Below are 56,519 nucleotides of genomic sequence, written 5' to 3'. Positions count from 1 at the left end.
CCGGCGCGGTACTCACGTTCGCGCTCGGCATGGCGGGCTATCCTGGCGAGATGCGCTTCGGCCTTGCCGTCGCCGTACATCTTCCGAAGGAGCGCTTCGATAAACGCGGCCTTGTGGGTTTTGAAACGCTGGCGTTCCTCTTCAGTCATGGTGCGCGCCGTCCCTTCCTTTTTTTACGGCCAACGTAAATCTATCGCCGTTGAAGGGGCCGCTGCACTCGACATCGCAGTGCCACAGGCTACCGCCGCGGCTGACCATGTCGCCTGGCAGATAGGTGCGCGAGTGGTCGTGGACGCCGCGGTAGATTGGCATCTTTGTCTGGCTGCGTGCTTCGCGGAGTATGCGGCCGTCCTTCATCCAGCGCCTGAGGACGAACCGGCCGTCATCTTCGAGCACCTCAACAAGGCTACCTTCCAACACGTCGATGAGCCGCTGCTCGAGTTCTGCCAACTTCCCGACGGCATCTATGAATTCGCCTTGGCCTTCCAGTTTTTCGGTTCGAGTGACACGACCGGCGGCGTCCCATCCGACGACGTTCGTCACAGTCTTCACGACGCGTGATTTGAGTTCCAGATCCCCGACGCGATGATCGATCTCACGGAATTTTTCGACCTCGTCGGCCTTGGTTTCCACGTCCGTTAGACGCTGTTGCAGCCCGCCTAAGGTGCTGCCCTGGAGCGCGGCGACGTCGATGAGCCGCTGCTCGAGGTCGCGAAAGCGTTGGTCTGACGCCTGCTCTATGGCCGCGCGAGCATCGGCCCATAACATAGCCACATCAGACACCCGTCGCTCAAGATCGGCGACCTGTGGCCCGAGGGGATGGGCCTCGAGGTCGGAAAGACGTGCCTCCAGTTGGTTTGATTTTTTTGCCTCGATTGCAGCAATGTCGGTAAGGCGCTGCTCGGAATAGTTGTACCGCGTTTCGGCCACGCTCTCAATGATCTGGACGCGGTCTTCTAATTCCATGAACCTGTGAGCTTCCCAAAAGAGCGCTGCCAAGCTTTCGGCTCGCACGATCAGGAGGCTTTCGAGGTCGATCTCGTCGTCGGGAGAGAAACCGTCTTCGGACGCGCTCTTGGCGAGCATGTCGAAATAGTAGTGATCGAAAGCCTGCCGGCGTTCATCGAGAAGATCGTCATTGCCAGCCAGGCGAGCGCCTTTCGGATATTCTGGCTTCGAGAGGCCCTTGATCTCCCATTCCGCTTTGACTTTTGGCGCCGCTGGTGCGGCCGACTTTTCGACATACAGGTCGACATTGTTCTCGAGGTGGAACTGGCGCGCCATCAAGTGCAAGCGCTCGGTCTCGATGACCTTCAGCGCCTGTTTTAACACCGTCGTCAGGGTTTCATCGCGGATGCCGCTGTCGAAGCGCGGAAGCTTCGCTTGGGCCTTTGCCCGAGCCTTCTGCAACTCGGTCAACCGCTGCTGAATCTTCCCCATCTCGATCGCCTTCGTATCGACGACGATCGGCACATCGATCACTGGAGCCGGCAGCTTTTCGGGAGTTAGTGGTTTTGGCTTGCGTTTGGCCATGTCGATCCGTTCAGGCGATTTTCGGAATCATACCTGTTTCGGAAATTGCGCGGCGTGACGCCGTCACTGCTTCGAAGGCTTGCGGCGAGGTGGCCCGATTGACCCATCGCTCCACCGCGGCCCTGATCGCGGCGGGATCGTCACCGTCCCTGGCAGGGAGATCGCCGGCTGCGACGAGGAATTCAGCGAGGTTCACCTGATCCACCTCGATCAGGAGCGCGACCGTGCCGCGCCGCCGGCGATCGCGTAGCCGCCGCATGCGATCGGCGCCGCTCATAGAGCACCCCGAAAACTGTTTTTCTTACGGTTTAGCCAAACTGCGAAGCCCAGCGGTGTCCTGCCCCTGGTGGCGGTGTCTTTCCGATTCCCCCCGGCGTGTGACAGGCTGTAGCCAACCGTGACGGAACCAAATGCAGCCTGAAGATGTTTCGCCTGCCTGAAGTTCAACCGCGCTGAGGTTGTGCCGTGAACCCGACTGAACTGATCGATTTTGGAAGATCGCTGTTCTACGGTCGACATACCGCAAAGATCGCCAAACCGCCTGTTGCGAGAGCGTTTCAAAGAGGCGTCGTCGCCGCTCGCATGGGGATGGAAAGGGACGACAACCCTTATCCGTTCGGGAACGATGACCACATCGATTGGATCGACGGTTATGAGTCCTCGGTCGAAGTAGGTCAGACGATGGATCTCGACTGAGTTCCAAGCGGCGCTGCGATAGGCCGGCGTCATGCAGCGTCCCAACCACCCGTCCGCGATGAACCTGCTTATGATCAGATCCGCGACCGCGCTATCGACGAGATCTTCCGCGTCGAATGTGTCGACGCTGGTCGCGACCGGTCCGTCGATGCTCTCGTCGGCGATCAGGCCGGCAAGCCGCTCCACCTCCGCGGCGATCGCGGCAAGCCCGGCCAGGACTGCAGCGTGGTCCAGGTTGCTCATGCTGTGCGCCCCTTTGCGACAGCGCAAGGTCGGACATCGGAACGAAAGGTGGATTGGCGAATTATTCTACTGCTAGATAATTGGAATCGTCGCCCATGATGATCGCGACCCTCCACCTTGACGGGAACGTTTATCGCGCCGAAAGGCTCGCGCTGCTGAGGCGGCAAATGATCCGGCACATCAAGAGCACTGACGCCTCGGCTCAAAAAGTCGAGCAAGCGCTGGCGAGCTTGGCTGAAGCAAACGCGGACCCTGATCATGCGGCGCTCCGTTTGACGTCCGACCAGATCAGATCGCCGTTGACCATCTTGCGTGCGAAACCGTCGGCATGGGCGAGCCGCCATTGCCGAGCCCGGAACAAGGTATCGGGTCTCGCGCGCGTGTAGGCGTAGGCGCTACCTTGTCTTCCTGGTCTTCGTAGCTGGCCAGCAGGTCGACGGTGTTCGATCTAGGCTCAGCGATCGCTTCGGATGCGCATGCGAGCGCCTGATCGAGCCATGTGACGACGGGTCGATAGGTGCTCAACATGCGGCGTCACCGTCGGCGAGGTCGACGATCGCGGCGCCGGCAAGCCCGACCGACTTCGCCGTTAATCCATCATTTCCGATTTGCGGATATGAGGGCTTCCGCGGGGGCATGGAGGAACCATGCGTTTCATAGTTTCCGATCTCGTCGAGCGGCTCCGGGCGACGCATCGACTGATGGCCCGCCACACCGCGCCTAAGGTCGATCAGGCAGCACGAGACGTCGCAGCTCCCGCGACCAAGCGGCCGGTCCAGGTCCCGGCGCACGTGCCAGCTGAGGATCACCGTCTGCGAGCTTCTCATATGTGAGTGCCGCAATCGGCGCATGCGTGCGGCCCCGCTCATTGCTGGGAATGTTGCCCTCCCGCCCCTCATGTGCCCCTCGTCGCCTGGCTGTAGGCACTGACGGGAGCCTCGCGCGGGTAGACGCCAAGTCCTGTTCGTTCACGGAGATCTTCAGTGTCCTTAGTTTCCCATGTAGTATTAGGCGGACTGAGTTGGTCCGCTTGAGACCGGTCTAAGTCAGTCCGGTTTTGGCGGTCTAAGTCAGTCCGGTTTGGCTGCGGCTCTGACCGGTCTAACTCAGTCCGGTTGCCCTTCTTGTCGCTGGAGGCCAACCGCATGGGCTCGGTGCGCTGTGTCGCCATCGAGAGTTCAAGTATCTCGCAGGCCCAAAACAGCTTCAGTTTGTAGGCAACGCCGCGGCCCTTGCGCTTGACGTCGAGCTTGCCGGCACTTTCCTCGGATAGGTCCGACACCCTCTTTTTCTCGATTGCCCCAGTGCCGGCGAGTGACGCCAAGGCCGATCTCACTTGGCGCTCATCGGCAAGGCCGGTCAGTTCAGCAAGCGATTCCTGCGTCGGCCAGGCTAGGCATGTCTCAGCATCGGCAAGGGTCATCAGAGCGAACGCGACGCGCAGATCGCGGGGCCGTCGCCCATGCTTCTGGTTGTGGCAAACACCGACCATCCAGTCGTATTTGCTCATTTCCGCCAGCGTCTTTTGCCAGGCTCGCTTTCGCTCAGGATTGGCCATCGGCGCCACCCTTGCCCTGCCAGCGGCGGTAATGGTCGATCTGATCGAGATAGTCGCGCCGGCTATCAAAGAGCGGAGATTCCGGAGGCGTGGCTTTGCGCGGCTTCGGCAGATCGTCCAGTTCGATCGCTGGCAGTTGTTCCTCTATCTCCTCGGCAATCTCAGGCCAAAGCGCCTCCGTCTCAGCCTCGATTTCCAAGACCGACGTCTTGAAGCCATCAAACGCGGCGTTGTAGCGGTTCTCTATTGAGGCGATGTCGTAGTTTGTCAGCACCTCGGCACGCAAGCGGCTGAGATCGCGGTTGATTCCCCACTTCGCTTCGCGGACACGGGCAGCAAGTGTCGAATCGAGATATCGCTCAACCTCACTTCGAACGATTGTGGCCAGCGTGCCAGGGTGCAAGGCTTCCAGCGCGTCGAGTTCTGTCGCACCACTTCCAAACCGCTCTTCGAATTTGGCAGCTCGCCGCTCCGTCTGTTTCAGGGGAGTCCGCGGCAAACGATACGTTTCGCACTGCTCGGGCGTCAGAACGATCGGCTGGAGCGTGATGTCGAGGTCGAGGTCGGCATCGCGAACCCAGTATTCGATCTTGCGGGCCAGCGCGACGGGCATTGATCTTCCGCCTGGATCGAAATCGCTGACATACAGAACCCGCATCGGCCGTCGATCTTGAACGGCCCTTTCGACCGCCAGACGGGCTAGCACTTCGGAAGTCTCGCCGGTGCCGGGAACCAGATTGAAGCCGACCACTTGCGCCAAGGGAACGAGCACGTCGTTCATGGTCGATTTTTCGATCCATACTTCGACCAGATATTCTTGGCAGGCATCGAAATGCTCAAGCGATGCAAACGGCGGGTATATGGAGGCCCGCTCCATTCCGATTTCGAGGCCGGCACCAAATTGTCCATAGACGTTAAGGGATGGCTTGCCTGAAGCCGCCGCATCCGCATGGATAATCGGGGGATCGTTTCGGGCGTCGGACAAGGCGCCATTCGGAATCAGCCGCAGATACCGGGCACCGAGCGACGCCGACGCGAAGTACTTCCAGTCGTTTTCTGTATTCTGGTAGGGCTCGCCGTTCGGCTTCAGGATTGGCGGGTCCTGGGAAACCAGGTTGTAGTGCAGCCGGCGCGGATGGCTGCCGACAAGCCATCCACATGAGATCCATAGGCCGGCAAACCATTCTGCCGCTTCCCGCCTGCTCGCGACACCGGCATAGAAAGGGTCATTGCCGGCCGTCAGCGCGATCAGGTCGGTGACATTGCATCCGATCTCCGAAGCCAGCCCTTTGATGAAATCGTAATCAGGCCGCAAGAGACACCTCCATGCCGCGGCGGCGGCATTCGGAGATCAGCGCGTCGTCGCTTGCCTTGGAAAGCATGCGCTCGACCATCGAGCCACCTGCCGCCCCCTGTTGCACCGTGGGGATTTCCCCACTGTCGACGACCGCTGCCGCTCTGGTGGTTTTGGGGATTTCCCCACCGGCGCCGGTGATCTCCCGGCGGACACTGCCAACCGTCTTGTGATCGACAGCGCAACGCTTGCCGATCTCCCGGTCTGACTGTCTCGACCATTCGGGGTCGCGCAGCATCGCAAGGACAGATCGCCGCTTGTCGGCCGGGGTGCGCCGAAGGCCGTGAGATGCGTTTGCTCCTACTGCAAATAGGATCGCATCGCGCTTGCTGCCTTGCCGAACGTCGGCCGGAATCGTGGGGTGGTCGGTTCGGCGCGCTGCTTCAATACGGTGAAATCCGTCCCCAGGCCAATAGGCCTCGCCATCGAAGAACAAGACGACAGGCGGGAACGTGGCGCCCTCGACCATCGCCTCGGCATAGTCCGTTACCACGCCGACATCGAGGCCGGCGGTGCGCATCTGCAGATCAGGGTCGACCTTGATCAGATGGAGAGCGATGTCTTGAATCTTGGCGGGTTTGCCGCTATTTTCCAGACCATCAACTGCCTGCCTATCTGCATTGCGAGACCCGCCCTGGCCGGCGGGTTTTTGCATTTCAGGAGGAGCGGTGGTTGTCATTGGCAACACCTCCCTGATGCTGGCGACGGATGATATCGGCCTGCCTCAGGGCCTCGATCGCCGACAGCGTGTCCAAGCCGAAACGCGTCTTGATGGTCGGCACCAACGCCTTGCCTGTGTGGTCTGGGTCGGTTGCGAGCCACCTTGCAGCGGCGGCAACTGCTTCATCGGGCTGAAGGTCGAAGCTCATGGATGCACCCATCCGGCAACGAGTGCGGCGACGAACAGGATTGCGGCGCCAGACACGACGTAAGGGAGCGCGGCGGCCATCTACGCGGCCTCCGACCGACTGGCCGCGATGCGCTCGTTAATCCACGCCACGACCTCCGCGCGGATGAAGGCGATTCTTTTGTCGCCCAAAGCGACCGGCTGAGGAAATTTCCCGGCCGCTCTCTTCTCGTTGATTGTGGTGCGGCTGAGGGTGGTAATCCTGGCCGCTTCTTTGATCGAAATCAGAACAGCGTCGCTGTCCATATTCTGCCACCTTTCGCTTTGCGAGTGGGTGGCTTGTATGGTCGCCACTGTCGTCGCTGTTGACGTGTGGCCGAATGAATAATCACGGTTTGAAAGGCGAAAAATCGCGCGGGAATTTTATTTTTTTCGTGGACGGCCACGTCTCGCAGCGGCCCGACTTAGAACTTGCATGTCGGAAGGCCGCACACGGATCTCCAGTGCCGCAACGTAGCAGTCCGTCGCTGCCCAGGCGCAAAGCGACGCCATTTCCTTATCACCATTTTCCAACGCTTCGAGGCCCTGGTGCGCGAACCTATTGGCCTGTAGCCACTGCAATCTACCGGCGGCCATGTCGTCGTAGACTTGTCTCTCGCCGGCTACGTCGCCGACCCACCAACCGCCGCCAACCCTTGACGACTCGATGCCCTCGGTCTTTTTGACCAAGCTGGTCAAACGATCGAACAGGGGATCATTTTCGATCATGACTGCTTCCGGATCGGGATCACATTCTTCCCGCCCTTAGTCGTCGACAGATAAGCCGCCCACGCGTCCATGAGCTTCCGTCGCTTCGCCAAAGCCGAGCCGCGCCGATAGGCTTGCTCCGTCGCATCGCCGACCTTATGAGCCAGCGCCATCTCGGCAATGTCTCTCGGGAAGGCGGTTGCGTCGCCGGTCCAATCGCGGAACGACGATCGAAAGCCGTGCACCGTGAAATGTCCGACCTTGAGCCGGCGCATTACATAGTGCGGCGCCATTTTGCTGAGCGGGTTCCTTGGCGCCCGGCCGGGGAACACCAATTCGGCCTGTTCGGAGATCCGCTGCTTGTGTTGGTCGCGGACTATTTTGACAGCCCGGTCGGTGAGCGGCACCACATGTTCCTTGCCCGCCTTCATGCGGCCCGCCGGGATTGTCCAGATTGCGGCGTCCAGATCAAACTCATCGAAGCGCGCATTGAGAGTCTCGCCGCTGCGCGTGGCCGTCAGGATACAAAACTCCAGCGCCCGCGCCGAAGTGCCCGGAGCATCGCGAAGGCGCTGCATGAAGCCCGGAAGCTCGTTGTATGGCATTGCCGCGTGATGCTCGCGGTCAAGCTTCGGAGGACTGCCTAGAATGTGGTCGAGATGTCCATTCCACCGCGCCGGGTTCTCGCCGTCGCGCAGGCCAATTGCCTTGGCGTAGTCGAGCACTTTCTCAATCCGTCCGCGAAGGCGCGTCGCTGTAACATACTTGTCCGACCATAGCGGTCGCAGAACCCTCACGACCGCATCGGTCGTGACATCGGAGATAGGGAGCTTGCGCAGCGGACCGGCATATTCGGTTAGCGTCATCCGCCATTGAGCGCGGTGCTCGACGTTCCGAAACGTCGCTTCCTTCGTGGCCAGCAATTCGTCAGCGCATTCGCCAAAGGTCCGTGGCTTCACGAGCCGCCGTCGATATGCCATTTCCGCAGAGGGGTCGCCGCCGGCCTTGATGATCTCTCGCGCCTCATCTGCGCGGGCTCGTGCATCCGTCAGGCTGATCTTGCCGGAGAGCGTTCCGTAGGAGCCGAGGCCCAATTCCTTGCGGATGCCCTGCCGTATGTAGATGAACACCCAAGAACGGGAGCCCGACGCCTGGACGTAGAGCCATAGGCCGTCGCCGTCGCCGTGCCGGCCTGGCGGGAGGCCCTTTATCTGGCTGTCGGTCCGCAGTTTGTGGCGAGCCATCCCAGAGTTTTTCCCTATGCGTTTTCCTAATGCGCGGCCTTGTCAACAAAGACAACATAGCGCACTATCGACATGGGAATACGCCTTGGGGTTAGGAAAAACAAGCCTTCGCTTGGCAGTAAAGACAGCATATTCAACAGGTTGACGGACTACCGAACCGGTCATGTCTTTTTCGGCGCGCACCCAATAACCGATCGATGGGTTGCCGGCAAGCGCGCACGGCCAAGCCGCAGCCGCTCAGCCCGCGTGCGGCACCACCAGCACCTTGACCTCGCCGGGCGCCGGCGGATTGGCGATCACCGCTGCCGCGTTTTCGAGCGTCACCTGCCTGGAGATCAGCCGGTCGATCTCGACTGTGCCCGATGCAATGAGTTCGGCGGCGCGGCGATGGGTGTAGGGATTGAGGAAGGAGCCGAGCACTTTCAATTCCCGGAACAGCAGGTCGAAGGGCTCGAATTCCGCTTTCATGCCTTGCGGCGTCACGCCGACGATGACCACCGTGCCGCCGGCGCGGGCCAGCCGCATCGACTGCTCGACGGTCTCCCGCACGCCCGCGCATTCGAAGACGACGTCGACACCGCCTGGCGCCAGGCCCGTTGGTCCGGCGACGGCATTGATGACATCGGCGGCGGTCGGATCGACCGTCGCCGTGGCCCCGAGATCTTCGGCGAGCGCGCGCCGCGAGGCCTGCCTGGTCGACAAGATGATGGTCGTGGCCCCGGCCAGGCGCGCCAGCTGCACGGTGAGCAGGCCGATCACGCCGCCGCCAAGCACGGCCACCGAGCTGCCTGGCCTGATCTCGGCCAGGTCCACGCCATGCAGGCAACAGCCGAGCGGTTCGCAGAAGGCACCATGCGTCGGCTTCAGGTCCGCAGGCAGGATGAAGGCCTGCTTCTGCGGCAAGGCAAGGTATTCGGCAAAGCCGCCATCGCGATGAATGCCGATGGCACGCAGGTTGCTGCAGAGGTTGACCCGCCCTGCATGACAGTGCGCGCAACGCCCGCAGGCGATGTTGGGGTCGCCGGTGACGCGGTCGCCAACGGCAAAGCCGGATACGGATTTTCCGAGTGCCTCGACGATGCCGGAGAATTCATGCCCGGGCGTCACCGGCGGCGTGCACGGGAATTCGCCGTGGAACAGATGCCGGTCCGTGCCGCAGACGCCGCAGGCTTCAACGCGCACCAGAAGCTCATCCGGCCCGATGTCGGGCTTGTCGACCTCGCGCAGCGTGATGCTGCCCACCGCTTCCAGCCGCACCGCTTTCATGATCCTGGCCATGCCGGGTTCAGTTGAAGCTTGGCGGTTGCGACAGGTCCGGCTGCGGTGCCGCCGGTTTGGCCGGCGGCGTGTCGCCGAAATTCGGTGGTTGCGACAGATCAGGGGCGGCAGGAGCGGCCGGCGCCGAGCCGCCGTCGGCCGGCGGTGTGCCAAGCGGCGACAGGCCGGGGACTTCCGGCACCTTGTAGTCGATCGTGCCGGGATCGACCACCGTGCCCTTGTAATGCATCACCATCTGCGGGAAGGCGATGGTCAGCCCGATCATGATCACCTGGATGCAGACGAAGGGCACCGCTCCCCAATAGATCTGCCCGGTGGTGACCGGTGCGATCTGTTTGCCGGTGATGCGGTCGAGATAGGGCACGCGCGCGGCGACCGAGCGCAGGTAGAACAGCGCGAAGCCGAAGGGCGGATGCATGAAGCTGGTCTGCATGTTGACGCCCAGAAGCACGCCGAACCAGATCAGGTCGATGCCGAGCTTGTCTGCGGCCGGCGCCAGCAGCGGCACGATGATGAAGGCGAGTTCGAAGAAGTCGAGGAAGAACGCCAGGAAGAAGACCAGCATGTTGACGCCGATCAGGAAGCCGACTTCGCCGCCCGGCAGCGAGGTCAGCAGGTGCTCGACCCAGATGTGGCCGTTGACGCCGTAGAAGGTGAGCGAGAACACCCGCGCGCCGATCAGGATGAACAGGACGAAGGACGACAGCCGCGTCGTCGAGGTCAGTGCCTGCTTGATCACGTCCAGCGACAGCCGCCCCTTTGCCGCCGCCATGATCAAGGCGCCGACAGAACCCATGGCGCCGCCCTCAGTTGGGGTGGCGATGCCGAGGAAGATGGTGCCGAGCACCAGGAAGATCAGCGCCAGTGGCGGGATCAGCACGATGATCACCTGCTGCGCCAGCCTGGACATCATGTTGAAGTTCAGGCGTTTGTCGGCAATTGCCACGACGTAGATGAAAAGCACGCCGGCGGTGGCGCCGAGAATGTCGGCATTGTCGCCATGCGCCGGCGCGAGATAGCGATACGCCGCGTAGGAAACCGCCAACGTGACCAGCAATGCCGCCAGCAGCGACAGAACGCCGTGGCCGAGCGTGCGCGCCTCCAGCGGCAGCGCCGGCACCGATGCCGGCCGGACGATCGACATGATCAGGATGTAGAGCGCGTAAAGGCCGGTCAGCACCAGGCCCGGGATCAGCGCGCCCGCATACATGTCGCCGACCGAGCGCCCGAGCTGGTCGGCCAGCACGATCAGCACCAGCGACGGCGGGATGATCTGGGCGAGCGTGCCGGATGCGGCGATGACACCGGATGCCAGCCGGCGGTCATAGCCGTAGCGCAGCATGATCGGCAGCGAGATCAGGCCCATGGCGATGACGGATGCCGCCACCACACCGGTGGTTGCCGCCAGCAGCGCGCCGACGAAGATCACCGCATAGGCAAGTCCGCCGCGGATCGGTCCGAACAGCTGGCCGATCGTGTCGAGCAGGTCTTCGGCCATGCCCGATCGTTCAAGCACGATGCCCATGAAGGTGAAGAACGGAATGGCAAGCAGCGTGTCGTTCGACATCACCCGGCTGCCGTAGAAATTATCCGGCAGGGCGTGCAGAAGCGGCCAGGCGAGATTGATCGATCCACCGGAATAGGGCGAGAGAAGCACGCCGATGAAGAAGAACATCAGGCCGTTGGCGGCCAGCGAAAACGCGACGGGGTAGCCGATCAGCAGGAAGATGATCAGCGAGGCGAACATGATCGGCGCCATGTTCTGGGCGATCAACTCCATCATGAGCGCACCTCGTCGGCCAGCGCCTTGGCTTCGAGTTCGGCCTGCTCATGTGCCGATATGAACGGATTGGGGTCATCCATGTCGCCGCGCATGATGGCGATCTTCTTGATGATCTCGGAGATGCCCTGCAGAGCGAGCAGGAAAAAGCCGACCAGCAGGATGGCTTTGGCCGGCCAGATGATCAGTCCGCCGGAGTTGTTGGACATCTCGCCGCTGCGAAACGACAGCGACACATAGGGAACGAAATAGATCACCATCAGCGTCACGAACGGCATCAGGAAGAGGATGTGGCCGAGCAGGTCGATCCAGTGCTGCACGCGGCGCGAAAACATGCCGTAGACGATGTCGATGCGGATATGTTCGTTCTGCTTCAGCGTATAGGCGGCAGCCAGCATGAAGGCGGCGCCGAATAGATACCACTGCAGCTCCAGCCAGGCGTTCGAGGATATGTCGAAGATTTTGCGGATGATGGCGTTGGCGGCGCTGACCAGGATCGCCAGCAGGATCAGCCATGACACCCATTTGCCGATGAATTCGTTCGCGCGATCAATGGTCCTGGATAGAGCGAGAAGCCCTGCCATGCATTCCTCCCTGTGCCGGAGGCGTGCCAGCTTCCCCCTCAGGTCCGCCACGCCGCGTGGTCCAACGGTATGCCGCGCGTGGATTGACGGGTCAACAAGGTGGAGGCAGCAAACGTCATCGCATCGGAGGGCAGGTCCGGATATTGGCGCTATGCCCCGGCGTCATGCAACCAAAGTCTGATGGTTTCAGGCGATTTTGGTGGTGTCGCGGCCGGCACCGATCAGCACCAGCATGGCGACCAGGAACAGATACATCCAGGCGTCACGCCATTCGACCGGGAAGTAGCCGGCCCACAGCGATTCGGCCATGCCGAAGGCGGCCGCACCGAGCGCCGCGCGCGGTGGCGAGAGATAGCCGCCGACCGCGGTCACGAACAGGATCTTCAAGCCATAGACGAGGCCTGACCCGAAGCTGACATTGCCGTAATAGAGGCCGGCCATGACGCCGGCCAGTGCGGCGCAGAAACCGCCGAACAGCACGGCATGCCGGAACACCGCGCGCACGTCGACACCGCACATGGCGGCCGCCTTGGGATCGTCGGAGACGGCGCGCCAGCGCCGGCCGAAGCTCGAACGGGCAAATGCCCACGCAGCCAGCACGATTGCCGTCAGCACCACCGCGCAGTCGATGAGCTGGATGAGCGTCAGGGTTGCCTTGAAGGTTGCGTCCTGCGCGAAAACGACGGGCTGCGCCAGCATCGGCGGCAGCCACAGATCATGCGTGTCGGCAGCGATACGGCTTGCTTCCGACAACAAAAGCAGGATGCCGAGCGTGGTCACCACGATCGCATTGGGCGAGCGGTCGGCCAACGGTTCGAAGACGCTGCGCGACAGCACGTAGCTGACCAGCGCGGAATACAGGAAAGCCGCGACGACGCCGAGTGCCACCGCAGCCAGCAGCGTCAGCCAAAGCACCTGATAGCCGAAAGCCGCAGTGAGGATCATCGTCTGGCCGCAAAAGGCAAACAGCGCGCCATAGGCAAGATTGGTGCGGTGCAGGATACCGTTGGTCAGCACGTAGCCGAAGGCGAGCAGCGCGTAGAGCGCCCCCGAATGCAGCCCGTTCAGCACCTGCTGGAAAAAATAGAGCATGCAAAACCCTCGGATCATGCCGTCCCGAAGCAACGGTTTTGACGACGACATGTTCAAAAAGGCTGCGGGAACCGCATCCTCACGAAGGTTTGCATCGCCGAATCTAACTTGTCAAATGCGATTTATCGGTTAGATTTCGGGCATGACGGTATCCTGGACCCCGCACCGCTTCACCGGTGGCCTGCTTGCGCTCGACACGGCGAACACCGTGGTGCTGCGCGGCGATCCGCAGAAGACGTTCGACCGCTTCGATGATCCGGCCGAGATCGCCCGCTTTGCCGACGCGGCGAGCGCCTTTCGCGCCGCCGAGCTGGGCGACCGGCAACTGGCGGTATCGTCGCCCGTCGCAATCGCGCCCGTCGTGATGTCGATCCGCGAGGCGACGGACCGGCTGTTTCGTGGCGCGGTGTCGAAAGGCACGGTTGCCACCGCCGATCTGCCCGGGTTCTTGAGCGCCTGCGCGGAGGGGCTGGCTGGCAGCCAGACTGAAATCGGGGCGCCGGGAAGGCCGTTCGGCGACCCGGTGACGCCGATCGCCTTCGAGGCGGCGCTGGCGGTTTCCGCCCTGTCGCTGCTGCGCGACGACACCGTCGCAAGGCTGAGGATCTGTCCCAACTGCACCTGGCTGTTCGTCGACAGAAGCCGCAATTCCAGCCGTCTTTGGTGCGACATGGCGGTATGCGGCAACCGTCAGAAGGCAAGTCGTCACTATCGCCGCCGCCGCATGGCGGCCAATGAGGTCAAGGATGCTTAGGAGTCTTTCCCGCTCGATCGTTGTCGGCGCTGCATTGATTGCCGCCGTTGCGCTCGGTGCCTGCCGCGATACCGGCAACGACGAAGGCAAGCTGTTCGAGATTTCCGGCAAGATATTCGTCTTCAACTACCGTCTCGCCAGGGCAACCTATGTCGTCACGCTACGGCCGCTGCAGCCGATGGGAGACGGCCAGGTGGCTGTCGCCAGCTTCCAGGATCCCGCCGGCGGCGCGCCTTTGGTGGTCGAGCAGAAGGTCTGGCCGAAGCTCGACAAGGTGACCCTTGAGAGCCCGGCCCTGACCTGCGTCGTCAAGAACAAGCCCTATGCGATCGCCATCAGCATCAAGGGCGCCGATGGCGCGATCCTGCAAAAGATCGACACCACCTTGATGTCGACGGAGGACCAGTCGGTGCTGCCCGACCGGCCGCTGGTCATCGATCAGCTCTACACGGCCAATCCCGATCTCGTCGGCCATCCCGACGGCAAGTTGCCGGGCGAACCGAAGCCGGATTGCTCGAAAGGCATCTGACGCGCAGAAATTTTAGTGCGCTAGCCAGCGTCCGTGGAGTGGTTCCACGCCCGATTCGTGATCGCCGCGGACCGTTCGTTGCGCGTTGGCTGGTACCTTCGATTTTGTTTGACCTGCCTTGCAAGGGGAGAAAGGATGCGTCATCCGACTCCGAACGTTGGCTGCCTGCTCCCACGTGGCCTCCGCAGAGGAAATGCCTGATGACGCTGCACGATGTCGCGCTCGACGACAAGTTCGACCTCGCAAAGGAGCGCATCTTCCTGTCCGGTGCGCAGGCGGTCATCCGCATGCTTCTGATGCAGCGCGAGCGCGACCGTCGCGCCGGCCTCAACACGGCGGGGTTCGTTTCCGGCTATCGCGGCTCGCCGCTCGGCGGCCTCGACATGCAGTTGTGGAAGGCCAAGAAACAGCTCGCCCAAGCCGATGTCGTCTTCCAGCCCGGCCTCAACGAGGAGCTTGCCGCCACCGCTTGCTGGGGATCGCAGCAGACCGAACTGCTGGGCGAGGGCACCCATGATGGCGTCTTTTCGGTCTGGTACGGCAAGGGGCCGGGCGTGGATCGTTCGGGAGACGTGTTCCGCCACGCCAATCTCGCCGGCTCGTCCAAACATGGCGGTGTGCTCGCCCTGATGGGCGACGACCACATGGCCGAATCATCGACCAACGCGCACGCCACCGAATTCCTGTTCGTCGACACCATGGTGCCGATCCTCAACCCGGCCGGCGTCCAGGAGATCATCGATTACGGCCTCTACGGCGTTGCCATGTCGCGCTTTGCCGGCACCTGGGCCGCGATCAAATGCGTCAAGGACAACATCGAATCGACGGCCTCGGTCGATGCCTCGCTCGAACGGCTGAACATCGTCGTGCCCGATTTCGACATGCCGCCCGGCGGTCTCAACATTCGCCACGAGATCGACATGCTCGGCCAGGAGGAGCGGCTGCATGAATACAAGCGCGTCGCTGCCTCCGCCTTCATCCATGCCAACGGGCTGAACCGCATCGTCTATTCGGGCGGCCGCAACCCGAAGCTCGGCATCATCACGCTGGGCAAGAGCTATCTCGATGTCCGCCAGGCGCTGGAGGACATCGGCATCGACGAGGCGGCCGCCAACCGCATCGGCGTGCGGTTGTTCAAGGTCGGCTGTCCCTGGCCGCTCGACCTGCAGCATATCGCGGACTTTGCCCGCGGCCTCGACACCATCGTCGTCGTCGAGGAGAAGCGCTCGCTGATCGAGGTGCAACTGCGTGAAAGCCTTTACGGCACCGCCTCGCAGCCGGTCATTGTCGGCAAGAAGGACGAGCGCGGCGACTGGCTGTTTCCGGCCAAAGGCGCGCTCGACCCCAACGAGATCGCCATCGCGCTGGGCGAGAGGATCGTGCGGACGATCGGTCCGTCGGAAGAGATTTCGGCGCGGGTGGCAAAGCTGCGCCAGTTCCAGGCGATGCTGGCGGATGCCACCGACATCGGCTCGCGCACGCCGTTCTTCTGTTCCGGCTGCCCGCACAATTCCTCGACCAAGGTGCCGGACGGCTCGATCGCCGCTGCCGGCATCGGTTGCCACTTCATGGCGCTGTGGATGGACCGCAACACCCTCGGCTTCACCGCGATGGGCGGCGAGGGCGCGCAATGGGTCGGCCAGGCGCCGTTCTCGAAGCGCGACCACATCTTCCAGAATCTCGGCGACGGCACCTACAACCATTCCGGCACGCTGGCGATCCGCTTCGCACTCTCGACCGACGCCAACATCACCTACAAGATCCTATACAACGACGCCGTCGCCATGACCGGCGGCCAGCCGCACGAAGGCGGCCTGACCGTCGACATGATCGCCAGGCAAGTGCGCGCCGAAGGGATCGAGCGCATCGCCATCGTCACCGATGAGCCAGACAAATATGCCGGCAAGGCCGAATTCCCGGTCGGCGCCACCATCCATCACCGCGACGACCTCGATCTCGTCCAGCGCGAACTGCGCGGCGTCAAAGGCGTGTCGGTGCTGCTCTACGACCAGACCTGTGCGGCCGAAAAGCGCCGCCGCCGCAAGCGCGGCACCTTTCCCGATCCCGACAAGCGGGTCTTCATCAACGAACTGGTCTGTGAAGGCTGCGGCGATTGCGGCGTGCAGTCGAACTGCGTTTCGATCCAGCCGGTCGAGACCGAATTCGGCCGCAAGCGCAGGATCGACCAGTCGAGCTGCAACAAGGATTTCTCCTGCGTCAACGGCTTTTGCCCGTCCTTCGTCACCGTGCACGGCGCCAAGATCCGCAAGGCCGAGGGGACGGCCGGCAAGGCCGACCCGCTGGACGGCGTGCCGACGCCCGCCGAATTCCCGCTTGGCGAGCAGGGCTGGGCGGCGATCATCGATGGCGTCGGCGGCACTGGCGTCGTCACTGTCGGCGCGGTGCTCGGCATGGCGGCCCATCTCGAGGACAAGGGCTGCGGCATGATCGACATGGCCGGCCTTGCCCAGAAAGGCGGCTCGGTATTCACCCATGTCCGCATCGCCCGCACCCCGGACGACATCCATGCCATCCGCGTCTCGGCCGGCAAGGCCGATCTCGTGCTTGGCTGCGATCTCGTCGTGTCGGGCGCCAAGAAAGTGCTGACGGCGGTGCGCGAGGGCCATACCATCTTTCTCGCCAACACCGCCGAGATCATGCCCGGCGAATTTGCCCGGTCGGCCGATTTCTCGTTGCCGATCGAGCGCCTGAAGAAGGCGATCCGCGCCGCCGCCGGGGACGGCAAGGCGCATTTCTTCGACGCCACGCGCACCGCCACCGCGCTGTTCGGCAATTCACTCGGCGCCAACATGTTCATGCTCGGCTTTGCCTTCCAGCACGGCGGCTTGCCGCTGTCGGCCGAGGCTGTCGAGAAGGCGATCGAGCTCAATGGCGAAGCCGTGGCGATGAACATCGCCGCCTTCCGCTGGGGCCGCCGTGCCGCCCATCAGCCGGATTTCGTACGCGGCCTCGTCGCCCAGCCGGGCAAGACCGGGCAGGCCGCTGCGATCGCCGAGACGCTGGATGACATCATTGCCCGCCGCGTTGCTTTCCTGACCGCCTACCAGAATGCCGCCTACGGCAGGCGTTATGCCGATAGGATCGCCGTCCTGCGCACCGCCGAAGCCAAGGCCGTACCCGGTTCGACCGCGGTGTCGGAGGCTGCCGCCAGGAACCTGTTCAAGCTGATGGCCATCAAGGACGAGTACGAGGTGGCGCGGCTCTACACCGATGGTTCTTTCGCCGCCGAGTTGGGCAAGCAGTTCCAGAGCTACGAGAAACTCGAATTCCATCTCGCCCCGCCGATCATGGGCCGCCGCGGCAATGACGGCACACCGAGGAAATCGAGCTTCGGCCCCTGGATGATGAAGGGTTTTCGCCTGCTGGCGGCGATGAAAGGCCTGCGCGGCACCGCCTTCGACCTGTTCGGCTACACCGCCGAGCGGCGCATGGAGCGGCAACTTCTTGTGCAGTACGAGGCGGATCTGGACCTTGTTGCCAGAACGCTGGCGCCGGCAGGGGTCGATGCGGCAATTGCCCTGGCCTCGGTGCCGGCTCTCATTCGCGGTTATGGCCACGTCCGCCGGGCCAGCGCCGAAAAGGCGGCCGGCGAACGCAAAAGGCTGCTCGAACGTCTGTCGAACACGTCGGCACGGCCGAAACTTCAGGCTGCCGAATGATCGATACGCCTTGTTTACCTGAAGCCCAGTTTCCCAGCCGATCCTGCATCTGCGCGCCCTCGGCAACCGAGCCGAAACCACTGTTCTAAGCCTTTCTTAAGGCGGACGTGGCATGACAGGGCTTAGCGTTGGGCCGACGATATGGGCAGGACAAAGACCGAAAACATCCCACCGGATGTTTATATCCAGTTTGTGCGGTCGTTGTTCGACAACGCCCACATGCTGGTGATTGGCGGCGTATGCTACTGGATCCTCGGATTCATGATCTACTTTCGCACGCACAATCCGTTGTTCCTGGCTTTCTCTTTTACTCTACTGTCCATCAGCCTCTTCCGTTACTTCGGTATTCGCGCCTTCCGCAAGGCGGGCGGTGTCATAGCCAATGTCGACGAGGCGCGGCGGTGGGAGCGCAACTACATCCTCAAGGGCAGCCTGCAGGGCCTCGGGTTGGGCGCGCTATGCTTCATTTCGATCTATGTGTACCCTGACCCCTTTGCCGAACTGGCCGCGACGTCGCTGGCCATTGCTACCCTGGTCACTGTTGTTGGCCGGAACTACGGATCTCCGCGCATGGTGCGGATTTTTTCCGTGACCTTCATTGGTCCGGCGGCACTTGCACTCTTGCTGCGGATGGATGTCCCTTCGGTCGTTCTCGGGTTGATGATCATCCCGTTGACTTTCATCACCATCAACAGCGCCGATCACGTCCGCAACGTGCTTTTCTCGGCCGTCATTGGCCACAAGGAAGCGAGGAAGCTCGCCCTCAGGTTCGATCGCGCCCTCAACACCATGTCGCACGGCCTTGTCATGCTCGGCCCCAACGGCCGCGTGGCGGTGGCCAATGCCGAGGCCGCGCATCTGATGTCGCTCAAGTCGCCGGATGCGCTGCTCGGGCGGTCGATCCACGGTCTGTTGATGCGCGGTGTCGCAGGCGGCATGCTGGCGCCGAAGGATTGCCGCTATATCGAGGCCCAGTTGACGCGCGCCCTGCGCGAGGGCCGCGACCGCAAGGTGCTGGTTTCCCTCGCCAACGGCCAGCACTATGAATTCTCGGCTCGCGAGGGCAGCCAGGAGCTGGGCGTCATCACCTTCGAGGACGTCACCGCCCGCGTCGAGGCGGAAGACAAGATCCGCTTCATGGCCCGCTACGACAACCTCACCGGCCTGCCCAACCGCGCCTATTTCCACGAACTGGTCGGCGAGGCCATGGCGTCCGGCGACGGCGACCGTCTCTGCGGGCTGGCAGTGCTGGATCTCGACGATTTCAAGAGCGTCAACGACACGCTTGGGCACCCGATCGGCGACGGGTTGATCTACGCCGTCGCCGAGCGCCTTGCGGCCATTGCCGGACAAGGCATCACGGTCAGCCGTTTCGGCGGCGACGAATTCATGGTCTTCTTCGACCGCGTCGAGGACGAGAGCCATCTGACCGGCCAGCTCGACGAGATTTTCGCCGGCCTGCAGGGAGAGGTCGACGTCGCCGGTCACGGACTGCGCATCCAGGCCAGCGGCGGCGCGGTGCTGTCGCGGGTCAAGGATACCGATGTCGACGCCATGATCGTCAAGGCGGACCTAGCGCTCTACAAGGCCAAGGAGCTCGGCAAGAACAGCTGGCGGCTGTTCGAGGCCTCGATGGATGCCGCCTTCCGCAACCGTCAGCTGATGAAGGCGGATCTGCGCACTGCTGTGGAAAGCAAGGTCCTGCGCGTGGTCTATCAGCCGATCGTGGCGATGAACACCATGCGTATCGCCAGCTGCGAGGCGCTGTGCCGGTGGGATCATCCAGATCTCGGGCCGATCTCGCCCAGCATCTTCATTCCGCTGGCCGAGGAAATGGGCATCATTTCCGAGATCAGCACCTTCGTGCTGCAGGCGGCCTGCACCGAATGCGCCAAATGGCCGGACCAGACGACCGTCTCGGTCAATCTCTCCGCCAAGGATTTCCGCAGCCGCGACGTCGTCCAGAAGGTTCGTGATGCGTTGACCAGCTCCGGCCTCGCCGCCGGCCGGCTGGAGATCGAGGTCACTGAAACGGCGCTGCTCGACGACAAGTCGCTGACACGCCAGTACATCGAGGAGCTGAAGCAGCTTGGCGTGCGCATTGCGCTCGACGATTTCGGCACCGGCTATTCGAGCCTGAGCTACCTGCACAAGCTGCCGCTCGACAAGATCAAGATCGACCGTTCGTTCCTGATAGACGTCACTCAGAACAGCCGCTCGCTCGAACTGCTCAAGGGCATTGTCAATCTGTCACGGCCGCTCGGACTTTCCGTGACCGTCGAAGGTGTAGAGACCTTCGAGCAGCTCAAGATCCTGGCCTTGCAGGTCAAACCGGATCTCGTGCAAGGCTTCCTCTTCGGCGCCGCGCTTAGTGCGTCGGGTATCGAGACGATGTCGAGTGCCACCTGGCCATTCGTCGCTGACCTGCGTCTCACCGGCAAGCGGACAGCCAGTTAGTATCCTGCTTTTCGAAGTTGGCTCTTGGCAGCCTCCTCCTCACGCGAGTTATTCATCAGTAGACATTTCCAAACGCACGTCCGGCCGTTAACGTTAACAGAAGGTAAATGAACAATATCGGAATTTCAGCTTGTGTCTCATTTCAGCTCGAATAGCCTATCCGCAGGCGGAATTTTCGAGGACAGACAATGGATGCTGCACGGGCTGTAGGGAGTGCGTCTGGCGGGGTCAGCACGGCTGGGGATTCGGTGTTGAACCGATCGATCATGCAACTGCTGGAGCATGTCGATTATCGCCTTATTACAGGAGGCGAGGATCTGGAGGCGATCTACCGACTTCGCTATAAATCCTACCTGCGCTCAGGCATGTGCGGTCCGATCGACAGCGGGATGTTCGAGGATCGCTGGGACAATCTGCCCAATTCCTACCGGTTCGGTGTCTATTGCTATGGCGAATTGGTCAGCACGATCCGCTTCCACTACATTTCCAGCGAGCACCCGTATTCGCCCTCCGTCGATGCCTATCCGGAAATACTGATCGAGCGACTTGCCCGCGGAGAAACCTTCATCGACGGAACCCGGTTCGCAACCGATCCCGACAGCGCACCGGCGCCCGGAGTGCTGCCTTTTCTGACACTCAGGCTTGCCATGGTGGCCTCGCGCTACTTTGGCCAGGACTCGGTCCTTACGCCGGTCAAGATCGAGCATTCCAATTTTTATGCCCGTTACTTCAATGCCGTGCAGAGGACTGAGGGCAAAGAGTTTCCCGGCGTTCTTACTCCGATCGCACTGTTCGAGATCCCTGCCGGCGAAAACATGCGCCTGACACTCGAACGGTTCCCATTCTTCAGGTCGACGCCGACCGAACAGCGGCTGATGTTTGCCAATCCGGCCATCAACCGACTGACACCCTTGTCCATCGTGCCGACAGCGAAATATTATCGCGAAGCCGCCTGAGGCCGCGCGATCTTCGCGAAGCGCCTGGACCTTTCCGGCCACTTCTGCGTTCTGGATGACGTCAAGGGCGCTGCCGCGCCCCGGGCATCGCCGCGCAGTCTTTGAAGGAACCCGACATGCACATCTCGCAGCTCGCGCTCACGCCGCTCATCTCGCTGATCGCCGGCGTGCTGATACTCGTCATGCCTCGGCTGTTGAACTACATTGTCGCGCTCTATCTGATCGTCGTCGGTCTGCTCGGGCTTTTCCCGCATCTTGCCGGCTGAAGGGTCCGTCAGCCGGCGAAGAAACGCAGCGCCGCGGCGACGATCGCCTCAGGCGCATCTTCCTGCATGAGATGGCCGGACCCGGGAACAAGGGTCAAGGCGCAGTCAGGCAGCAGGGCGGCCAGCCTGTGACCGCTCTGCGGAGGTATCCAGCGATCCTCTTCTCCCCACAGCAAGGCCACGGGGCAGCGGAATTCGCCGTAGAGCGGTTCGACGTCGTCGGTGAAACCCTGATCCATCTGGGCGATCTGGCGAAAGAAAGCCGGTCGGCCGATTGGTCCCGTCCATGGCGCGATGTAGGGTTCCAGTTCGCAGTCCGATAGAAGCCTCGCGGCGGCGCCCGAAACATACGCTCTCAGGATTGCCGTCTGGATATAGTCCGGCACGCCGGCGAAGGCTGCCTCATGCTGCCGGACATGCTGGACAAAGGGCGAGCCCCAAGGCCGCACCGCCACCGGGTCGATCAGCAGCAGCCTTTCATAGTCGCACCCATCGATCAGATGCGCGCGCAAGGCGGTGGCCCCGCCAAAATCATGGGCGATGGCCTTCGGGCTCTCAAGTTCCCAGAAGGCCAGCATCGCCGCCAGCGCCTTGTTCTGGATGCCCAGCGAAACGTCCTGGCCTTCCCGTTTGTCGGATCGCCCATATCCGGGAAGATCGTAGAAATACAGCTTATAGTCGCGCGCCAGCTCCGGGGCGACGCGGTGCCAGACATGGGAGGAGAACGGCGTGCCATGGATGAGCACAAGTGGCGGACCGGAGCCGGCCGTGCCCCAGGCGATGCCGGTGCCGTTCCAATCGAATCTGCGTGTCGGCGCAATCATGGTGGTTCGTCCGATGGTGTCGGCGACGATAGCCTTTCCTGATGTCGCCGAAAAATGTGAAATTATCACAGCGCGTTCAGTGCCGCTGACAGGATCGCCGGCGCCGGCTGTGGCTGGCTGCTGGCAGCCGGCTTCAATTTTCCTTTGAGGCAGTTGTCGGCTGCGATGCGGCAATAGCGCCATTGCTCTCGGCCCGGCTTTTCGCTATGTGCCTGAAAGATGTCTTCGAAGGGGTATTGCTATGGCTGATCACACGCCGACCGGTCCTGTCGAACTGGGCGCGAAGATGGACTATGCCGAGCATGACCGCACCTATGCGGGCTTTCTCATGCTGGCCAAATACGGATCGCTCTTTTGCGGCGCCATACTGCTGGCGATGGCTTTCGGCTTTTTTGCGGGCGGCTTCTTTTCGGCGACCATCCTGTTCATTCTGATTCTGGCCGCCGGCGCCTTTATCCTCCGATAGATTTTTCCGACACCTTGTCCACGGCGCCGCCGCGAGGCCGGTCGGCGTCTTGCGGGAAACAGCTTCCGGCCGAAAGGATCATGCGGTGGGACAGACGGTTTTCATCCCTCGTGAACTCGATGCCAACGAGCCGCGCGTCGCGGCTTCGCCCGACACGGTGAAGCGGCTGGCGGGGCTTGGCTTCGATGTCGTCGTCGAGTCCGGTGCCGGCACGAGGTCGCGCATCCCCGACGAGGAGTTCGCCAAGGCCGGTGCTGCCATCGGCAAGGCCGGTGATGTCGCCAAGGCCGATGTGGTGCTGAAGGTCCGCCGGCCGACGGATGCCGAGCTGAAGGGCTACAAGCCCGGTACGGCGGTCATCGCCATCATGGATCCCTATGGCAATGACGCCGCCGTGGCGGCCCTGGCCAAAGCCGGCGTCACCGCCTTTTCGATGGAGTTCATGCCGCGCATCACCCGCGCCCAGTCGATGGATGTGCTGTCCTCGCAGGCCAATCTCGCCGGCTATCAGGCGGTGATCGACGGCGCTTCGGAATATGATCGCGCCTTGCCGATGATGATGACGGCGGCCGGCACGGTGCCGGCGGCGAAGGTCTTCATCATGGGCGTCGGCGTCGCCGGCCTGCAGGCGATCGCCACCGCGCGTCGCCTCGGTGCGGTCGTCACCGCCACCGACGTGCGCCCCGCTGCCAAGGAACAGGTCGCCTCGCTCGGCGCAAAATTCCTGGCGGTCGAGGATGACGAATTCAAGGCGGCCGAGACGGCAGGCGGCTACGCCAAGGAAATGTCGAAGGAATACCAGGCCAAGCAGGCGGCACTCACCGCCGAGCACATCGCCAAGCAGGACATCGTCATCACCACGGCGCTGATCCCCGGCCGGCCGGCGCCGAAGCTGGTGTCGGCGGCCATGGTCGCCTCGATGAAGCCGGGCTCCGTGCTCGTCGATCTGGCGGTCGAGCGCGGCGGCAATGTCGAGGGCGCTGAAGCCGGCAAGATCGTCACCACGGCCAACAACGTCAAGATCGTCGGTCACCTCAATGTGCCGGGCCGCGTCGCCGCATCCGCCTCGCTGCTTTACGCCAAGAACCTGTTCGCTTTCCTCGAGACGCTGGTCGACAAGACCACCAAGACGCTTGCGATCAACCGCGATGACGATCTGGTCAAGGCAACGATGCTCACCGATGGCGGCAAGGTGGTCCATCCGGCCTTCGCCAAGGCCGACCAGCAGCCTCATGTCGAGCCGGCCGCGATCCCGGCCACCACCATGGTCGCCGATGCTTCGGCCAAGCCGGCTGCAAAGAAGGCCGGACCCAAGAAACCGGCCGCACCCAAGTCGCCCTCGTCGAAGTCAAAAGGCATTGCGTGATGGATCAGACCCTGCAGAAAGCCCTCGACCAGCTCGACCAGGCCTCCGCTGCCGTTCGGCTGGCGGTACAGAACATGGCGACCGCGCCCGGCGGCGCCGAGGCGGCGGGTGATGCCGCGCACGCCCTATCCGGTGGTGCCATCGATCCCTTTGTCTTCCGCTTCGCCATCTTCGTGCTGGCGATCTTCGTCGGCTACTACGTCGTCTGGTCGGTGACCCCGGCTTTGCACACGCCGCTGATGGCCGTCACCAACGCCATCTCCTCGGTCATCGTCGTTGGCGCCCTGCTTGCCGTCGGCATCGCCGCCTCCGGCATTGCCGCCGGCTTCGGCTTCGTCGCGCTGATGCTGGTCTCGGTCAACATCTTCGGCGGTTTCCTCGTCACCCAGCGCATGCTGGCCATGTACAAGAAGAAGGACAAGTAGAGCGCCATGAACGCCAACTTCGCGTCCTTCCTCTATCTGGTTTCCGGCGTCCTGTTCATCATGGCGCTGCGCGGCCTGTCGCATCCGACCACCAGCCGCCAGGGCAACCTCTACGGCATGATCGGCATGGGCATCGCCATCGCCACCACGCTGGCGCTGGCAACTCCGTCGGCCGGCCGTTTCGGCCTGATCGTGCTTGGCCTTGCCATCGGCGGCGGCGTCGGCGCCATCACCGCGCGCCGCATCGCCATGACCTCGATGCCGCAGCTGGTCGCCGCCTTCCACTCGCTGGTCGGCCTTGCCGCCGTCATGGTGGCCGCCGCGGCCATCTATGCGCCGGAAAGCTTCGGCATCGGTACGGCTGGCGACATCCATGCCCAGGCCCTGATCGAGATGAGCCTTGGCGTCGCCATCGGCGCCATCACCTTCACCGGCTCTGTCATCGCCTTCCTGAAGCTCGACGGACGCATGTCGGGCAAGCCGATCATGATCGGCGGCCGCCACTTCATCAACGCCGCCCTTGGCATCGCTCTGATCGTGCTGATCGTGCTTCTGGTCACGACGGAATCGAAGCTGGTGTTCTGGCTGATCGTCGCGGCATCGCTGGTGCTGGGTATCCTGCTCATCATTCCGATCGGCGGCGCCGACATGCCGGTCGTCGTCTCGATGCTCAACTCCTATTCCGGCTGGGCAGCGGCCGCCCTTGGCTTCACGCTCGGCAACCTTGCGCTGATCATCACCGGCGCGCTGGTCGGCTCGTCCGGCGCGATCCTGTCCTACATCATGTGCAAGGGCATGAACCGCTCGTTCATCTCGGTCATCCTTGGCGGCTTCGGCGGCGAGACGGCGGCGGCGGCCGACGACGGCATCGAGCGTACGGTCAAGCAGGGTTCGGCCGACGATGCGGCCTATTTGATGATGAACGCCCAAAAAGTCATCATCGTGCCGGGCTACGGCATGGCGGTGGCCCAGGCACAGCATGCGCTGCGCGAGATGGCCGACAAGCTCAAGGCCAACGGTGTCGACGTCAAGTACGCCATTCATCCTGTCGCAGGCCGCATGCCTGGCCACATGAACGTGCTCTTGGCCGAGGCTAACGTGCCCTACGACGAGGTGTTCGAGCTCGAGGACATCAACTCCGAATTCGCGCAGGCCGATGTCGCCTATGTCATCGGTGCCAACGACGTCACCAACCCGTCCGCCCGCGACGACAAGTCCTCGCCGATCTACGGCATGCCGATCCTCGACGTCGACAAGGCCCGCACCTGCCTGTTCGTCAAGCGCTCGCTCGGCTCCGGCTATGCCGGCATCGACAACACGCTGTTCTACAAGGACGGCACCATGATGCTGCTCGGCGACGCCAAGAAGATGACCGAGGAGATCGTCAAGGCCATGGATCACTGATCAGGGGATCAGCGCAGAGACACTCCAAGAAACGCCCGGCTTCGCGCCGGGCTTTTTCTTGGCTTGACGGCGGTTTCGGGGCTACGATGACGAATGCCCGTCCCGTCGACGGGATTGTCGTCAACGGAGACGTTGGTGCCCGACCCCATCGCATCGCAGGCCACCCCAAAAGCGCCGCGCAAGCTCAGCCAGGCGGTGGTGATAGTGCATGGCATGGGCGAACAGCGGCCCATGGATACGCTGCGGGGCTTTGTTCAGGCGGTCTGGAGCCATGACCCCGCCCGTGCGCCGTTTTATGCCCATGTCGCCGATCCGGCCGACCTCGCTGGCGCGAAGATCAACCAGAGCTGGATCACACCCGACAGCCGAACAAATTCGTACGAACTTCGCCGCATCACAACGCCTTACGATGTCGATGGCCGTCGCACCGATTTCTACGAGCTTTACTGGGCCGACATCACGCAAGGCACGACACGGGGCCGGCTCGCGGCCTGGGTGACGAACCTGCTGTGGCGCAAGCCCGCCTACATTCCGCGCGACGCCCGCAAGCTCTATCTCGTCACCCTTCTTGCCGTCATCGTCGTCCTGTGCGCGACGCTGGCGCTCGCGACGTCGGTTTGGCAAGGCTACATGTCCTGGGCCGCCGGCGTGCTCGTCACGATCCTGGCCTCGTTCGTTATCTGGTCGGTCGACCGGTTCGGCCTTCCCTATTTCGGCGATGTCGCCGCCTATGTGCGTGCGGAAGCGGCGACGGTCGAGAAGCGCGCGCTGATCCGCGAGCGCGGCCTCAGGCTGCTGAAGCGCCTGATGTTGGACGATACCTACGACCGGATCGTGCTCGTCTCGCACAGTCTGGGGTCGATGATCGCCTATGATCTCTTGCAGATATTGTGGGCCGATTTCAGGCCCCGAAAACTGGAGGCCATCCGCGACAAGGCCAAATTGAAGGCGATCCGCGCGATCGACAAGGCGACGCTCAGTTCCGACGGTTCCGCGTGGCCCAATAGGCTAGACGACCTCGCCGGTTTGCAGCGTGATCAGTGGGAGCTCTACCGACAGCTGCGCACGAAAGACGCCGACCATCCGCTGCCGTGGAAGATCAGCGATTTCGTCACGCTCGGCAGCCCGCTGACCCACAGCGAGTTTCTGGTGACGTATGACCTCGCCGAGTTCCAGCGCGGCATCGCGGAGCGCCTGTTCTCAGCCTGTCCGCCAATCGCCGAAGGGGCCACAGCCGGAGGCACTATCCTCTATCAGGAAGGGCGCAGTCCGTCAGGCAAACCGGAACGGGCGGTGCATCATGGCGCGGTGTTTGCCGCAACGCGATGGACCAACATCTTCGACAGGGGCAATGGCTGGCTGACCGGCGACCCGATTTCCGGACCGATGACCGAGAATTTCGGCCCCGGCGTGGAGAACGTCCAGGTCGAGCTGCGCGGCTCCCTCGGCCGCATCTTCACGCACACGCTCTATTGGTCGCTGGCGGCAACCGGCGTCGAGGTCGCCGCGTCGGCCGGCGTTTTGCCGCGCACGCATCTTGCCGTGCTGCGCGACGCTGTGGATCTTGGCCGTAAGCTGGAGCCGAGCCAAGCGCCGACGAATGCCAAACGATAAGAACAGAGAGATCCCACCGCGCTGCATGGCAATTCAAACAGAAATCCACTCCGGGCTTGGCCCGGAGTGGATTGATTTGCTTCGGCCCCAGAATCAGCGGCCGGTCAGAAACACCGCCTCCTCGTCGTCGCGCTGCCTGCCGCCGAGGGCCGCCGCAGCACTTGCGATGAAGGCACCGATGGCCAGCGACAGCGCACCAAGCAGCGCAAAGGTCGCGCTTCCCTTCCTGGCGGTGTCGGCAGCCTGCTGCGCCTTGACCTTGGCGTCCTGAGCCTTGGCAAGGATCGCGTCGACCCGCGCCTTGGCATCTGCCTCCGAAAGGCCGGTGCGGGCAGCGACCAGTTGCGTCAGATAGGTCTTGTCGTCGGCCGAAATCTCGCCTGCCGCAGCGCCAGTGATCAGGATGCGCGAGGCTTGCCCGACCGCGGCGGCATCGCTCTCTGTATTGGTCGCCGCAAGCTTGCTTGCATCGGCCGGGCGGAACAGCGAATCCACCAGATACGATGTCGCATTGTCGGTCGAAACACCGCCGGCGGAAGCACCCGCCGACGCGCCCATGGCGGCACCCGAAGCGACGGTCGAGACCGCCTGCACGCCTGACCCCAGCGCAGCGGAGAGGGCCGAGCCAAGCACCCCGACGACGAGCAAGGTGGCCAACGCCCAGGCGAGGAAGCCGTGGGCGGTGTCGCGGAAATAGACCTCGTCGGTATGGATGCCGACCCATTTGGTGCGCAGGCGCCCTGCAAGGTAGCCGCCGACACCGGAGGACAACCATTGCACGACGATCAGCCAGATCGCGGTGGACACCGCGAAGGTGGTGACCGACGCGCCTGAGCCCGACCAGGGTGACACCATGGTGAGACCTAGCCCTGAGCCGAGCAGCATCAGGATCAAGGTCAATGTCGAGGCCGTGAAGGCACCGGCGATGATCGGTCCCCAGCTGACGGCAGGAGTGGAGGATTCAGTGGAAGCGGAAACGTCGACAGCCGATAGGGTGGACTGCATGAATTTCCCCCTACCGTACGAAAAGCATGATCAGAATGATGATTGGAATCGGGATTCCAAGTAGCCAGAGCAAGATACCGCGTCCCATGAAGGCCTCCTGTGAGAAATTGTGATCGATACTGTCACAATGTCCCTCGGGAACTTCCGTTCCGGCGGGTTATGAAATGATTTTGTTTGCCTCGGATGGAACAAATTGGCGCGCCGCAGCGCGCCAATGCCGGAGATCAATATCCAGGGAGATCAAATATCCAGGTTGGCGACCGACAGCGCGTTGTCCTGGATGAATTCGCGCCGGGGCTCGACCTCGTCGCCCATCAGCCGCGAGAACAGACTGTCCGCGTCGGTGGCGTCGTTGACCTTGACCTGCAGCAGCGAGCGCACGTTCGGGTCGAGCGTGGTCTCCCAGAGCTGCTCGGCGTTCATCTCGCCGAGACCCTTGTAGCGCTGCATGGTCAGGCCCTTGCGGCCGGTCGCAAAGACCGCGTTCAGCAGCGCCAGCGGCCCCGAGATGGTTTCGGCGACATCTTTGCGGCGCAGCACCGGCGGCGTCCCGTAGACCTCGCTCAGGCGCTGTGCGTAGCGGTCGAGCTGACGGGCATCGGCCGAGTTGATCAGCGCCAGGTCGAGATGCGCGTATTCCTTGACGCTGCGCACCGTACGCTCGAACACATAGCCGCCCACGCCTTCGTTCGAAGTCGACATGCGGCCGGTCCAGCCGCGCTCGGTGTCCTCGGCGATGATGTCGAGGCGTTTTGCAATCCGCTCCGCCATGGCATCGGCGCGGCCGAGATCTGTGAAGACGTCGGGGTTGAGCCCGCCGGCGATCGCCGCCTGTTCGACCACGCCTCTGTTGTAGCGTGTGTGCAGCCCGTTGATCAGCTGCCGCACCGCCAGCGCGTCGTCGATGGCGCTGCGCAGGTCCTGTCCGGTGCGAACTTCGCCCGAGCCCAGAGAAAGCGATGCTTCTTCGAGCCCCGAGCCGATCAGGAACTCCTCGAAGGCGCTCTCGTCCTTGATGTATTGCGAGCTCTTGCCGCGCGTCACTTTGTAGAGCGGCGGCTGGGCGATGTAGAGATGGCCGCGCTCGATCAGTTCCGGCATCTGCCGGAAGAAGAAGGTGAGCAGCAAGGTGCGGATGTGGGCGCCGTCGACGTCGGCGTCGGTCATCAGGATGATCTTGTGGTAGCGCAGCTTGTCGGCGTTGAACTCGTCCTTGCCGATCGAGGTGCCGAGCGCGGTGATCAGCGTGCCGATCATGTCGGAGCCGAGCATACGGTCAAAGCGGGCCCGTTCGACATTGAGGATCTTGCCGCGCAGCGGCAGGATCGCCTGGTTCTGGCGCGAACGGCCGCCCTTGGCCGAGCCGCCGGCGGAATCGCCCTCGACGATGAAGATTTCGGATTTCGCCGGGTCGCGTTCCTGGCAGTCGGCCAGCTTGCCGGGCAGCGAGGTGACGCCGAGCGAGCTCTTGCGGGTGATGTCGCGCGCCTTGCGCGCGGCTTCACGCGCCGCCGCGGCCTGGATCACCTTCTCGATGACCACCTTGCCCTCGCTCGGGTGTTCTTCCAGCCAGGTGCCGAGCGCTTCGTTGACAAGCCCTTCGACAACCGGACGGACTTCCGACGAGACCAGCTTGTCCTTGGTCTGCGACGAGAACTTTGGATCGGGAACCTTGACCGACAGCACCGCTGTCAGGCCTTCGCGGCAGTCGTCGCCGATCAGCGAGACCTTTTCCTTCTTGGTCAGGCCCGAGGAATCGCCATAGCCGGTGATCTGACGGGTCAGCGCACCGCGGAAACCGGCCAGATGGGTGCCGCCGTCGCGCTGCGGGATGTTGTTGGTGAAGGCCAGCACGTTCTCGTGGTAGCTGTCGTTCCACCACATCGCCACTTCGACGGTGATGCCGTCGCGCTCGGCCTTGATGGCGACCGGCTTGTCGATCAGCGGTTTCTTGACGCGGTCGAGATATTTGACGAACTCTTCCAGCCCGCCATCATAATGCAGCTCGTGGCGCACGATGTCGGCATGGCGGGCATCGGTCAAAACGATGCGCACGCCGGAATTGAGGAAGGCGAGTTCGCGCAGCCGGTGTTCCAGCGTGCCGAAGTCGAATTCGACCATGGTGAAGGTTTCGGCCGACGGGAAGAAGGTGATCTCGCTGCCGCTGCGCCCTTCGTAGGTGCCGGCAACCTTGTGCTGTTCGTAGGTGCCGGTGGCCTTCAGCGGTGCGTCGGCATTGCCGTGCGTGAAGCTCATCTCGAAGATCTGGCCGTTGCGGCGGATCTTCAATTTCAGCCATGCCGAAAGCGCGTTGACCACCGAGACGCCGACGCCATGCAGTCCGCCCGACACCTTGTAGGAATTCTGGTCGAACTTGCCGCCGGCATGCAGCTGCGTCATGATCACTTCGGCCGCGGAAATGCCTTCGCCGGTGTGGATATCGGTCGGAATGCCGCGGCCATTGTCGATCACGGTGACCGAACCATCGGGGTTGAGCGTTACCGTGACGAGGTCGGCATGACCGGCCAGGGCCTCGTCAATAGCGTTGTCGACCACCTCGTAGACCATGTGATGCAGGCCGGAACCGTCGTCGGTGTCGCCGATATACATGCCGGGGCGTTTGCGGACAGCATCCAACCCCTTCAAAACCTTGATGGAATCGGCGCCGTATTCGGCTTCAGCGCCGTTGTTGTTGTCGATCTGATCGCTCATGAAAACCTGTTGTCTGGATGCCGCTTGCACGGTGCTGAAAATCGGCACCGAATCGCGCCTCTGATATTGTCTAGATATAGGCGCTAAAGGCGGTTTTTCCAAGGTTTGCAGGCATTTCCGGGGTGAATCCCGAGCAGGCAGCCGGCTATTTTTTTCGAGCGCCGGATTTGGCGAGAAGGCTGCGCAAATGTTTGATCATGAATTTGTCTCCGGGCGCCAGGCGCCCCGTGCGGTCGAGCTCCAGCGTTAGGTTGAGCGCCGTGGTCAGCGCGGCCTTCGGATCCCTCGCCACATAGGCATAGGCGACGTAGGCGCGCGCCAGATCGATTTGCCAGATCGCATTGTTCGGATCGGACTGGGCCAATTTCTGGGCAATAGCGAGGCTGGCCTCGAAGGCCGCCTTGGAACCCTCAAAGTGACGTCGGTCGGTTTCCAGATACCCGATCTTCTGCAGGGTGATCGAAATATCGCGTTGCCAGTTCAAATTGGCAGAATCCAGCTTGGCCAGCCGGTCGGCAATAGCAAGGCTGTCCTGATAGTTTTGCAGGGCGCCGCTGGCATTGCCTTGCACCCTAAGCACCTCGGCGACCCGCTCGAGGCACACCGACAGGTCGCGCTGCCAGTCCGTGTTGCCGGGATCGATGGCGGCAAGGTCGCGCGCCGTGGCCAGCGCCTGCTGGTGGGCCTCCAGCGCGAGCGGCCAATCCTTCTGGTCGCTGTAAGCATTGCCGATTTTGGAGTAACCAATCGACAGGTCGCGCTTCAAGTCGGTATTGTTAGGGTCGCGGCGCGCCAAGTCTTCGGCGATCGCCTGGCTCTTGTTGAAGGCTACGAGCGCACCGGCGGCGTCGCCGCGCTCCCGCAGCAGATCACCGATCTTGGTTTGGCTGACTGAGACAGCGCGTTGGCGCCGCGTGTCATCGGGCTTGTTCTCGGCCAGCGCCAGCCGAATTCTCAGGCTCTCTTCCAACGCTGTCTGGGCGCCATCCAACTGACCGGCAGTACGGGCAAGGTCGCCGATTTCGTCATAGGTGATTGTCAGATCATTGAGCAGATCGGCGCGGCCCGGCTCAGCATCGGCCAACTGCTGCTTGATCGAGAGGCTTTGCTGATAGGCTTGGGCCGCGGCGCGCACATCGCCTTGCGTCGCCAGAACGTTGCCGATCTTGTCGTTGGCCATGGCAAGATCACCGAGCCAGTCCTTCTTGTCCGGCACATTTATGGTCAGGTCCTGCAGCATCTCCCTGGCCGCCTCATAGTTTTCCAGGGAGGTTGGCAGGTCGCCTTGCGCCATCCTTGTGTTGGCGAGCTTGATATGGCTGATGGCGAGATCGCGCTTGACGCTGGGATCGGTTTCCTGAAGCGACCGCTGCTCGAGGTTGGCCAACAGTGCGGAAAAGGCGCGGCCGGCCGCCTCGACATTGCCAACCGTCGTATAGAGGGTACCGAGTTCCTCCAGCGTGCGGCTCTGGCGGTCGGCCTGTTCCAGGCTGAGCGAGGTCTGCCCGGCCTCGCCATAGAGTGCCAGCACCGATTCATAGTCGCTGATGGCCGTGGCGTAGTCGAGGTCGGCACGCGCCGCACCACCTGAGAGAAAACGCGTCGCGGCTTCGGAAAGCGTGCGGCCGACGAAGTTGGCCTTCAGCGCGTTGCGCGAGGTTTTGTCGATGTCGGCGGCCTTGGCGAGGATCGCGCGTGCGCCATCGAAGGCGCCTAGCGACAGCTGCTCCTCGGCCTGCCGGCGCAGGTCAGTCACTTGCGGATCGTCGGAGGCGAGCGTTTTCATTTCGCTGCGCACTTTGACGAAGGCGTCGGCCGCCTCGCGCAGCCTGGCATTCAGGCTGTCCGCCGACAAATGGCTGGCATCGGAACCGATCAGCGCGCCATAGAGCGGAGCCAGCGGCATGTCGGCATCGCTGGCGATCTGCTCGACCTCGCCCCGCATGTCCGGCGTCACGTCGGCCATGGCGAGCAGCAGGCGTTCGCGCTCCGGCAGCTGTTCCTTGGCCGCCGCGGCAAAGAACAGTTTGGGCAGGCCGCTCTCGACGTAAGGCAGCTGTTTTCCGCGCGACAGGTCATAGACCTCCTGCTGCACCAAAGTCAGCACCGAGCGGATCTCGAGACCGTCGGTGCCGAGATATTTGGTCAGTGCCGTCGTAAACGGCGAATTCTGGCCGGTTCCGTCGGCAGCCGTCTCGCCGGGGGCGGCCGAGAAGGCGAACAGGATATTTTCCGCGCGGCCAATCCGGCCAAGTCCCGGCTTGACCTTGTCGGCAACATCCTTTGCCAGTGAGGTCGCGCCGCGCCCTTCGCTGCTGCTTCCCGAGAAGGGATCGCTGCGGCAGGCGTCGAGCACGATCAGCCCGACCCTTGCGGTGGCGGCGACCGTGTCGCGCACCTCCTCCAGCGGCAGGCTGGTCTTCTGCAGCGCATCGAGCGAAGAGGCGTCGGCATCGATCGGCAGCAGCCGGTTGTCGCCTGAGATTTCGACGCCATGGCCGGAGAAGTAGACCAGCGCCACGTCGGCGCCTTTCGCATCCTCGCGAAAATCGTCGAGCGCGCGGCGCATGCGTCGGAGATCGCGGTTGGTTTCGAGAACGACCTCGAAGCCGAGCTTCTTCAGCGACGCTTCCATCGCCTCGCCGTCATTGATGGGATTGGCGAGCGGCCGGACCAGACGGTAGTCGTCATCGGCAATGACCAGCGCCACGCGCCGCTCCGCCACCGCGGTGGCGGTGGTCGTAAGCGTCAGCAGCAAGGCAAACAGCAAGCGCAAGTCGAACCGCCCCCGGCGCAGTCGTTCGCCAACCATTCCACCTCTTTATGGCGCGAGCAAGCCGGGCTTTGGGCCGAAAACCGGCTCCTTCAGGCTGCCCGCATCGGCTTCAGGGCTTCACTCCAGCGCAACAGCTCGTCCAGCATGGTCGTGGTTGCGCCCTGCACCTGCTCGCTGGCCCGGAAAGAGGCGTCATGATCGAGCAGTTTCTGATAGAGCGGCAAGGAAACCCCTTCGGAGATTGGCATTACGCCCACCGCAGTCAGCAGCGGCTTGAGCGCTTGCGCCGCGCGCAGGCCGCCGGAGACGCCACCATAGCTGAAGATGGCGGCGGGTTTGTATTTCCACTCGCGTGCGAGATAGTCGATCGCGTTGATGATCGCCGGAGCGGCGAAATAATTGTATTCCGGCGCCACGAAGACGAAGGCATCGGCGGCATCGATCGCCTTCGACCAGGCCTTGGTGTGGTCGTTCTGATAGTTGCCGAGCTTGGGGTGATGCGGCTCGTCCAGAACCGGCAGATTGAACGCGGCAATGTCGGTCAGCACCGGGTCGAATTTCCCGTGCTCGCGCGCGAATGCCTCCAGCCATTCGGCGAAAACCGGTCCGGCTCGGCCGGGCCGCGTGCTGCCGATGATGATGTTCAACTGGTGCTTCAAGGCGGGCTCCTTCGATGGGCAGTATCTGTTGGTGACTGCGACCTACGGCAGAGCAGCGCTGCGGACAAGGCGGCAGCTCAAGGGGAACGGTCACAATTGGCTGAACAGACTGTCCGCCTTCGCATTTCAGGCTGCGCTTCGGTCACATGGACGCCTGGATTGCCAGCCACTACATTGAGATATCAGCGGAGCACCCGATGGACGTCCAGCCCGCCCCCTTCGTTCCCCCGGCGCCAAAGCCGCGCACGACGCCGCCCTCGACGCTGGAGATGATCCGCATCGTCTACCGCAATCCGCTCGAACTGTGGGGCGAGCATACCTACAACCAGCCCTGGATTTCGGTTAATGGCATTGGTGGACATCTGGTCGTTGCCAACGATCCCGGCCTCATCCGCCACGTGCTGGTCGACAACGCCAAGAACTACAAGATGGCGACGGTGCGCCAGAAGATCCTGCGGCCGATCCTGCGCGACGGCCTGCTGACCGCCGAGGGCGAGGTCTGGAAGCGTTCGCGCAAGGCCATGGCGCCGGTGTTCACGCCGCGCCACATCTTCGGCTTCGCCGAGCCGATGCTCAGGCGCACGCAAGAGTTCGTCGCCCGCTACGAGGGTGGCGGCACGTCCGACATCGCCCATGACATGACGCTGCTCACCTATGACATCTTGGCCGAGACGCTGTTTTCCGGCGAGATCGCTGGCCAGCCGGGCAGTTTTGCCAATGAGATCGACCGGCTGTTCGAGACCATGGGCCGCGTCGATCCGCTCGACCTGTTGCGCGCCCCCGATTGGCTGCCACGGCTCACCCGCATCCGTGGTCGCAAGACCATGGCCTATTTCCGCAAGATCGTCACCGACACGGTCAAGATGCGCGAACAGAAATTCAAGCGCGACCCCGATGCCGTCCCACAGGATTTCCTGACTCTCCTGCTCAAGGCCGAGGGGCCCGACGGGCTGACGCGGGCCGAGGTCGAGGACAACATCATCACCTTCATCGGCGCCGGCCACGAGACCACGGCGCGTGCACTCGGCTGGACGCTTTATTGTCTCGCGGAATCGCCATGGGAGCGCGACAGGGTCGAGCAGGAGATAGACCGGGTGCTGGCGCGCGAGCCCGATCCGACGAAATGGCTCGATGCCATGCCGTTCACGCGTGCGGCTTTCGACGAGGCGCTCAGGCTCTATCCGCCGGCGCCGTCGATCAATCGCGAGCCGATCGAGCCGGAAATGTGGAAGGATCTTTACATCCCGAAATACGCTGCGGTGCTGGTCATGCCATGGGTCGTCCATCGCCACAGGAAGTTGTGGGACCGCCCTGACGCCTTTATGCCGGAGCGCTTCCACCCGGGAAACCGCGAGAAGATCGATCGCTTCCAGTATCTGCCGTTTGGCGCGGGCCCACGCGTCTGCATCGGTGCCAGCTTCGCCATGCAGGAGGCGATCATCGCGCTCGCCATCATGCTGTCGCGCTTCCGCTTCGACACCACGGCCGAGACGAAACCCTGGCCGGTCCAGAAGCTGACCACGCAGCCGCAAGGCGGTTTGCCGATGCAGGTCACGCCGCGCTAGGGATGCACTGACTTATGCTGCGGGCTTGCGCTGCTGGAACTGGCCGGCGGCGCGGAAGCGCCAGAGGTAGCTGGGCAGGATCGTGGCGATCGATTGCGGCTGGATGCCAAGCCCGGCCAATGTCCGGTTGGTTTTGGCCGCCGCGTCCGAAACGATGTTATGCTCGCGCAGCTGCATCACCTGGTCCTTGGTCAGCAGCGGATTGGGTAGGAGCCCGAGGATCGAGGCCTGCATATTCGCCACCCACCACGGCACCGGCACCAGCAGGCGCTTGCGTTCGGTCACGTCTAGCAGTTCTTCCATGCACTCCTTGAAGGTCAGCACCTTGGGGCCGCCAAGTTCGTAGATCTGGCCGCTATCGACCTTGCCGTCGACCGAGCGCGCCACGGCTTCGGCGACGTCGCCCACATAGACCGGCTGGAACTTGGTCTGCCCGCCGCCGATCAGCGGCAGCACCGGCGAATAGCGCGCCATGTTGGCGAAGCGGTTGAAGAAGCTGTCCTCCGGTCCGAAAATGATCGACGGCCGGAAGATCACTGCGTCCCTGATCGTCTCCAGGACGGCCTTTTCGCCAAGCGCCTTGGTGCGTGCGTAGTCCGATCCGGAGTCTAGATCGGCACCAAGCGCCGAAATATGGGTGAGGCCTGCGCCGACGGCGCGCGCCGCTTCGGCCACCGCGCGGGCGCCGAACTCATGCACTGTGGAGAATTTCTGCCGGCCGCTCTGATGCAGGATCGCGACAAGATTGACGACATGGTCGGCACCTTGCACGGCGCGGTCGACCGACCAGCGGACGCGCACATTGGCCTGCACCGGCTGGATCTGGCCGACATTGCCGAGAGGCTGCAGGTGACCGGCGAGATCAGGCCGCCGGCAGGCAACCCGGATGCGATAGCCGCGTTTGGCCAGCGCGCGCACGACATGGCGGCCGACAAAGCCTGAGCCGCCAAAGACGACGACGAGCTTTGGGGTCTGCAGGATTTCGGTCATGGCTGGCTCCGGCGCTCGCAAGCTTGGCTGAAGCCGTTTCATAATCCGTTTCGCGCCAAAGGCAAAGGGCGACGCGTGGTCGCTGCCGCCCTTGTTTCGATCTGTTAGAACGCCTTGCCGATGCGGGCGTCGACTGAGTGGCGGTTGCCGCCACGAATAACGAAGAAGAGCAGGATCGCGGCCCACAGAAGCGACTTCTCGGCACCCGAAAAGCCCTGGCTCATCGTGACCCAGTGGAACCAGACCGTGACCAGCAGCACGAACAGGCCAGCAAAGGCGGCCGGCCGCGTCAAAAGGCCGATGGCAATGAAGATGCCGCCGAAGAATTCCGTGCAGGCCAGAAGCAACGACCACAAGGCGCCGGGATAGAAGCCGAGGCCCTCGACCATCTCGGCGGCGCCGAAAGGGTTGGTGATCTTCTGCGAGCCATGCATGGTGAGAAACGCACCGGCGACGACGCGAAGAACGGTTTCCGCGCCATCATGCAAGGCCGCGTAAAACCTGCCTAGGATCGGGATGACAAGGCCGTTGCGGGAATTGTCCGTGCTTGCCGACATTTATGACTCCTCTGTTTGCTGATCGGCGCAGAGACGGCCGATCGGACCGCTCGAAGTCAAATAAACAAAAGTTGACCAAAATACGAATGTTTATAACGAGGCATGCAAAACACAGAAAACCCCGCCGCAGCGGGGTTTTCCGGGTGACATCATGCGAAGCCAGGGGCCGACGGAGCGGCCTGACCTGAGACGGTATCAGGAGGGCGTGAAGCAAGTACGCCCACCCCAGCCCTGGACATCCGACATGGTGCCGCCAACCTTCTTGCAGGCCGCGATGAAATCGGCGCTGCAGTTGGCGAATTTTGCATGGCCGTTCTTGCAGTAATGATCCTCGGTGGCGCCGCCGCTCGGAGCGGTGATGACGCCGGGCGCCGACGGCTTGACCGGCGCGGCCTTCAAGGAGGCAGCCTGTGTGGCGCCCATGAACGAGCCGAGAAGAAGGACGGCGGTCAGCATGGTGAGCTTGGTGTTGGTCATGGCAATTTCCTTTTGATTTGGGTGGGTTTTCGAGGCGCAAAGGGACATCCCCTGCGTGAAACAGGCTTTCGCTTTCGGTTTGCTGTTCCCCTCGGTGTGGATCGGGCAAGCTCGCCTTGCCCTGGACATAGCTGGGTCGCTGCGATGCGCTGAAAGGTTCAGCAGCACGCAAAGAAAATTTGCACCGCAGCTCGCCTTGGGCGGGCAGTCTTCAGATAACTAGCTGATAAATAAGCGGATTATTCAGGAAGAATAACGTGCGGCGAATTCGGAAATGCGCTGCACCACCGCCTTTGGCGCGGTGATGCCCCGCGCCTGTGCCTTCTCGGCGGCTTCGGCCCGGGCACGCCCTGGCACATGCACGCCGAAGCGCCGCCGCAGCCGGTCGAGCTGGTCCTTCATGCGCTGCTCGAAATCGGGATCGAGCAGCTTGGGCTCGACGGCAAGCACGAACAGCCCGGTTCCTGGACTGTCCGGCCCGCCGGTGAACCATGGCGCGTCGAGCGACCAGTTGGCGCCCGACAGGCCCGCCGCCAGCACTTCGACCATCAGCGCGATGTTGGCGCCGCGCTGGCCGCCGAAGGCAAGCATGGCGCCCTTCATGGCGGCGGCCGGATCGGTGGTCGGGTTGCCGCTGGCATCCAGCGCCCAGCCTTCGGGGATTTTTTTGCCGTCTTCCGCCGCCTTGCGGATGTTGACGAAGGCGGTAGCGCTCGACGACTGGTCGATGACCAGCGGCGCGCCGTCGGCGGCAGGTGCTGCAAACGACATCGGGTTGGTGCAGTAGACCGGCTTGACCGAGCCTGAGCCGGCGAGCACCGCCGGTCCATTGGTGGCGGCGAACGACACCAGACCAAGTTCTGCCAGCCTGCCGGTGAAGTAGCCGAGCGCGCCGCATGTATAGGCGTTCTTCTGCGAGAAGATGGCGACACCGAACAGCTTTGCCGCCTTGGCGAGGTCGTCGATGGTGCGGTCGAAGCCGGTATGCGCCAGCCCGCCGCGCGCGTCGGAGAGATAGACCGCCAGCGCCGGCCGGGTGATCACCGGGTCGGCATTGCCGTCGATGCGTCCGGCTTCGAGCGCCTCGAGATAATCGATGAAATGCGACAGCCCGACGGTCGAAAGCCCTTCCGACTCGGCGGCGATGATCGAGGCGGTGAGCGATTGCGCCGCTTCCTCATTGGCGCCGGCGCCAAGCGCCGCCATCCGGCAAAGTCCTTTTGCCTGGTCGAGACTGAGTTGCATCATGGCTGCCTCTAAGCGAGTAGGGAGTGGTGGCTAGTGAATAGAGGATGCGGCGCGCCGCTTCTACCCGCTATTCGCTCCTCGCTAGCCGATCTTGTTGGGGATCCGCGCCTCGATCCTGCTGAAGGCGAAGACCAGAATGCCGGTGATCGTCATGTAGATCAGCGCCAGCAGCAGCAAGGGTTCGTAGGTCAGGTAGGTGTCCTGCCGCACCTTGGACGAAACGGCGAAGATATCGATGACGCTGATCGTTGCCACCAACGGCGTCGACTTCAATTGCAGCACGGTTTCACCGGTCAGCGTCGGCAGCGCACGATAGAACGCTTGTGGCAGCCAGATGCGCCGAAATGTCTTCCAGCGGGTCATGCCGAAGGCGCGGGCGGCCTCGAGCTGGCCCTTGGGAACGCCGGCAAAGGCGCCGCGCATCACCTCGCCCTCATACCCGGCGAAAGACAAGGTCAATGCCAGCACGCCATAAGGCCAGGCTTGCCGCAGATACGGCCACATCCAGGATTCGCGGATCCACGGATATTGCGGAAACAGCGAGCCCAGGCCGTAATAGAGCAGCCACAGCTGGATCAGCAGCGGCGTGCCCCGGATCACCGTGCAGAAGACCTTGGCCGGTGCGGCGAACCAGAAGGAGCCGGTCGCCTGCGCCAGCCCCAGCGGCACGGCGAGCAGGAAGCCCAGCACGCAGGTGACGGCCAGGATCCACAGCGAGCGCCAGATGCCCAGCAATCCCATTTCATAATACTGCGGCAGCCAGTCCCACCGCATGAAAAAGGTGGCCCCCAGGACCAGCCCCAACGCCACAAGGATCAGCACAATGCGGTGCGGCTGCAACCACAGCGACGTTCGCGCGACGATATTGATGATGGCCGTTTCACCGGTCATCAGCGCGCCTCCTTGAGCGAAGGCATGCCGCGCCGCGACCAGGCCTCGATACGGCCGATGATCAGATTGGAAAACAGCGACAGCAGCAGATAGAGCACGCCGGCTGCGAAAAAGAAGGTGAAATAGGCTTTGGTGACGCCCGCGGCCTGCCGCGTTGCCAGCGCCAGTTCATAGAAGCCGACGACCGCCAGCAGCGCGGTGTCCTTGGTGGCGATCAGCCAGAGATTGGCGAGGCCCGGTATGGCGAAGGGCAGCATGGCCGGCAAGGTGATGCGCCGCAGCAGTAGGCCGGGAGACATTCCATAGGCGCGGGCGGCTTCGATCTGGCCTTGCGGAATGGCCAGGATCGCGCCGCGTATCACTTCGGTCGAATAGGCCCCCTGGACAAATCCGAGCACGGCGATGCCGGCGGCAAGGCCGCTGATGTCGACGCGCTGATAACCCATTGCCGTCAGCGCCTGGTTGATCAGGTCGGTTCCGGCATAATACAGCAGCAGGATCAGCACCAGTTCGGGCACGGCGCGCACGATGGTGGTGTAGACGGCCAGGAGATCGCGTACCACCGGCCCGCCATAGAGCTTGCCATAGGCGCCACCGGTGCCGATCAGAAGGCCGAGGCACGTGGCGCCCAGCGCGATCTCGATCGAATGAAGCAATCCAACCAAGAGAGCTCCGCCCCAGCCCGGCGGGTAGGGCGAGAGAAGGTCGATGATGCCGGCCGCGGAGGCCGAAAGAAGTGCGTCGATCAGCGTCGTCCCCGAATTGCTGGCGTCAGCCGCTGTCAATTCTCGTCAGCGGAAAGCGTGCGTGGACAGGTTCCGGCGAAACCGCACGGCGCGATGCCGTGCGGTTTGCTCATGCGTGGACGACGTCAGTTCGACTGCGTCGGGCCGCCGTAAATGTCGAAATCGAAGTACTTCTTCGAGATTTCGTCATACTTGCCGTTGGCTCGGATCGCCTTGATGCCGGCGTTGATCTTGTCCTTCAGCTCGGTGTCTTCCTTGCGCACGCCGGCGCCGACGCCCGGTCCGAGCACTTCATCGTCCGGAGCCACCATGCCCTTGAGGTCGCAGCACGCCTTGCCCTGATCCGACTTGAGGAATTCGCCAAGCGCGATGGAATCGGCCTGCACCGCGTCGAGACGGCCGGCGGCAAGATCGTTGTTGGCCTCGTCCTGGGTCTGGTATTCCTTGATCTCGGCCGCCTCGGTGAAGTGCTTTTTGGCGTAGACGGCATGCACGGTCGAGACCTGAACCCCGACCACCTTGCCCTTGAGGTCCGCGGGCGCGGGCCCGAATTTCTGGTCCTTGGGACCGATGATCGCGGTTGGCGTGTTGTAATATTTGTCGGAGAAGTCGATCGTCTTCTGGCGCTCGGCGGTGATCGACATCGAGCTGGCGATGACATCGATCTTCTTTGTCGTCAGCGCCGGGATGATGCCGTCCCAGGCAACCGGGGTGATGACGCAGTCGAGCTTCTCTTCGGCGCAGACGGCGTCGATGAAATCGATCTCCCAGCCAACCCACTTGCCCGAAGCATCCGGCGAGGTGAAGGGTGGATAGGGCTCGGCGGCGACGCCGATCTTGACCGGATCGGCCTTGGCCGCGCCCATGGCGGCGACGCCCAGCAGCAGCGCTGCGGCAAATGTCTTCAGAACCGTCTTCATTTCACGACTCCCAGTTTGTTGTTGGTTCCCGGTTTTCTTCCGTCTCGGCCTGTCCTAGCCGATGTTGCGGATGAACTGTTTGAGCCTTTCGGATCTGGGCGCGCCGAAGATCTGCTCCGGCGGTCCTTCTTCCTCGACCAATCCATTGTAGAGATAGACGACATGCGTCGCGACCTCGCGGGCGAACTTCATCTCGTGGGTGACCAGCACCATGGTGCGGCCTTCGCGCGCCAGGTCGCCGATCACCTTCAGCACTTCACCGACCAGTTCGGGATCGAGCGCCGAAGTCGGCTCGTCGAACAGCATGACGCGCGGATTGATGGCCAGCGCCCGGGCGATCGCGGCACGCTGCTGCTGGCCGCCCGACAGATAGGCCGGATAGACGTCGCGCTTTTCGGCCAGGCCGACGCGGGCGAGCAGCTTCTCAGCCTCGCGGATCGCCACATCGCGCTGGACGCCAAGCACATGCACGGGAACCTCGATGACGTTCTCGATCAGCGTCATGTGGCTCCACAGGTTGAAGTTCTGGAACACCATGCCGAGCTTGGAGCGGATGCGCTCGATCTGCTTGCGGTCGGCCGGAACCGTGTGGCCGTAACTGTCGGCTCTCAGCTTGATCTCCTCGCCATTGACGCGGATGATGCCGCTGGTCGGGTTCTCCAGGCAGTTGATGCAGCGCAGCAATGTCGATTTGCCCGAGCCCGAGCCGCCGATAATGGCGATGACCTCGCCGTCGCGGGCCGACAGCGAGACGCCTTTCAGCACATGCAGCTCACCGAACCGCTTGTGCAGGTTCTCGACATGGATGGCTTCGGCGGCGCCGCCCTGCGCCGTGTGTTTCAGTACGGGGACGGCGCTTTGCGCCATCATCCCTTCGACGCTCCGAGGAGTGGTCGAGCCCGTCGCTGCTGGATTCTTTTACCCATTACCCGTCACTGGACAGAGTTCCCGTTCTCAAGATGGACCGTTCCGCTTGCCTCCGTCAACCATGGTTTTTGGACTATTGATCACGGCTTGCCGTAGTGGTTAGTGGCGGCAACGGACGTGTCGGGAGAATTGAGTGAGCAAATCTTACGGGTCGCAGTCCATGGCCGGACCGCTGAAACGCGTGCTTATGCGGTCCGCCGCCAGCGCCATGCGTGATGCCAGGGCGCAGGAGTGGCACTACGGCCCGGGCTTCGAACCGGGAAGAGCCGCTGCCCAGCATGAGCGATTGACGCAGCTGGTTTCTGCCTCCGGCGCAGAGGTCGAATGGCTGACGGATGCCAACGACGGGCTGGCCGATTCGGTCTTCACTCATGATCCTTCGCTGATGACCGATCACGGCGCGATCATTCTTGCCATGGGCAAGGCGCTGCGCCGGACCGAGCCCGGCCTGCACGAAGCAGCCTACAAGCGCCTGGGCATTCCCATCCTCGGCCGCATCGATGATCCGGGCCAGGTGGAAGGCGGCGACTGCGTCTGGGTGGATGCGAACACGCTGGCCGTCGGCCGTGGCGTGCGGACCAACCAGGATGGCATCCAGCAGCTTGCCAACCTGCTGTCACCAAAGGGTATTTCGGTTTTTGGCTTCGATCTGCCACTCTGGCACGGCGAAGAGGCCTGCCTGCACTTGATGTCGGTGATCAGTCCGCTCGCCGACGATCTCGCGCTGGTCTACGCGCCTCTGCTGCCCGTGGCCTTCTACCAGATGCTGAAGGGGCGCGGCATCACGTTGGTCGAGGGCGATGCAGATGAGTTCCATGCTTCCAACGGGCTCAGCCTCAATGTGCTGCCGACTGCGCCGCGCCAGGTGATCGCCGTCGCCGGCTTCCCCAGGACGGCGGCTGCCATGCAGGCGGCCGGCTGCACGGTTTCCATCTTCGAGGCGGATGCGCTGTGCATCGCTTGCGAGGGTGGCCCGACCTGCCTGACGCGACCGGTGCTGCGCCAATGACCACCATTGGGACCACGACTGGGATCACCCCTGGGAACACCATTGGGACGACTGTCGGCGAGGCGCTCATTTCGCTGCTCGAAGCCCATGGCGTCGACACGGTCTTCGGCATTCCCGGCGTGCACACGGTCGAACTTTACCGGGGGCTGGCGCGCTCGAAGATCCGCCACGTCACGCCGCGCCACGAGCAGGGCGCCGGCTTCATGGCCGACGGCTATGCACGCGCCAGCGGCAGGCCGGGCGTCGCCTTCGTCATCACCGGACCGGGGCTCACCAACACCATCACCGCCATGGGACAGGCGCGTGCCGATTCGGTGCCGATGCTGGTGATCTCAGGTGTCAACGCCACGCCGACGCTCGGCAAGGGCCTGGGCCATCTGCATGAACTGCCCGACCAGCGCGGCATGATGGAGAAGGTGGCGCTGTCTTCGCAGCGGGTCACCGACGCCAGTGAATTGCCTGGCGCACTGGCGCAGGCCTTCGCGCTGTTTTCATCGGCCCGGCCCGGTCCGGTGCATATCGAAATCCCGACCGACGTCATGGTCAAGCCGGCGGATGGCATCACCGCCATGCTGAGCAATGCAGCACCGCCCACGCCGTCCGGCGCGGCAATTGCCAGCGCGGCCAAACTCATCGCCGCCGCGCGCGCTCCTTTGATCCTGGCCGGCGGCGGCGCCAAACGCGCCGAAGCGCCATTGCGGCGTCTGGCCGAACAGCTTGGGGCGCCGGTCGTCGAGACAGCCAATGCGCGCGGCCTCCTGCATGCCCATCCGCTCTGCGTGCCGGCCAGTCCAAGTCTCAAGGCAGTACGGGCGCTGATGGCGCAAGCGGACCTGGTCATTGCCGCCGGCACCGAATTCGGCCCCACCGACTATGACGGCTACAGCGATGGCGGGTTCGTCCTGCCCGCCAATCTGATCCGCATCGATATCGGCGCGGACCAATTGGCCCGCCGTCCGGCGACGGTTTCGATTCAAGCCGATTGCGCCGAGGCGCTCGAAGCGCTGCTGCCGGAAATCAGCCATGTCCCGGCAAGCGAGGGCGGCCCGTCGCGCGCTGCTGCTGCACGAGAGGCAGCCTTTGCCGAGATCAGTCCGACGATGCAGTTGCAGGTGCGCGCCGTGGAAGTGATCCGCGACGCACTACCGGGCGCGCTCATCGTCGGCGATTCGACGCAGCCGATCTATGCCGCCAATCTCTACTACGACCATGATCGCCCCGGCGGCTGGTTCAATGCCGCCACCGGCTTCGGCGCGCTCGGCTACGGCCCGCCGGCGGCGATCGGAGCCGCCCTTGCCGTGCCCGATGCGCCGGTCGTCTGCCTCACGGGGGATGGCGGCTTCCAGTTCACGCTACCGGAACTGGGCGCAGCACTTGATGCCCAGGCAGCGGTCATCTTCGTCGTCTGGAACAATCGGGGCTACCGCGAGATCGAAACCTCGATGCTCGATGTCGGCGTCGAGCCGGTCGGCGTGTCGCCGGCGCCGCCGGATTTCTGCAAGCTGGCCGAAGCCTACGGCCTTGGCGCCGAACGGCTTGCCGATATCGACGCCTTGGCGGACGCGTTGAAACGCGCCCGGGCAACCGGACAGCCGCGCGTCATCGAAATCACTGTCGACTGAAGAGTGGCGGCGCAACGTGCTTCATGTGCCTCAGCCGGCATGGACCCGGCTGGCCGACAGGCCGACGCATGCAAAGACGCAACAACTGCCATGTCGAGATATCAGTTGAGTGATGGTGCGAAAGGCGCGACGCTCTGCGTCTGGCGGCGCAACAAGCGACACAATCAAAAAAATAACAGGAGCGGTCCAGGATGACGGAAACACTTGAAGGCAGGCACATTGTCGTGACCGGAGGCACCGGGGCGCTCGGTGGTGCGGTCGTCGGCAAACTGCTGAGTGAGGGCGCGATTTGCCATGTGCCCAATGCCCATGCCGCGGCGCCCGGGCATTTCCCCTTTGCCGAGCACGACCGCGTCAAGCTGGTGCACAATGTCGATCTCTCGGACTCCGCCAAGGTTGAGGCGTTCTACAGCCAGGTTCCAGGTTTGTGGGGCTCGATCCACCTGGCCGGCGGCTTCACCGCGGCACCGGTGGAAAAGATCGAGTCGGCATCCTTTGCCGAGATGATGGACACCAACGCACGCACCGCCTTCCTGTGCTGCCGTGCGGCAGTGCGCTCGATGCTGGCGTCGGACATTGCGGGCCGAATCGTCAATGTCACGGCGCGCGCCGGGCTCGACCCGCGGCGCGGCAGCGGCATGGTTGCCTACGCCGCCAGCAAGGCCGCGGTAGCGGCGATGACTGTGGCGATGGCCGAGGAGTTGAAAGGCAAGGGCATCCTGGTCAATGCCGTGGCGCCATCGACGCTCGATACGCCGGCAAACCGCGCCGATATGCCGGATGCCGACGTCACCAGATGGGTCAGTCTCGAAGCGGCCGCCGAAGCCATCGCCTATCTCGCCTCGCCAGCCAATCAGGCGATGAGCGGAACGCTGGTGCCGCTCTACGGAAGGGCCTGAGCAGAAACCGTCGAAACAGGGCAGGTGGCGTCCGATCCATCGGCGTTGCGGTAGCTGTAAAGCCGCAGCGGCGAGGAAGCATCCGTCGGACACTCCTTGAGCCACGATGGCGGGTGGCCCTCCATCAGCGCTGCCGCGAAGGGATAGGTGGTTTCGAGATCTGGCGACGGTGGGCCTCTCCACCCGCAAAGGGCGACATGCGTCGCCTTGGACGCATCGAGAAACGAGCGCGGGTCGGCGGTCGAGGGATCAAGGAAGCGATAGCTCCGTTCGATCCCTTGAGCCGACGGGTGATTGGGGATTGTCACCACCTTGGGACCTTCGGCAAGAGCGAGAAAATGCGCTCCGATCAACGGTGGCGTCAGAACGACGGCGCCTGCCGGCCAACCCTGTCGCGGCTCAATGTGCCTGAGATCGCAACTGTCGGCGAACTCGGCGGCTGGAATGGCTGCCTGCGATGGTCTTGCCGACAGCTGGTAAAGCGCCATCGCCGTGGACAGAACCAGACCGGGCAGGATCAACGCGTATCTTGGCGATGCCACCGGCACGCGTGATTTCAAACAGCGCCCCAGTCCCGCATCCGGTGGCAGGAAACTCGCCAGCACGAAGGTCAGACCGATGCCGGAAAAAACCGGAAGATAGCGAAAGTAGCGGAAGTAGCCGATCGCCAGCGCCAGCGAGAGCAGCGAGAACAGCGCCAGGATGATGAGCGGCCGGCTTCGGCTCCGCCGATTGAGGCAGATGACTGCCGGCGCGAGCGCGCCGACGAACAGCAACGCCATGCTGGGAAAGCTGTCCGACAAAACGAAATCGGGGCGCCGGAACAGGCTCAGTTCCTGAGGGATCCTGTTGAGCATGTTGTCGCGTACATAGGCGTCGAGCGAAGCATAAGGGCCGGCCAGGCATTGCGGGAACGACATCGCCAGCACCGCCGCGCTGGCCGCCGCGAACACCAGCAAGATTGACGTCCGCGTCGCCCATCCGCCGCGCCGGCCGACAAGCAAAGGCACCACGGCAAATGAAAGCCCGGCCGCGACGAGTGCCGTCACATGCGGCGTGGAATAGGTATCGCATCTGATGGCGGAATAGGCTGAAGGCGGCACGATCGCGGCGAACAGGCCGACCCCGCCCAGGGCCAATGCCAGCCCGAAGCCAGCGATCCTGTCGGCACCCCGTTCGCGGCCGAAGATCCAGTCAAAGGCATAGACCGCCATCACCAGCGCATAGAACGGCGCGAACTCGGCGCTGATGGCAAGCGCCAAGGCCGCCAGTAGCCCGTTGATGAAGGCAGCGAAGCGGTTCTGCGACAACATCAAGACCAGGGCCGCGAGCAGAAGCAGTATTTGCAGATTGTGGTAGTCGATCCGTCCCGGGGCATATTCGAAAAAGCTGCGTGCGGCAAAGATCAGAGCCAGCGGCAATGCAACGGCCGGGTTGGCAAAGCCCACTGCGATCACCAGCCGATTGTAGAAATAGAGCGCGGGCGCAAGCAGCAGCAGCGGCACGGCAAAGCTTGCCATCGTCAGCGCCGGCTCGAAGCCGGCAAACGGCATCAGCAGACGCGCGAAGGCGGCATAGGGCAGGTCCACTATCCATGGCCAATGCGAGACATAAGGCTCTGGCTGGGCAACACCGGGCAGCATCCGGTCGAAGATGTTGCCCGTTTCAAGCAAGGTGCGGACTTCATGCAGTTTGACCAGGTCGTCCACGTCGCCGTTGAGCTGGAAGCCCAGGGACCAGAGGACGGCCATCAAGATCGCCATTCCGCAAAAGCAGAACAAGGCCGGTGACCCGATGTAGAGACGCGGCAACCACGAAGAGCCCGTAGCGGGACAATCGTCGTCATTGCGCATGGAAAGCCTCTCCTCGGATTACTGGCAAATACCCGAGGAAGTTTATCTTACCGTAAAGAAAAACCCCGCCGGATCGCTCCGGCGGGGTTTGAACTGACCACCGCGCAAGGCGGTGGGGGCAGATGACTTAGCTGCCCTGCTTCTTCAGCGCGGCACCCAGGATGTCGCCCAGCGAAGCGCCGGAGTCGGTCGAGCCGTACTGGGCGACCGCTTCCTTCTCTTCGGCGATTTCCAGCGCCTTGATCGAGACCTGCAGCTTGCGGGTCTTCTTGTCGAAGGCGATGACGCGCGCGTCGACCTTCTGGCCGACGGTGAAGCGCTCGGGGCGCTGCTCGTCGCGGTCACGGCTCAGATCGGAGCGCTTGATGAAGGTCTCGATGCCGCTGTCGACCAGCCGCACTTCCAGACCGCCATCCTTGACGCCGATGACTTCGCAGGTGACGACCGCGTTCTTGCGCAGTTCGCCGCTCGTCGCTGCTTCGCCGACCGTATCCTTGGCCAGCTGCTTGATGCCGAGCGAGATGCGCTCCTTGTCGATGTCGACGTCGAGCACCTGCGCCTTGACCATGTCGCCGCGATTGTACTCTTCGATGACCTGCTCGCCCGGACGGGTCCAGTCGAGATCGGAGAGATGGACCATGCCGTCCACATCGCCTTCGAGGCCGATGAACAGGCCGAACTCGGTCTTGTTCTTGACCTCGCCCTCGACCTGGCTGCCGACCGGATGGCTGCTGGCGAAAGCCTGCCACGGATTCTCGAGCGTCTGCTTGAGGCCCAGCGAGATGCGGCGCTTGGCCGGATCGACTTCGAGCACCACCACGTCGACTTCCTGGGTCGTCGACAGGATCTTGCCGGGATGCACGTTCTTCTTCGTCCACGACATTTCCGAAACGTGGATGAGGCCTTCGATGCCCGGCTCCAGTTCGACGAACGCGCCGTAGTCGGTAATGTTGGTGACGGTACCCTTGATCTTCTTGCCGATCGGGAACTTGGTGCCGATCTCGGACCACGGATCGCTCTCGAGCTGCTTCATGCCGAGCGAGATGCGGTGGGTTTCCTGGTTGATGCGGATAATCTGCACCTTGACCGTCTGACCGATGTTGAGGATTTCGGTCGGATGGTTGACGCGGCGCCATGCCATGTCGGTGACATGCAGCAGGCCGTCGATGCCGCCGAGGTCGACGAACGCACCGTAGTCGGTGATGTTCTTGACGACGCCTTCGACAACCTGGCCTTCTTCGAGGTTCTGCACGATTTCCGAACGCTGTTCGGCGCGGCTTTCTTCGAGCACGGTGCGGCGCGACACCACGATGTTGCCGCGGCGGCGATCCATCTTGAGGATCTCGAAGGGCTGCGGGTTGTGCATCAGCGGGGAGACGTCGCGGATCGGGCGGATATCGACCTGGCTGCGCGGCAGGAAGGCCACGGCGCCGTCGAGGTCGACGGTGAAGCCGCCCTTGACCTGGTTGAAGATGACGCCTTCGACGCGCTCACCCTTGGTGAACTTCTCTTCGAGACGGACCCAGCTCTCTTCGCGGCGGGCCTTCTCACGGCTGAGCATCGCTTCGCCAAGCGCGTTCTCGATGCGCTCGACATAGACTTCGACGGTGTCACCGACCTTGAGGGTGGTGTCCTTGCCCTTGACGCCGAATTCCTTCAGCGGCACGCGGCCTTCGACCTTGAGGCCGACGTCGATGATGGCCATGTCCTTTTCGATCGCCGTGATCGTGCCCTTGACGACCTGGCCTTCGCCGGAATGACCTGTGGTGAATGATTCTTCGAGCAGGCTCGCGAAATCATCGCGAGTGGGATTTGCAGCTGACATTGTTTCTCCTGGAATGCCCCGCTTCTGTCGCGGGACGGGCGCCGTGGGTTAGCGTTGCGTTGGCCTGCCGGCGTTCCGGGCTACAAAAGCCCTGGGCCGCTCTTTAAGCGGCAATTCCGGCGCATGAAGAATGCTGGCAGGCTGGTTCGTGCCCGATATGGGTATTTTCTTCGCCTCCGACAACGGAAACACGAGGGAAAAACCCGGCTCAGGCCTTGTCTCTCTTGGCCAGCACGTCGTCGATGATCGCCATGGCCGCAAGAAACGCGGCTTCTATAGCCATTTCGCTGGTATCAAGCAAGTGCGCGTCTGCCGCCGGCTTCAAGGGCGAGTCGGCGCGGCCCATGTCGCGCTCGTCGCGGCGCACGATATCGGCGAGGATCTCGGTGAAATCGGCGGTACCGCCGATGCTCTCGATCTCGGCCAGTCGCCGCCGCGCCCGCACCTCGGCGCTCGCCGTTACATAGAGTTTTATGTCGGCGTCGGGGCAGACGACGGTGCCGATGTCGCGGCCGTCGAGGACGGCGCCCGGCGGTGTCGTGGCGAATGCGCGCTGCTTTTCCACCAGGATGCGCCGCACGGTCGGGAAAACCGCGACCTTCGAGGCCGCCTCGCCGACCGCATGCGCCGACAGCACCGCCCGGTCGAGCTTGGCCAGATCGACCTGGCGTGCCGCGGTTTCGGCCGCCGAGACATTGTCGAGCGGCAGCGCGTGCTGGATCAGCGCGTAGGCCACCGCGCGATAGGTAAGGCCGGTGTCGAGCAGGTTCAGCCGGTAATGGTCGGCCAGCCGCCGGGCCAGCGTGCCTTTTCCGGCGCCGGCCGGGCCGTCGATGGCGATGGTGAAGACGTGTGTCATTGGTGGGCTACCGTGACTGAGATCGAAGAGCGCAGCGGTCCAGACAAGCGTTGCATTCCTTCGCGCTGTCCCTCCGACCTTCCCGTTCGGTCCCAATCTCCCAGGGTTGCTGCCATCAACCGTTACCCAATCTCCGCGCCCAGCCCCTTCATCAGCCCCATGAATTCCGGAAAGCTGGTCGCGATCATCGCCTGATCGTCGATGGTGACCGGCTTTTCCGTCGCCAGCCCCATGACCAGAAAACTCATGGCGATGCGGTGGTCGAGATGGGTTTGCACCGTTGTATCCGGGCCGTTGGGATGGCGACCGAGACCCTTGCCGCCCGGTTTGCCGCGCACGGCGAGCGAAGCCTCGCCCTCGGTGCAGTCGACGCCGTTGAGCTTCAGACCGTCGGCGACGGCCGACAGTCGGTCGGATTCCTTCACCCGAAGCTCTTCCAGCCCCTGCATCAGCGTTTCGCCCTCGGCGAAGCTGGCGGCAACCGCAAGCACGGGATATTCGTCAATCATCGACGGTGCCCGCTCGGGCGGCACGATGACACCCTTGAGCTCGGAATAACGCACGCGCAGGTCGGCGACATCCTCGCCGCCGGCATTGCGCGGATTGAGGATCTCGATCTTGCCGCCCATTTCCTGCAGCGTCAAAAGCAGGCCGGTGCGGGTCGGGTTCATCAGCACATTCTCGATCGTGATGTCGGAGCCCGGCACGATCAGTGCCGCCACCAGCGGGAAGCCGGCCGAGGACGGGTCGCCCGGCACCGCGATCGTCTGGCCGGTGAGCTTGCCCTGGCCTTCGATGAAGATGTGGCGCACGCCGCGCTCGTCGGTCTCTACCGACAGATTGGCGCCAAAGCCCTTCAGCATCTTTTCGGTATGGTCGCGCGTCATGACAGGTTCGATGACTGTGGTGATGCCCGGCGTGTTGAGACCGGCAAGCAGCACCGCCGACTTCACCTGCGCCGAGGCCATCGGCACCCGGTAGGTGATGGGTGCGGCGTGCTTCGGCCCATGCAGCGTGATCGGCATGCGGTCGCCTGGCGTCGCCTTCAGCACCTGAACGCCCATCTGGCGCAAGGGTTCGAGCACGCGGCCCATCGGCCGGCCCGACAGCGAGGCGTCGCCGATGAACGTCGTTTCCATGTCATAGGTACCGACCAGGCCCATGGTCAGCCGCGAGCCCGTGCCGGCATTGCCGAAGTCGAGCGGGCCTTCCGGCTGCAGCAGCGCGCCATTGCCGGTGCCGCGGATCACCCACTCGGCGCCGCGCTTCTCAATATGAGCGCCCATTGCCTTCATGGCCGCACCGGTGCGCATCACGTCCTCGCCTTCGAGTAGGCCGGTGATGCGGGTCTCGCCGGAGGCGAGGCCGCCAAACATGAAGGAGCGGTGCGAGATCGACTTGTCGCCCGGCACGCGCGCCGTGCCGGCAAGGGCTGGTGATTTGCGGGCGGTGGCCGACTTTGGGGCGGCGGCGTGAGACATGGAATTTCCCTGGACGGAATGCCGGCGGGCCGGCGCTTTTCATTTGTTGCGGCGGTCTCGTATCACGGCGGGCCGAAATGGTCATCCCCCATGGTCGCCATCGACGCGAGGCCTTTCATTGCATGGTTTTGTGACGCCGGCTTTTCGCTTTGACAGCGCTGCAAACTGTGGTTAAGGGGACCACTCTTTTATTGACGAGGCTTGACGTGGCAAAAACCGAACTTGGCATAAAGCGCATCGACCCGGAGACGGGTCGAAAATTCTACGACCTGAACAAGGACCCGATCGTCTCGCCCTACACCGGCAAGACCTATCCGCGTTCCTATTTCGAGGAAGGCAAGATCGCCGCCCTCGAGGAGGAAGAGGAAGTGGCCGAGAAGGAAGTGGACGCCGAGGACGAAGAGGGCGTTGAAGTCGTCTCGCTCGAAGAGGCCGACGAAGACGTCAAGGCTGACGATCTGCCGGATCTCGGCGACGACGAGGACGATGTCGACCTCGGCGACGACGAGGATGACACGTTCCTTGCCGACGAAGAAGAAGAAGACGACGACGTTGCCGACATGATCGGCGTCGGCGACGACGACGACGAGGTCTGATCGGCCATGAAAGCAGGCGTTTGCCAGCTTTCGTGGCCTGTGAAGAAAAAGCCGCTCTTGAAGGCTTGATATTGACGAAAGGCGGGGTTAGAAGCCGCCTGCACTAACGGCGCGGTCTCCAACCCACGCCGGATCTCTTCGCCGGAGACGGCGCCGGTTGACTGCCGGAAGTGGGGCCATAGCTCAGTTGGGAGAGCGCTTGAATGGCATTCAAGAGGTCGTCGGTTCGATTCCGATTGGCTCCACCAAGTTCCCTCTAGACCATTGATTTTCCTGGAAAGCCTTGATTTCAAGGCTCTATTCTACGGACGTGGTCGAAGCACTCTTTCCCGCCATCTTCGAAGCCGTTCAATCGGCTACTGAATGCGATCGATTTGGGATGAAACCTTGCCCTTTCGAGCAGGCAGACCAGTTGAACAGCCGCGAGCGGGTATGGGGAGCGTTCGATTTCCTTCCCGCATGCGCTCATTTCGAGTAATGCTATGACTGGGCGCCTTCCGATCGCGCGGGGACGGTGCTGTTAGGTGGCGGCGTGACCGTGATCGGCTTTGATTGCAGCGTTTGCCATCTAGGATTGCGTGCTTCGAGGCTGGAACATGGAACACAGGCTCGCGGCGGTGCTGGCAGCCGACATGGCTGGATACTCTCGGCTCATGGAAGCCGACGAGAGGGGCACGCTTGCGCGGCTCAAAACGCACCGGATCGAACTCATTGATCCGGCAATCGCCAAGAACCAGGGCCACATCATCAAAACCACCGGTGACGGCATGCTGGTCGAATTCCAGAGCGTGGCAGATGCCGTGCGCTGCGCGGCGGAGGTGCAGATCCGCATGCGCCGCCGCAACGCCGACGTACCGGAAGCCGGACGCATTCAGTTTCGGATCGGCATCAATCTCGGCGACATCATCTTCGATGAGGGCGACATTTATGGCGACGGCGTGAATGTCGCCGCCCGGCTGGAACAGATGGCCGAAGTCGGCGGGGTGTGCGTCACCCAGGCCGTGTACGAACAGGTCTTCGATCGGCTCGAAATCAGGTTCGAGGACCTTGGCGAGAAGGCCCTGAAGAACATCTCTCGCCCGATACGGGTCTGGCGCGCGGTGCTGGACGATGCAGCCGATCCGCGAGTGGGGGACGGCTCGGCCCGCCACACCGTGGTGAAGCCGTCGATCGCGGTCCTGCCTTTCGCCAACATGAGCGGCGAATCCGAACAGGAATTTTTCGTTGATGGTCTGACCGAGGACATCATCACGGAACTTTCGCGGCGGCACGAGCTGTTCGTCATCTCGCGCAACTCCACCTTCGTCTACAAAGGGCAGTCGGTTAACCTTCGTGAAATTGCCCGGAAGCTGGGCGCGCAATTCCTGGTGGAGGGCAGCGTCCGCAAATCGGGCGGGCAGCTCAGGGTGACGGCGCAGCTGATCGATACTGCCACCGATACGCACATCTGGGCCGAGCGATACGACCGCAAGCTCGACGACGTTTTCGCCATTCAGGACGAACTGACCGCAGCGATCGTGGCCACGCTGCCAGGACGCGTCGAAGCCGCGCAGCAGGATGTCGTGGCGCGCAAAACACCCGCCAACATGGCAGCATACGAATGCGTGCTCGCGGCCAAAGTCCGCCACCATCGCAGCAGTCGAGCCGAGAATGAGGAGGCGCTGAAGCTGGTGACACGAGCGCTGGAACTCGACCCCGAATACGCGCATGCCCATGCCTGGCGGGGCTGCATCCTGGGGCAAGCTTGGGGCTACGGCTGGTGCGCCGATAAGGACGCCGCTTTCGACGAAGTCATCCGTGAGCTTGAGTTGGCGCAAGAGCTGGACAGCAACGATGCGGACGTCCAACGGATATTGGCGGCCATCAGCATCAGCCGCAACGATCTGACGAAGGCTCGGCACCACCAGGAGCGGGCTCTCGCCCTCAATCCAAACTACGATCTCGTCGTGGTCCAGCACGGCGAGCTTTTGACTTGGCTCGGTCACCCCAAGGAAGGGGCCGACTGGATTCGCAAGGCGATGCGGTTGAACCCTCATCACCCAGAACGCTTCTGGAGCCATCTTGGGAAAGCTCACTTTACAGCCCACGAATATCCCGAAGCAATCGAGGCCTTCATGCATCTGTCGAAGATGGATGCCAACCAACACGCTTTTGTCGCGGCGGCCTATCACTGGCTGGGCGATCGGACCGCTGCGTCCGCTCACCTCGCTCAAATAGACAAGGTCGATCCGGAATTTACGATTGATGCGTTGGTCTCTACCCTGCACTACGAGAACGAGGCGGATCTTCATCACCTGGTTGATGGACTGAAGTCATCCGAAGCGGCGCAGGTGAAAGCATAGCCATCACCACTCGGCGAAGGAGCCATCCTTGTGGCGCCAGATTGGGTTGCGCCAGCGGTGGCCTTCCTTGGCGCGCTCCTTGACGTAGTCCTCGTCGATCTCGACGCCGAGGCCGGGGCCATCGGGAATGGCAACATAACCATCCTGGTAGCGGAAGACATCCTTGTTGGCCGCATAGTCGAGCAGGTCGTTGGCGGCGTTGTAGTGGATGCCGAGGCTCTGCTCCTGGATGAAGCAGTTGTAGCTGACCGCGTCGAGCTGCAGGCAGGCCGCAAGCGCGATCGGCCCGAGCGGACAGTGCGGCGCCACCGCCACATCATAGGCCTCGGCCATGGCCGCGATCTTGCGGCATTCGGTGATGCCGCCGGCATGCGAAAGGTCGGGCTGGATGATGTCGACGACGCCTTCCTCGAACACCGACTTGAAGTCCCAGCGGCTGTAGAGCCGCTCACCCAAAGCAATCGGCGTCGAGCCAAGCGCGGCGATTTCCTTCAGCGCCTCGCGGTTTTCGCTCAGCACCGGCTCCTCGATGAACATCAGCCTGTAGGGCTCCAGCTCCTTGACCAGGATGCGCGCCATCGGCCGGTGCACGCGGCCGTGGAAATCGACGGCGATGCCGATGTTGGGGCCGACGGCCTCGCGCACCATGGCGACCCGCTCGACCGCGGCATCTATTCTGTCATGGCTGTCGACGATCTGCAGTTCCTCGGTGCCGTTCATCTTGAGCGCCAGGAAGCCGCGCGCCACCACTTCCCGCGCACCGGCGGCGACCTCGGCCGGACGGTCGCCACCGATCCAGGAATAGACCTTGATACTGTCTCGCAACTTGCCGCCGAGCAGTTCATGCACGGGCACGCCGAGCG

The 56,519-nt window shown here is 63.0% G+C and carries 51 protein-coding genes and 1 tRNA gene (2 of these 52 running past the window's edge); 19 read left to right on the top strand and 33 right to left on the bottom strand.

The genetic code is table 11. The features are described 5' to 3' along the window. The 4 genes in view from AC1D2G_RS07635 to AC1D2G_RS07620 are tightly spaced (at most 10 nt apart) and all read right to left on the bottom strand, a layout consistent with a single transcriptional unit that may run on beyond the window. Window positions 1–149, bottom strand: partial view of a hypothetical protein gene (locus AC1D2G_RS07635; RefSeq protein ID WP_477413030.1) — the 5' portion only. 40 nt of this gene lie to the left of the window's left edge; only the first 149 of its 189 coding nucleotides appear in the window; the start codon lies at window positions 147–149; its stop codon lies beyond the left edge, outside the window. After that, window positions 142–1,533 (bottom strand): hypothetical protein, encoded by a 1,392-nt coding sequence (locus AC1D2G_RS07630; RefSeq protein WP_477413028.1) that lies wholly within the window; start codon window positions 1,531–1,533, stop codon window positions 142–144. The genes AC1D2G_RS07635 and AC1D2G_RS07630 overlap by 8 nt, the downstream gene beginning before the upstream one ends. 10 nt (window positions 1,534–1,543) lie before the next feature. Further along, window positions 1,544–1,810 (bottom strand): hypothetical protein, encoded by a 267-nt coding sequence (locus AC1D2G_RS07625; protein WP_477413027.1) that lies wholly within the window; start codon window positions 1,808–1,810, stop codon window positions 1,544–1,546. Further along, window positions 1,807–2,472 carry a hypothetical protein gene (locus tag AC1D2G_RS07620; protein ID WP_477413025.1) on the bottom strand — a complete coding sequence of 222 codons (666 nt, stop codon included), beginning with the start codon at window positions 2,470–2,472 and terminating at the stop codon, window positions 1,807–1,809. The genes AC1D2G_RS07625 and AC1D2G_RS07620 overlap by 4 nt, the downstream gene beginning before the upstream one ends. A gap of 95 nt (window positions 2,473–2,567) precedes the next feature. On the opposite strand from AC1D2G_RS07620, the gene AC1D2G_RS07615 reads away from it, so the two are divergent. Next, the gene (locus tag AC1D2G_RS07615) at window positions 2,568–2,858 is read left to right on the top strand and encodes a hypothetical protein (RefSeq protein ID WP_477413023.1); all 291 of its coding nucleotides are present in this window, start codon (window positions 2,568–2,570) and stop codon (window positions 2,856–2,858) included. A gap of 509 nt (window positions 2,859–3,367) precedes the next feature. Here the strand turns inward: AC1D2G_RS07615 and AC1D2G_RS07610 are convergent. From AC1D2G_RS07610 to AC1D2G_RS07560, 11 genes are all read right to left on the bottom strand, one after another. Continuing rightward, window positions 3,368–4,030, bottom strand: coding sequence for a helix-turn-helix domain-containing protein (locus AC1D2G_RS07610; protein WP_477413021.1), 663 nt, complete (start codon window positions 4,028–4,030; stop codon window positions 3,368–3,370). Beyond that, window positions 4,017–5,345 carry a hypothetical protein gene (locus AC1D2G_RS07605; RefSeq protein WP_477413019.1) on the bottom strand — a complete coding sequence of 443 codons (1,329 nt, stop codon included), beginning with the start codon at window positions 5,343–5,345 and terminating at the stop codon, window positions 4,017–4,019. The genes AC1D2G_RS07610 and AC1D2G_RS07605 overlap by 14 nt, the downstream gene beginning before the upstream one ends. After that, window positions 5,335–5,904: a hypothetical protein gene (locus AC1D2G_RS07600; RefSeq protein ID WP_477413017.1), complete on the bottom strand. Its 570-nt coding sequence runs from the start codon at window positions 5,902–5,904 to the stop codon at window positions 5,335–5,337. Before AC1D2G_RS07600 ends, AC1D2G_RS07605 begins: the two co-directional genes overlap by 11 nt. A gap of 136 nt (window positions 5,905–6,040) precedes the next feature. Next, complete coding sequence (locus AC1D2G_RS07595) at window positions 6,041–6,253, bottom strand: hypothetical protein (protein WP_477413016.1); 213 nt, start codon at window positions 6,251–6,253, stop codon at window positions 6,041–6,043. Window positions 6,254–6,333: 80 nt separating this feature from the next. Beyond that, the gene (locus tag AC1D2G_RS07590; protein ID WP_477413014.1) at window positions 6,334–6,537 is read right to left on the bottom strand and encodes a helix-turn-helix transcriptional regulator; all 204 of its coding nucleotides are present in this window, start codon (window positions 6,535–6,537) and stop codon (window positions 6,334–6,336) included. A gap of 117 nt (window positions 6,538–6,654) precedes the next feature. Continuing rightward, complete coding sequence (locus AC1D2G_RS07585; RefSeq protein ID WP_477413012.1) at window positions 6,655–6,999, bottom strand: hypothetical protein; 345 nt, start codon at window positions 6,997–6,999, stop codon at window positions 6,655–6,657. After that, on the bottom strand, window positions 6,996–8,222 hold the full coding sequence (locus AC1D2G_RS07580; protein WP_477413010.1) for a tyrosine-type recombinase/integrase: 1,227 nt from the start codon (window positions 8,220–8,222) through the stop codon (window positions 6,996–6,998). Before AC1D2G_RS07580 ends, AC1D2G_RS07585 begins: the two co-directional genes overlap by 4 nt. Before the next feature lie 237 nt (window positions 8,223–8,459). Continuing rightward, window positions 8,460–9,488 (bottom strand): zinc-dependent alcohol dehydrogenase family protein, encoded by a 1,029-nt coding sequence (locus tag AC1D2G_RS07575; protein ID WP_477393771.1) that lies wholly within the window; start codon window positions 9,486–9,488, stop codon window positions 8,460–8,462. Between the two features lie 19 nt (window positions 9,489–9,507). Further along, window positions 9,508–11,283, bottom strand: a complete 1,776-nt coding sequence (locus AC1D2G_RS07570) for a TRAP transporter large permease (RefSeq protein WP_477393709.1) — start codon at window positions 11,281–11,283, stop codon at window positions 9,508–9,510. Beyond that, on the bottom strand, window positions 11,280–11,864 hold the full coding sequence (locus tag AC1D2G_RS07565) for a TRAP transporter small permease subunit (RefSeq protein ID WP_477413008.1): 585 nt from the start codon (window positions 11,862–11,864) through the stop codon (window positions 11,280–11,282). The genes AC1D2G_RS07570 and AC1D2G_RS07565 overlap by 4 nt, the downstream gene beginning before the upstream one ends. Before the next feature lie 186 nt (window positions 11,865–12,050). Then, window positions 12,051–12,956, bottom strand: coding sequence for a branched-chain amino acid ABC transporter permease (locus AC1D2G_RS07560; RefSeq protein ID WP_477413006.1), 906 nt, complete (start codon window positions 12,954–12,956; stop codon window positions 12,051–12,053). 142 nt (window positions 12,957–13,098) lie between these two features. Here AC1D2G_RS07560 and AC1D2G_RS07555 point away from each other — a divergent pair, with 142 nt between their 5' ends. From AC1D2G_RS07555 to AC1D2G_RS07530, 6 genes are all read left to right on the top strand, one after another. Next, window positions 13,099–13,710: a CGNR zinc finger domain-containing protein gene (locus AC1D2G_RS07555; protein WP_477413004.1), complete on the top strand. Its 612-nt coding sequence runs from the start codon at window positions 13,099–13,101 to the stop codon at window positions 13,708–13,710. Beyond that, window positions 13,703–14,239 carry a hypothetical protein gene (locus tag AC1D2G_RS07550; protein WP_095082973.1) on the top strand — a complete coding sequence of 179 codons (537 nt, stop codon included), beginning with the start codon at window positions 13,703–13,705 and terminating at the stop codon, window positions 14,237–14,239. Before AC1D2G_RS07555 ends, AC1D2G_RS07550 begins: the two co-directional genes overlap by 8 nt. A 200-nt stretch (window positions 14,240–14,439) precedes the next feature. Beyond that, window positions 14,440–17,919, top strand: a complete 3,480-nt coding sequence (locus AC1D2G_RS07545) for an indolepyruvate ferredoxin oxidoreductase family protein (protein WP_477413002.1) — start codon at window positions 14,440–14,442, stop codon at window positions 17,917–17,919. A gap of 141 nt (window positions 17,920–18,060) precedes the next feature. Further along, window positions 18,061–20,376, top strand: a complete 2,316-nt coding sequence (locus AC1D2G_RS07540; RefSeq protein ID WP_477413000.1) for a putative bifunctional diguanylate cyclase/phosphodiesterase — start codon at window positions 18,061–18,063, stop codon at window positions 20,374–20,376. 248 nt (window positions 20,377–20,624) lie between these two features. After that, window positions 20,625–21,332 carry an N-acyl amino acid synthase FeeM domain-containing protein gene (locus AC1D2G_RS07535; protein WP_245331037.1) on the top strand — a complete coding sequence of 236 codons (708 nt, stop codon included), beginning with the start codon at window positions 20,625–20,627 and terminating at the stop codon, window positions 21,330–21,332. Window positions 21,333–21,448: 116 nt separating this feature from the next. Beyond that, entirely contained in the window at window positions 21,449–21,598 is a 150-nt protein-coding gene (locus tag AC1D2G_RS07530; RefSeq protein ID WP_080680904.1) for a DUF3096 domain-containing protein, read from the top strand. An 8-nt stretch (window positions 21,599–21,606) separates the two neighbouring features. On the opposite strand, the gene AC1D2G_RS07525 is transcribed toward AC1D2G_RS07530, so the two are convergent. Next, window positions 21,607–22,422, bottom strand: coding sequence for an alpha/beta fold hydrolase (locus tag AC1D2G_RS07525; RefSeq protein WP_477412998.1), 816 nt, complete (start codon window positions 22,420–22,422; stop codon window positions 21,607–21,609). A 241-nt stretch (window positions 22,423–22,663) separates the two neighbouring features. Here AC1D2G_RS07525 and AC1D2G_RS07520 point away from each other — a divergent pair, with 241 nt between their 5' ends. The 5 genes from AC1D2G_RS07520 (at window position 22,664) to AC1D2G_RS07500 (ending at window position 27,697) form a co-directional block, all read left to right on the top strand. Further along, window positions 22,664–22,888 carry an aa3-type cytochrome c oxidase subunit IV gene (locus AC1D2G_RS07520; RefSeq protein ID WP_095082965.1) on the top strand — a complete coding sequence of 75 codons (225 nt, stop codon included), beginning with the start codon at window positions 22,664–22,666 and terminating at the stop codon, window positions 22,886–22,888. A gap of 85 nt (window positions 22,889–22,973) precedes the next feature. Then, the gene (locus tag AC1D2G_RS07515) at window positions 22,974–24,254 is read left to right on the top strand and encodes a Re/Si-specific NAD(P)(+) transhydrogenase subunit alpha (protein ID WP_477412996.1); all 1,281 of its coding nucleotides are present in this window, start codon (window positions 22,974–22,976) and stop codon (window positions 24,252–24,254) included. Beyond that, entirely contained in the window at window positions 24,254–24,679 is a 426-nt protein-coding gene (locus tag AC1D2G_RS07510; protein WP_091581083.1) for a proton-translocating transhydrogenase family protein, read from the top strand. The genes AC1D2G_RS07515 and AC1D2G_RS07510 overlap by 1 nt, the downstream gene beginning before the upstream one ends. A 6-nt stretch (window positions 24,680–24,685) precedes the next feature. Next, complete coding sequence (locus AC1D2G_RS07505; protein ID WP_477412994.1) at window positions 24,686–26,083, top strand: NAD(P)(+) transhydrogenase (Re/Si-specific) subunit beta; 1,398 nt, start codon at window positions 24,686–24,688, stop codon at window positions 26,081–26,083. Between the two features lie 135 nt (window positions 26,084–26,218). Then, window positions 26,219–27,697 (top strand): hypothetical protein, encoded by a 1,479-nt coding sequence (locus tag AC1D2G_RS07500; RefSeq protein WP_477412992.1) that lies wholly within the window; start codon window positions 26,219–26,221, stop codon window positions 27,695–27,697. A 93-nt stretch (window positions 27,698–27,790) separates the two neighbouring features. On the opposite strand, the gene AC1D2G_RS07495 is transcribed toward AC1D2G_RS07500, so the two are convergent. The 4 genes from AC1D2G_RS07495 to AC1D2G_RS07480 form a co-directional block, all read right to left on the bottom strand. Continuing rightward, complete coding sequence (locus AC1D2G_RS07495) at window positions 27,791–28,702, bottom strand: hypothetical protein (RefSeq protein WP_477412990.1); 912 nt, start codon at window positions 28,700–28,702, stop codon at window positions 27,791–27,793. A 240-nt stretch (window positions 28,703–28,942) separates the two neighbouring features. Next, window positions 28,943–31,414: a DNA topoisomerase (ATP-hydrolyzing) subunit B gene (gyrB, locus tag AC1D2G_RS07490; protein ID WP_477225164.1), complete on the bottom strand. Its 2,472-nt coding sequence runs from the start codon at window positions 31,412–31,414 to the stop codon at window positions 28,943–28,945. 145 nt (window positions 31,415–31,559) lie between these two features. After that, window positions 31,560–34,226 (bottom strand): caspase family protein, encoded by a 2,667-nt coding sequence (locus AC1D2G_RS07485; RefSeq protein ID WP_477412988.1) that lies wholly within the window; start codon window positions 34,224–34,226, stop codon window positions 31,560–31,562. 53 nt (window positions 34,227–34,279) lie between these two features. Then, window positions 34,280–34,849, bottom strand: coding sequence for an NADPH-dependent FMN reductase (locus AC1D2G_RS07480; RefSeq protein WP_477412987.1), 570 nt, complete (start codon window positions 34,847–34,849; stop codon window positions 34,280–34,282). Window positions 34,850–35,046: 197 nt separating this feature from the next. On the opposite strand from AC1D2G_RS07480, the gene AC1D2G_RS07475 reads away from it, so the two are divergent. After that, entirely contained in the window at window positions 35,047–36,414 is a 1,368-nt protein-coding gene (locus AC1D2G_RS07475; protein WP_477412985.1) for a cytochrome P450, read from the top strand. A 12-nt stretch (window positions 36,415–36,426) separates the two neighbouring features. Here AC1D2G_RS07475 and AC1D2G_RS07470 read toward each other — a convergent pair whose 3' ends face one another. From AC1D2G_RS07470 to AC1D2G_RS07435, 8 genes are all read right to left on the bottom strand, one after another. Further along, window positions 36,427–37,404: a complex I NDUFA9 subunit family protein gene (locus AC1D2G_RS07470; RefSeq protein WP_477412983.1), complete on the bottom strand. Its 978-nt coding sequence runs from the start codon at window positions 37,402–37,404 to the stop codon at window positions 36,427–36,429. 104 nt (window positions 37,405–37,508) lie between these two features. Beyond that, the gene (locus AC1D2G_RS07465) at window positions 37,509–37,961 is read right to left on the bottom strand and encodes a DoxX family protein (protein ID WP_477412981.1); all 453 of its coding nucleotides are present in this window, start codon (window positions 37,959–37,961) and stop codon (window positions 37,509–37,511) included. A 195-nt stretch (window positions 37,962–38,156) separates the two neighbouring features. Continuing rightward, window positions 38,157–38,438, bottom strand: coding sequence for a hypothetical protein (locus tag AC1D2G_RS07460; protein ID WP_095082943.1), 282 nt, complete (start codon window positions 38,436–38,438; stop codon window positions 38,157–38,159). A gap of 243 nt (window positions 38,439–38,681) precedes the next feature. Next, window positions 38,682–39,683 carry an Ldh family oxidoreductase gene (locus tag AC1D2G_RS07455; protein ID WP_167392072.1) on the bottom strand — a complete coding sequence of 334 codons (1,002 nt, stop codon included), beginning with the start codon at window positions 39,681–39,683 and terminating at the stop codon, window positions 38,682–38,684. A gap of 84 nt (window positions 39,684–39,767) precedes the next feature. Continuing rightward, window positions 39,768–40,577, bottom strand: a complete 810-nt coding sequence (locus AC1D2G_RS07450; RefSeq protein ID WP_095082939.1) for an ABC transporter permease — start codon at window positions 40,575–40,577, stop codon at window positions 39,768–39,770. Beyond that, complete coding sequence (locus tag AC1D2G_RS07445; protein WP_477413074.1) at window positions 40,577–41,290, bottom strand: ABC transporter permease; 714 nt, start codon at window positions 41,288–41,290, stop codon at window positions 40,577–40,579. The genes AC1D2G_RS07450 and AC1D2G_RS07445 overlap by 1 nt, the downstream gene beginning before the upstream one ends. A 158-nt stretch (window positions 41,291–41,448) precedes the next feature. Beyond that, the gene (locus tag AC1D2G_RS07440) at window positions 41,449–42,243 is read right to left on the bottom strand and encodes a transporter substrate-binding domain-containing protein (protein WP_477412979.1); all 795 of its coding nucleotides are present in this window, start codon (window positions 42,241–42,243) and stop codon (window positions 41,449–41,451) included. A 54-nt stretch (window positions 42,244–42,297) separates the two neighbouring features. Next, window positions 42,298–43,110: an ABC transporter ATP-binding protein gene (locus AC1D2G_RS07435; protein WP_477413072.1), complete on the bottom strand. Its 813-nt coding sequence runs from the start codon at window positions 43,108–43,110 to the stop codon at window positions 42,298–42,300. A gap of 220 nt (window positions 43,111–43,330) precedes the next feature. On the opposite strand from AC1D2G_RS07435, the gene AC1D2G_RS07430 reads away from it, so the two are divergent. From AC1D2G_RS07430 to AC1D2G_RS07420, 3 genes are all read left to right on the top strand, one after another. Continuing rightward, window positions 43,331–44,179, top strand: coding sequence for a dimethylarginine dimethylaminohydrolase family protein (locus AC1D2G_RS07430; RefSeq protein WP_477413070.1), 849 nt, complete (start codon window positions 43,331–43,333; stop codon window positions 44,177–44,179). Beyond that, entirely contained in the window at window positions 44,176–45,801 is a 1,626-nt protein-coding gene (locus tag AC1D2G_RS07425; RefSeq protein ID WP_477412977.1) for a 5-guanidino-2-oxopentanoate decarboxylase, read from the top strand. The genes AC1D2G_RS07430 and AC1D2G_RS07425 overlap by 4 nt, the downstream gene beginning before the upstream one ends. 191 nt (window positions 45,802–45,992) lie before the next feature. Next, the gene (locus AC1D2G_RS07420; RefSeq protein WP_095082930.1) at window positions 45,993–46,700 is read left to right on the top strand and encodes an SDR family NAD(P)-dependent oxidoreductase; all 708 of its coding nucleotides are present in this window, start codon (window positions 45,993–45,995) and stop codon (window positions 46,698–46,700) included. On the opposite strand, the gene AC1D2G_RS07415 is transcribed toward AC1D2G_RS07420, so the two are convergent. The 4 genes from AC1D2G_RS07415 to aroA form a co-directional block, all read right to left on the bottom strand. Further along, a complete protein-coding gene (locus AC1D2G_RS07415) occupies window positions 46,685–48,451 on the bottom strand; it encodes a hypothetical protein (protein WP_477412975.1) in 1,767 nt (588 codons plus the stop codon). The genes AC1D2G_RS07420 and AC1D2G_RS07415 overlap by 16 nt on opposite strands. Window positions 48,452–48,680: 229 nt before the next feature. Beyond that, window positions 48,681–50,378: a 30S ribosomal protein S1 gene (gene rpsA, locus AC1D2G_RS07410; RefSeq protein WP_013528183.1), complete on the bottom strand. Its 1,698-nt coding sequence runs from the start codon at window positions 50,376–50,378 to the stop codon at window positions 48,681–48,683. Between the two features lie 208 nt (window positions 50,379–50,586). After that, window positions 50,587–51,237 (bottom strand): (d)CMP kinase, encoded by a 651-nt coding sequence (cmk, locus tag AC1D2G_RS07405; RefSeq protein WP_477412973.1) that lies wholly within the window; start codon window positions 51,235–51,237, stop codon window positions 50,587–50,589. A gap of 122 nt (window positions 51,238–51,359) precedes the next feature. Further along, a complete protein-coding gene (aroA, locus tag AC1D2G_RS07400; RefSeq protein WP_477412971.1) occupies window positions 51,360–52,718 on the bottom strand; it encodes a 3-phosphoshikimate 1-carboxyvinyltransferase in 1,359 nt (452 codons plus the stop codon). Between the two features lie 206 nt (window positions 52,719–52,924). On the opposite strand from aroA, the gene AC1D2G_RS07395 reads away from it, so the two are divergent. The 3 genes from AC1D2G_RS07395 (at window position 52,925) to AC1D2G_RS07385 (ending at window position 55,656) form a co-directional block, all read left to right on the top strand. Then, window positions 52,925–53,314 (top strand): TIGR02300 family protein, encoded by a 390-nt coding sequence (locus tag AC1D2G_RS07395; RefSeq protein WP_457150112.1) that lies wholly within the window; start codon window positions 52,925–52,927, stop codon window positions 53,312–53,314. Window positions 53,315–53,486: 172 nt separating this feature from the next. Further along, window positions 53,487–53,562, top strand: a tRNA-Ala gene (locus tag AC1D2G_RS07390). A 348-nt stretch (window positions 53,563–53,910) separates the two neighbouring features. Next, window positions 53,911–55,656, top strand: a complete 1,746-nt coding sequence (locus tag AC1D2G_RS07385; protein ID WP_477412969.1) for an adenylate/guanylate cyclase domain-containing protein — start codon at window positions 53,911–53,913, stop codon at window positions 55,654–55,656. A 3-nt stretch (window positions 55,657–55,659) separates the two neighbouring features. Here the strand turns inward: AC1D2G_RS07385 and dgoD are convergent, their stop codons facing one another. Continuing rightward, window positions 55,660–56,519, bottom strand: partial view of a galactonate dehydratase gene (dgoD, locus tag AC1D2G_RS07380; RefSeq protein ID WP_095082920.1) — the 3' portion only. Its footprint extends 289 nt past the window's final position; 860 of the gene's 1,149 nt are visible here — the last part of the coding sequence; the start codon falls outside the window, past its right edge — the gene reads right to left on this strand; it ends in the stop codon at window positions 55,660–55,662.

This window comes from Mesorhizobium sp. P2_C7, from assembly GCF_056404515.1.
Note: the sequence above shows the minus strand (reverse complement) of the source record. Positions and strands in the feature narration are given on the sequence as shown.

Excerpts from the sequence above, each read along its gene's own strand:
- AC1D2G_RS07450 (WP_095082939.1), bottom strand. The coding sequence starts at position 40,577 with ATGACCGGTGAAACGGCCATCATCAATATCGTCGCGCGAACGTCGCTG.
- AC1D2G_RS07475 (WP_477412985.1), top strand. The coding sequence starts at position 35,047 with ATGGACGTCCAGCCCGCCCCCTTCGTTCCCCCGGCGCCAAAGCCGCGC.
- AC1D2G_RS07470 (WP_477412983.1), bottom strand. The coding sequence starts at position 37,404 with ATGACCGAAATCCTGCAGACCCCAAAGCTCGTCGTCGTCTTTGGCGGC.
- rpsA (WP_013528183.1), bottom strand. The coding sequence starts at position 50,378 with ATGTCAGCTGCAAATCCCACTCGCGATGATTTCGCGAGCCTGCTCGAA.
- AC1D2G_RS07520 (WP_095082965.1), top strand. The coding sequence starts at position 22,664 with ATGGCTGATCACACGCCGACCGGTCCTGTCGAACTGGGCGCGAAGATG.
- aroA (WP_477412971.1), bottom strand. The coding sequence starts at position 52,718 with ATGTCTCACGCCGCCGCCCCAAAGTCGGCCACCGCCCGCAAATCACCA.
- AC1D2G_RS07545 (WP_477413002.1), top strand. The coding sequence starts at position 14,440 with ATGACGCTGCACGATGTCGCGCTCGACGACAAGTTCGACCTCGCAAAG.
- gyrB (WP_477225164.1), bottom strand. The coding sequence starts at position 31,414 with ATGAGCGATCAGATCGACAACAACAACGGCGCTGAAGCCGAATACGGC.
- AC1D2G_RS07510 (WP_091581083.1), top strand. The coding sequence starts at position 24,254 with ATGGATCAGACCCTGCAGAAAGCCCTCGACCAGCTCGACCAGGCCTCC.
- AC1D2G_RS07555 (WP_477413004.1), top strand. The coding sequence starts at position 13,099 with ATGACGGTATCCTGGACCCCGCACCGCTTCACCGGTGGCCTGCTTGCG.
- AC1D2G_RS07550 (WP_095082973.1), top strand. The coding sequence starts at position 13,703 with ATGCTTAGGAGTCTTTCCCGCTCGATCGTTGTCGGCGCTGCATTGATT.
- AC1D2G_RS07585 (WP_477413012.1), bottom strand. The coding sequence starts at position 6,999 with ATGATCGAAAATGATCCCCTGTTCGATCGTTTGACCAGCTTGGTCAAA.
- AC1D2G_RS07440 (WP_477412979.1), bottom strand. The coding sequence starts at position 42,243 with ATGAAGACGGTTCTGAAGACATTTGCCGCAGCGCTGCTGCTGGGCGTC.
- AC1D2G_RS07580 (WP_477413010.1), bottom strand. The coding sequence starts at position 8,222 with ATGGCTCGCCACAAACTGCGGACCGACAGCCAGATAAAGGGCCTCCCG.
- AC1D2G_RS07455 (WP_167392072.1), bottom strand. The coding sequence starts at position 39,683 with ATGCAACTCAGTCTCGACCAGGCAAAAGGACTTTGCCGGATGGCGGCG.
- AC1D2G_RS07630 (WP_477413028.1), bottom strand. The coding sequence starts at position 1,533 with ATGGCCAAACGCAAGCCAAAACCACTAACTCCCGAAAAGCTGCCGGCT.
- AC1D2G_RS07420 (WP_095082930.1), top strand. The coding sequence starts at position 45,993 with ATGACGGAAACACTTGAAGGCAGGCACATTGTCGTGACCGGAGGCACC.
- AC1D2G_RS07625 (WP_477413027.1), bottom strand. The coding sequence starts at position 1,810 with ATGAGCGGCGCCGATCGCATGCGGCGGCTACGCGATCGCCGGCGGCGC.
- AC1D2G_RS07615 (WP_477413023.1), top strand. The coding sequence starts at position 2,568 with ATGATGATCGCGACCCTCCACCTTGACGGGAACGTTTATCGCGCCGAA.
- AC1D2G_RS07600 (WP_477413017.1), bottom strand. The coding sequence starts at position 5,904 with ATGCGCACCGCCGGCCTCGATGTCGGCGTGGTAACGGACTATGCCGAG.
- AC1D2G_RS07620 (WP_477413025.1), bottom strand. The coding sequence starts at position 2,472 with ATGAGCAACCTGGACCACGCTGCAGTCCTGGCCGGGCTTGCCGCGATC.
- AC1D2G_RS07460 (WP_095082943.1), bottom strand. The coding sequence starts at position 38,438 with ATGACCAACACCAAGCTCACCATGCTGACCGCCGTCCTTCTTCTCGGC.
- AC1D2G_RS07505 (WP_477412994.1), top strand. The coding sequence starts at position 24,686 with ATGAACGCCAACTTCGCGTCCTTCCTCTATCTGGTTTCCGGCGTCCTG.
- AC1D2G_RS07465 (WP_477412981.1), bottom strand. The coding sequence starts at position 37,961 with ATGTCGGCAAGCACGGACAATTCCCGCAACGGCCTTGTCATCCCGATC.
- AC1D2G_RS07485 (WP_477412988.1), bottom strand. The coding sequence starts at position 34,226 with ATGGTTGGCGAACGACTGCGCCGGGGGCGGTTCGACTTGCGCTTGCTG.
- AC1D2G_RS07540 (WP_477413000.1), top strand. The coding sequence starts at position 18,061 with ATGGGCAGGACAAAGACCGAAAACATCCCACCGGATGTTTATATCCAG.
- AC1D2G_RS07575 (WP_477393771.1), bottom strand. The coding sequence starts at position 9,488 with ATGAAAGCGGTGCGGCTGGAAGCGGTGGGCAGCATCACGCTGCGCGAG.
- AC1D2G_RS07525 (WP_477412998.1), bottom strand. The coding sequence starts at position 22,422 with ATGATTGCGCCGACACGCAGATTCGATTGGAACGGCACCGGCATCGCC.
- AC1D2G_RS07590 (WP_477413014.1), bottom strand. The coding sequence starts at position 6,537 with ATGGACAGCGACGCTGTTCTGATTTCGATCAAAGAAGCGGCCAGGATT.
- AC1D2G_RS07560 (WP_477413006.1), bottom strand. The coding sequence starts at position 12,956 with ATGCTCTATTTTTTCCAGCAGGTGCTGAACGGGCTGCATTCGGGGGCG.
- cmk (WP_477412973.1), bottom strand. The coding sequence starts at position 51,237 with ATGACACACGTCTTCACCATCGCCATCGACGGCCCGGCCGGCGCCGGA.
- AC1D2G_RS07595 (WP_477413016.1), bottom strand. The coding sequence starts at position 6,253 with ATGAGCTTCGACCTTCAGCCCGATGAAGCAGTTGCCGCCGCTGCAAGG.
- AC1D2G_RS07430 (WP_477413070.1), top strand. The coding sequence starts at position 43,331 with ATGGCCGGACCGCTGAAACGCGTGCTTATGCGGTCCGCCGCCAGCGCC.
- AC1D2G_RS07415 (WP_477412975.1), bottom strand. The coding sequence starts at position 48,451 with ATGGCCGTCCTCTGGTCCCTGGGCTTCCAGCTCAACGGCGACGTGGAC.
- AC1D2G_RS07570 (WP_477393709.1), bottom strand. The coding sequence starts at position 11,283 with ATGATGGAGTTGATCGCCCAGAACATGGCGCCGATCATGTTCGCCTCG.
- AC1D2G_RS07425 (WP_477412977.1), top strand. The coding sequence starts at position 44,176 with ATGACCACCATTGGGACCACGACTGGGATCACCCCTGGGAACACCATT.
- AC1D2G_RS07610 (WP_477413021.1), bottom strand. The coding sequence starts at position 4,030 with ATGGCCAATCCTGAGCGAAAGCGAGCCTGGCAAAAGACGCTGGCGGAA.
- AC1D2G_RS07565 (WP_477413008.1), bottom strand. The coding sequence starts at position 11,864 with ATGGCAGGGCTTCTCGCTCTATCCAGGACCATTGATCGCGCGAACGAA.
- AC1D2G_RS07385 (WP_477412969.1), top strand. The coding sequence starts at position 53,911 with ATGGAACACAGGCTCGCGGCGGTGCTGGCAGCCGACATGGCTGGATAC.
- AC1D2G_RS07435 (WP_477413072.1), bottom strand. The coding sequence starts at position 43,110 with ATGGCGCAAAGCGCCGTCCCCGTACTGAAACACACGGCGCAGGGCGGC.
- AC1D2G_RS07495 (WP_477412990.1), bottom strand. The coding sequence starts at position 28,702 with ATGCAGTCCACCCTATCGGCTGTCGACGTTTCCGCTTCCACTGAATCC.
- AC1D2G_RS07530 (WP_080680904.1), top strand. The coding sequence starts at position 21,449 with ATGCACATCTCGCAGCTCGCGCTCACGCCGCTCATCTCGCTGATCGCC.